We start from the raw sequence: 56,547 nt of genomic DNA, 5'->3' as shown, positions 1-56,547 counted from the left end.
GTCGCGCGGGCCGGGGCCGCGCGGCTCGCCATCCAGATCGCGGGCGCGCACCGCCTCCAGCGCGGCCTGGCATTCCACCACCTCCCAGCGGTTCGCCGGCACCAGCAGCGCCTTGGAAGGCGCGTTGTAGCGGTGGTTCGCCCGCCCGATGCGCTGCACCAGCCGCTTCACATTGCGCGGCGCGCCGACCTGGATCACCAGATCCACATCGCCCCAGTCGATGCCCAGATCCAGCGTGCCGGTGCAGACCACCGCGCGCAGCTGACCCGCCACCATCGCCGCCTCCACCCGCGCCCGCGCCTCGCGCGAGAGACTGCCGTGATGGATGGCGATCGGCAGATTGTCGGTATTGGCCAGCCACAGATGATGGAAAAAGATCTCTGCCTGCGCCCTTGTATTGTGAAAGATCAGCGTGGTGCGATGGCGCCGCACCTGATCGAGGATCGCCGGGATCGCATGCCGCCCACCCCCGCCGGCCCAGGGCGGCGGGGCGCCGGTATCCAGCATGGTGATATCGGGCTCTGGCCCCGGATCGGCGAGCAGCACCTCTGCCCCGCCCCCCAGAAACCGCGCCAGCGCGGCGGGGTCTTCCACTGTCGCCGAAAGCCCCACCCGCCGCAGCCCCGGCGCCAGCACCTGCAACCGTGCGAGGCCCAGCATCAACTGATCGCCGCGCTTGCTTTCGGCAAGGGCATGGATTTCATCCACCACCACCCGCCGCAACCCGGCAAAGACCCGGGCCGCGTCTTCGTGGCTCAAGAGCAGCGCCAGGCTTTCGGGTGTCGTCAGCAGGATATGCGGCGGATCGGCGCGCTGGCGCCGGCGTTGCGTCTGGCTGGTATCGCCGCTGCGATCCTCGATGCGGATCGGCAGGCCCGCCCCCTCCACCGGGCGGCGCAGGTTACGGCGGATATCGGCGGCCAGCGCCTTCAACGGCGAGATATAGAGCGTATGAAGCCCCGGTCGCGGATCCGCGGCGATCTCGGCCAAGGAGGGCAGAAACCCCGCCAGCGTCTTGCCGCCGCCGGTGGGCGCGATCAACAACGTCGATGCCGCCTCTGCCCGGGCCAGCATCGCCTGCTGATGCGGGTGCAACTGCCAACCTTGCGCGGCAAACCAGTCGGAAAGGGCGGGGGGCAAGGCGGTCATGGCGCCAAGATAGGCTTTTGCCGAACGGTGACCAGAGCCTGCCTCTTGCTCCTTGGCAAAATACTCCGGGGTCCGGGGCAGCGCCCCGGTCCGCCCTGACCGTTGCGCGCGGCGGGCGGGCGGGGGGGGGGGGCCCCCCCCCCCCCCCCCCCCTCCGCCCTGACCGTTGCGCGCGGCGGGCGGGCGCCGGGGGCCACCCCCCGGACCCCCGGAGTATTTCGGCAAGAAGCAAGGCAGAAGGCTTGCGCCCAAGGCAGCGGCGGCCTAGGGATCGGGGATGAAGATCCTGTTTCTGGGCGATGTGATGGGGCGCGCAGGGCGTGCCGCCATCGTGGAGCGGCTTCCCGGTCTGCGGACCGAATGGGGCCTCGATTTCGTGGTGGTCAATGGCGAGAACGCCTCGTCGGGGGCGGGGCTGACGGCCGATCATGCCAAGGCGCTGCTGGCGGCGGGGGCGGATTGCCTGACGCTGGGCGATCATGCCTTTGACCAGAAGGACATGCTGCCCTTCATCGAGCAGGAAAACCGCATCCTGCGGCCCCTGAACTTTGCCAGACTGGCGCCGGGCAAGGGCGCGCGGGTGTTTTCCGACACGCGCGGGCGCAAGGTGCTGGTGGCGCAGGTGCTGGGGCAGGTCTTCATGAAGCGGCCCTTTGACGATCCGTTTTCGGCCATCGACGCCGTGCTGAAGACGCAGACGCTGGGCGGGGCGGTGCAGGCCGCGGTGATCGACATCCATTGCGAGGCCACGTCGGAGAAGATGGCCATGGGCCATTGGTGCGACGGCCGGGCCAGTCTGGTCGTCGGCACCCATACCCATGTGCCCACCGGCGACGCCCAGATCCTGCGCGGCGGCACCGCCTATCTGAGCGATGCCGGCATGTGCGGCGATTATGACAGCGTGATCGGCATGGAAAAGCTGGAGCCGATGCGCCGTTTCGTCACCGGCATGCCGAAGGAGCGTTTCACCCCTGCCAATGGCCCGGCCACCCTGTCAGGCGTCTATGTGGAGACCGATGACCGCACCGGCCTTGCCAGCCGGGTGCGCATGATCCGTATCGGCGGGCGGCTGGAGGAGGCGCGTCCCTGATCCGCCGTCTTTTGCGGCATGATCGTCCGGCGCAGCCGCTGGACAGGGACTTTCTTCCCTTTCTGCGGCCCGGAACGGGGCTGCGGCAACGAATCCTTTGCCAGACGGGAAATTATTATCTACTCATTCGGTCGAGTTTGATCGGGAGGCGACATGCTCGGATTGGAACTGGCGCAGGAAACCCAGGCCTATGTGTCGCTGGCGATCCTGTTTGGCATGTTTGTGCTGTTCGTGCGCGAAACCTTCCCGGTGGAGGTGACCGCGATGATCGGCGCGGCGGCGATGATCCTGGTCGGCATCCTGCCTGAAAAGGAGGCGCTGAAGGTTCTGTCGAACAATGCCCCCTGGACCATCGCGCTGATGTTCATGGTGATGGGCGGTCTGGTGCGCACCGGCGCGGTGGAGCTGATGATCAACGCGGCCGAGGCCCATGTCGGCAACCGGCCCAAGACCACGATTGCGGTGCTGTTCCTGTTCGTGGGCCTTGCCTCGGCAGTGATGAACAACACGCCTCTGGTGGCGGTGATGATCCCGGTCGTGATGCAGATGGCCAACAAGCTGGGCGTCGCGCCGTCGAAAATGCTGATCCCGCTCAGCCATATGACCGTCATGGGGGGGATGATCTCGCTGATCGGCACCTCGACCAACCTGCTGGTCGATGGCGTGGTGCATGGCGCGGGCCTGCCGCATTTCGGCCTGTTCGAGATCGCCCCGATGGGCTTGGCGGTGCTGCTCGTGGGCGGGGCCTATCAGGCGCTGTTCGCCAACCGCCTGCTGCCTGAGCGGCAGTCCATGGCCTCGCTGCTGGGCGACCGCAAGCGGATGAAGTATTTCACCGAGGTCGCGATCCCCGAGGATTCGGTGCTGGTCGGCACCCCGGTTCTGGAGGTGCAGCAGTTCAAGCGCGCCGGCGTGCGGGTGGTGGACGTGCTGCGCGGCGATCTGTCCTTGCGGCGCGACCTTCAGGCGGTGGTGCTGGAGGCGGGCGACCGTGTGGTCTTGCGCACCGAGATGTCGGAACTGCTGGACATGCAGAACCGCACCGACATGCGCATCGTGGACAAGCTTTCATCGGTGCAGACAGAGACGGTAGAGGTGCTGATCACCCCCGGTTGCCACATGATCGGGCGCAGCCTGGGCGAGATGCGGCTGCGCCGGCGCTATGGGGTCTATGTGCTGGCCGCGCATCGCAAGAGCCAGAATATCGGCCGGCAACTGGACGAGCTGGTGGTGCAGGTGGGCGATACGCTGCTGCTGGAAGGCGCGTCCGAGGATATCCGCCGTCTGGCCGATGACATGGACATGGTCGATGTGTCCAAGCCCAAGCAGCGCGCCTATCGTCGGGGCAAGGCGCCGATCGCCATCGGCGCGCTGGCGGCGGTGGTGGTCCTTTCGGCGTTTGAGGTCGCGCCGATCTATACGCTGGGCTTCTTTGCCGTCGGCCTGATCCTGATCACCCGTTGCATCGACAGCGACGAGGCGTTCAGCTTTGTGGACGGGCGGCTGCTGGCGATGATCTTTTCGATGATCGCGGTCGGGCAGGGGCTGGAACAATCCGGCGCGGTGACGCTGATCGTGGAGGCGGTGGAGCCTCTGATGACCGACCTGCCGCCCTTTGCCATGATCATGGTGGTGTATCTGCTGGGCATGGTGCTGACCGAATTCCTGTCGAACAACGCGGTCGCGGTGTTGTATACGCCGATTGCCATCAGCCTGGCGCAGCAACTGGGCGTGGACCCGCGCCCCTTTGCGGTGGCGGTGATGTTCTCGGCCACGCTCGCCTTCGCGACGCCGGTCGGATATCAGACCAACATGATGGTTTACGGCCCCGGCGGCTACAAGTTCACCGATTTCACCCGGCTGGGCCTGCCGCTGAACATCCTGCTCTGGCTGCTCTGTTCGGCGCTGATTCCGCTGATCTGGCCGCTTTACCCCTGACCGGGCAAGGGGGGCAGGGGTTGCCCGCGCCCCCTTGGCTGGTGTAGAGGACGCCATCACCGTATCAGGGACCGGAGTCTGGGGTCATGGCAGGCCATTCGAAATGGGCGAACATTCAGCATCGCAAGGGCAAGCAGGACAAGCTGCGCTCCAAGATGTTCTCGAAGCTGGCGAAGGAAATCACCGTCGCCGCCAAGATGGGCGACCCTGATCCTGACAAGAACCCGCGCCTGCGTCTGGCGGTAAAGGCCGCCAAGGCCGTGTCGATGCCCAAGGACGTGATCGAACGCGCGATCAAGAAATCCATCGGCGGCGATGCCGAAAGCTATACCGAAATCCGCTACGAAGGTTATGGCGTCGGCGGTATCGCGGTGATCGTCGAGGCGATGACCGACAACCTGAACCGCACCGCCTCGAATGTGCGCAGCTATTTCACCAAATGCGGCGGCAATCTGGGGCAGACCGGTTCGGTCGCGCACAGCTTTGACCGCGTGGGCGAGATTTCCTATCCGATCTCGGCCGGCGATGCCGATACGGTGATGATGGCCGCCCTTGAGGCCGGCGCCGACGATGTGGAAACCGATGAGGACGGCCACTGGATCTATTGCCAGGTCGAAGACCTGTCCGAGGTTTCCGATGCGCTGGAAAAGGCGCTTGGGGAATCGACCGAGTCGAAGCTGATCTGGAAGCCGCAATCGCGCACCGAGGTCGATCTGGACACGGCGCAAAAGCTGATGCGGCTGATCGACATGCTGGAAGAGGATGACGACGTGCAGACCGTCACCCATAATTTCGACGTGCCCGAAGACGTGGCCGCCCAGCTCTGATACCCGAAAGGCCCCCCGCGCGGGGGCCTTTGCATTCTAGCGCCGGCGCCGCTTGTTGCCGCCGCGCTGGCCCGCGCGCCCGGCGGTGGAGCGGCCCGAGGATTTCACCGCCTCCTCCACCGCGTCCTCGATCACCGATTGCCGCGCCAGCGGGTCGTCGGAAACCGCCAGTTCCACCGCCTCCAGCCGCTTCACCTCGTCGCGCAGGCGGGCGGCCTCCTCGAATTCCAGGTTTTCGGCGGCCTTGCGCATCTGCGCGCGCAGCGCATCCAGATGGGCGGCCAGGTTCTGCCCGACCATCGGTTTGTCCACCTTGGTCGTGATGCGTGCCTGATCGGTATCGCCCTGCCAGAGGCCGGCCAGCACATCCTCCACGTTCTTCTTCACCGTTTGCGGCGTGATGCCATGCGCCTCGTTATAGGCCATCTGCTTTTCGCGGCGGCGGTTGGTTTCGGCCAAGGCGCGTTCCATGCTGCCGGTGATGCGGTCGGCATACATGATCACGCGGCCTTCGGCATTGCGCGCGGCCCGCCCGATGGTCTGGATGAGCGAGGTTTCCGACCGCAGGAACCCTTCCTTGTCCGCGTCCAGAATAGCGACCAGCCCGCATTCCGGGATATCCAGCCCCTCGCGCAAGAGGTTGATCCCCACCAGCACGTCAAAGGCCCCCAGCCGCAAATCCCGCAGGATTTCAATGCGTTCGATCGTGTCGATGTCGCTGTGCATATAGCGGATGCGGATACCCTGTTCGTGGAAATATTCGGTCAAGTCTTCGGCCATCCGCTTGGTCAGCGTGGTGACCAGCACGCGCAAGCCTTGCGCCGCCACCTTGCGGATCTCGTCCAGCAGGTCATCGACCTGCATCTCCACCGGGCGGATTTCGACCACCGGGTCCAGCAGGCCGGTGGGGCGGATCACCTGTTCGGCAAAGACGCCGCCGGCCTGCTCCATCTCCCATGCCGCCGGGGTGGCGCTGACAAAGATCGACTGCGGGCGCATCGCGTCCCATTCCTCGAACTTCAGCGGGCGGTTGTCCATGCAGGAGGGCAGGCGGAAGCCGTGTTCCGCTAGCGTGAACTTGCGCCGATAGTCGCCGCGATACATGCCGCCGATCTGCGGCACCGAAACATGGGATTCATCCGCGAAAACAATGGCATTGTCGGGGATGAATTCAAACAGCGTCGGCGGCGGCTCGCCCGGGGCGCGGCCGGTCAGGTAACGCGAATAGTTTTCGATCCCGTTGCAGACGCCCGTCGCCTCCAGCATTTCCAGATCGAAATTGCAGCGCTGTTCCAGCCGCTGCGCCTCCAGCAGCTTGCCCTCGGCCTGCAACTGTTCCAGTCGCTGCCGCAGCTCCAGCTTGATGCCCTTGATCGCCTGCTGCATCGTCGGGCGCGGCGTCACATAATGGCTGTTCGCATAGATGCGGATCTGCTTGAACACATCGGTCTTCGCCCCGGTCAGCGGATCGAATTCGACGATGCTTTCCAGTTCCGGCCCAAAGAACGAAAACCGCCAGGCGCGATCCTCAAGGTGGGCGGGCCAGACCTCAAGGCTGTCGCCGCGCACCCGGAAGCTGCCGCGCGCAAAGGCCGCGTCATTGCGCCGGTATTGCTGCGCCACCAGTTCGCCGATCACCTGCCGCTGTTCATACATCTGCCCCACGATCAGATCCTGCGTCATCGCCGAATAGGTTTCGACCGAGCCGATGCCGTAGATGCAGCTGACCGAGGCCACGATGATCACATCGTCGCGTTCCAGCAATGCCCGGGTGGCCGAGTGGCGCATCCGGTCGATCTGTTCGTTGATCTGGCTTTCCTTTTCGATATAGGTGTCCGACCGCGGCACATAGGCTTCGGGTTGGTAGTAATCGTAATAGCTTACGAAATACTCAACGGCGTTATCCGGGAAGAAGCCCTTGAATTCGCCGTAAAGCTGCGCCGCCAGCGTCTTGTTGGGCGCGAGGATGATCGCAGGGCGCTGCGTCTCCTCGATGATCTTGGCCATGGTAAAGGTCTTGCCGGTGCCGGTGGCGCCCAGCAGCACCTGATCGTGTTCGCCGGCCTGCACGCCGGCGGTCAGTTCCGCGATGGCGGTCGGCTGGTCGCCCGCCGGCTGAAAGGGCGATTGCATGACAAAGCGCCGACCGCCTTCCAGCTTGGGGCGGGTCAGCACGTCGGGGCGGGGGGCGGGGGCGTTGGTATTGTTGTGGGGCATGACGACTCGCGGGGCTTGGCCCCACAGGATGATCCGTTTTTGTTCCTGTTCAAGGGCGGAAATCGGGGCGGATTCAGGTTTTCGCAACCTTTCTTGCCGCAAGGTAAAGGAGAACGATTCAATTTTTCAGATTAGTCATGTAAATTGTGCATCTTTTAGTTGCATTTCATCTGGACCACACGCAAGATGAAGGGGCAAGCAACGCACTGTCGGCTGGCCCGCCACACCCACCCCACACTCCCAGGCCGGCCGACAGGACTTGCAAGAAAAAGGCCGGGGCAAAGCCCGGCCTTTTCGCATTCTGCCCTGTTGGCACGGTCAGCCCTGCAAGGTCCGCACGCCGTAGCCTTCGCTGCGGGCCTGCATCGCGGCGACGGCGGCGATGGCGGCGGCGGCGGTGGTGAAGTAGGGGATCTTGTCCATCAGCGCCACGCGCCGGATATCGCGGCTGTCGGCGATGGCCTGGGTGCCCTCGGTCGTGTTCATCACCAGCGCGATCTCGTTGTTCTTCAGCGCATCGACGATGTTCGGGCGCCCCTCATAGACCTTGGCGACCGGTGCGGCCTCGATGCTCTGCGCCTTGAGCCAGATCTGCGTGCCGCGCGTGGCGACGATCTGGAAGCCCAGCCCCACCAGACCACGCGCCGCAGCGGCCATGGCCTCGGTCTTGTCGGCATCCTTGATCGACACGAAGACCCGGCCGCTTTCCGGCAGCAGCGTGCCCGCGCCCATCTGCGCCTTGAGGAAGGCCAGCGCGAAGGTGCGATCCCAGCCCATCACCTCGCCGGTGGAGCGCATCTCCGGCCCCAGCAGCGGATCGACGCCGGGGAAGCGGGCAAAGGGCAGCACGGCCTCCTTGACGCTGAACCAGGGCGTGATCGGGTTGGCCAGCGTATTGGCATCGGCCAGCGGCAGCACCGTGTCGGGGCCGACCCCCGCCGCATAGGGCGCGCGTTCGGGGAAGTTCGCCAGCTTTTCGCCCGCCATCAACCGCGCGGCGATCGAGGCGATGGCGCTGTCGGTCGCCTTGGCGACGAAAGGTACGGTGCGGCTGGCGCGGGGGTTCACCTCCAGCACATAGATCACACCGTCCTTGACCGCGAATTGCACGTTCATCAGGCCCACGACATGCAGCGCGCGCGCCATCAGCACGGTCTGGCGCTTCAGTTCCTCGACCGTTTCGGGGCTGAGCGAATGCGGCGGCAGGCAGCAGGCGCTGTCGCCCGAATGGACGCCGGCCTCTTCGATATGTTCCATGATGCCGGCGACATGCACCGCCTCGCCGTCGCAGAGCGCGTCCACATCGACCTCGATCGCGCCCGACAGATAGCTGTCCAGCAGCACCGGGTTGTCGCCCGAGACCTGCACGGCGGTGGCGATATAGCGTTCAAGCTGGTCGTCCGACCGCACGATCTCCATCGCGCGGCCGCCCAGCACGAAGGACGGGCGGATGACCAGCGGATAGCCCACCTGCGCGGCCACGGCAAAGGCCTCGTCGCGCGACCGGGCGGTGCCGTTGACAGGCTGTTTCAGCCCCAGTTCATGCAGCAGTTTCTGGAACCGCTCACGGTCTTCGGCCAGGTCGATCGCATCGGGCGTGGTGCCGAGGATCGGGATGCCTTCCTCATGCAGCGCATTGGCAAGCTTCAGCGGCGTCTGGCCGCCGAACTGCACGATCACGCCATGCAGGGTGCCGTTTTCCTGCTCCACCCGCAAGATTTCCAGCACATGTTCCAGGGTCAGCGGTTCGAAATACAGCCGGTCCGAGGTGTCGTAATCGGTCGAGACGGTTTCCGGGTTGCAGTTGACCATGATGGTTTCATAGCCCTGCGCCGTCAGCGCGAAACAGGCATGGCAGCAGCAGTAATCGAATTCGATCCCTTGCCCGATCCGGTTCGGGCCACCGCCCAGGATGACGACCTTTTTCGCGTTGGAGGGTCGGCTTTCGCATTCCACATCCCCCATCGCGGGGGCCTCGTAGGTGGAATACATGTAGGGCGTCTGCGCCTCGAATTCGGCGGCGCAGGTGTCGATGCGCTTGAACACCGCCTTGACGCCCAGATTGCGGCGGGCGCGACGGACCTGCGCCTCGTCCCGGCCGGTCAGCCGAGCCAGGCGGGCATCGGTAAAGCCCAGCATCTTGACCGCGCGCAGCCCTTCCTCGGTGACGGGCAGCCCGTCGCGGCGCAGCACCGCCTCGGCCTCGATGATCTCGCGGATACGGGCAAGGAACCAGGGGTCAAAGCTGGTCGCCTGCTGGATCTCGTCATTCGACAGCCCCTCGCGCATGGCTTGCGCGATCACGCGCAGCCGGTCGGGGGTCTGCTGGCCGAGCGCCTTGAAAATGGCGGCCTTGTCGGGCGCGCCGGGCACCGCGATTTCGTCAAAGCCGCTGAGGCCGGTTTCCAGGCTGGCCAGCGCCTTTTGCAGCGATTCATGGATGGTGCGGCCGATCGCCATCACCTCGCCCACCGATTTCATCGCGGTGGTCAGGTGCGGTTCCGACCCCGGGAATTTTTCAAAAGCGAACCGCGGGATTTTGGTGACCACATAATCAATAGAGGGTTCAAAGCTGGCCGGTGTCACTTTCGTGATATCGTTGTCCAGTTCGTCCAGCGTGTAGCCGACGGCCAGTTTCGCCGCAATCTTGGCAATGGGAAAGCCCGTGGCCTTGGACGCCAGCGCCGAGGACCGCGACACGCGCGGGTTCATCTCGATCACCACCATGCGGCCATCGGCCGGGTTGATCGCCCATTGCACGTTGGACCCGCCGGTCTCCACCCCGATCTCGCGCAGCACGGCGATGGAGCCGTTGCGCATGATCTGGTATTCCTTGTCGGTCAGCGTCAGCGCCGGGGCCACGGTGATGGAATCGCCGGTATGCACGCCCATCGGGTCGATATTCTCGATGGAGCAGACGATGATCGCGTTATCCTTGCGGTCGCGCACCACCTCCATCTCGTATTCTTTCCAGCCCAGCAGCGATTCATCGACCAGAACCTGCGCGACCGGGCTGGCCTCCAGCCCCGATTTCACGATGGCTTCGTAATCGTCGCGGTTATAGGCCACGCCGCCGCCGGTGCCGCCCAGGGTAAAGGCCGGGCGGATGATGGCCGGAAGGCCCACATATTCCAGCTGCTTCATCGCCTCGGCCACGCCCGAGGCAATGTCATACTTGCCGTTCACCTTGGGTGCCGCGACGATGGTCGCCTTGGGGTTTTCCAGCCCCAGCCGGTCCATCGCCTCGCGGAACAGCTTGCGATCTTCTGCCATTTCGATGGCCTGGCGATTGGCGCCGATCAGCTTGACGTTGAACTTTTCCAACACGCCCATGTCATCAAGCGCCAGCGTGGTGTTCAGCCCGGTCTGCCCGCCCATGGTGGGCAGGATCGCGTCGGGGCGTTCCTTCTCGATGATCTTGGCGACGACCTCGGGGGTGATCGGCTCGATATAGGTCGCATCGGCCAGCCCCGGATCGGTCATGATCGTCGCGGGGTTGGAGTTGACGAGGATGACCCGGTATCCTTCTTCGCGCAGGGCCTTGCAGGCCTGGGCGCCGGAATAGTCGAATTCGCAGGCCTGCCCGATGACGATGGGCCCGGCACCGATGATCATGATCGACGAGATATCGGTTCTTTTCGGCATGGAGGCCCCCGTATGTGTTCCGCGTGTGCGCGCCGCTGCCCCCGGAAGGGGAGCAAGGAAGGATTCTGGGCGAAGCGCAAATTGTCGGGGGTTATAGTCACGCCGGGCCGGGGCGCAAGGGCTTATCGCCGCACGGGCGTTCTGGCCGCGCGGGCAGGCGGCGCCGGGGGGCTGCGAAGGGTCGCGCGCGGGCTGGTCCGGGCGGGCCGGGGCTGCTAAGCCTCGGTCAAAGGAGAAGCCCGACGTGATCCTTCTGGAACATGGCCCCGAGGGCCGGCCCGCGATGTTCGACGCTCCGCGCGATCTGGTCGTGGCCTGGCAGCCCGATGAGGTCGCGCCCGCGCTGGCGCGGCTGGATGCGGCGCGCGCGTCGGGGCTTTGGGTCGCGGGCTATCTGTCCTATGAGGCGGGCTATGCGCTGGAGCCGCGGCTCGCCCCGCTCATGCCGCAGGATCGGGCGCATCCGCTGCTGGCCTTTGGCCTTTACGAGGGGCCGGGGGCGGCCGTCACCCCGACGGGCGACGCGCATCTGTCGCCGTTGCGTCCGCTGGTCAGCCGCGACGCATATGGCGCGGCCTTTGACAAGGTCGCCGCCTATATCCGCGCCGGGGATTGCTATCAGATCAACCTGACCTTCCCGATGGAGGCCGATCTGAACGGCGATCCGCGCGAACTTTATGCCGCGCTCAGGTCGCGGCAGGCCGTGGGCTTTGGCGCGCTGGTCGATCTGGGCGTGGGGCCGGCGATCGTGTCGCGCTCGCCCGAGCTGTTCTTTTCGGTCACCGCCGGCGGGCGTATCGAAAGCCGCCCGATGAAGGGCACCGCGCCGCGCAGCCCCGACCCCGAGGAAGACGCCGCCCTGGCCGAAGACCTGTGGCGCAGCGAAAAGGGCAGGGCCGAAAACCTGATGATCGTGGATCTCTTGCGCAACGACATCTCGCGCCTGGCGCGGGTCGGGTCGGTCAAGGTGCCCGAACTTTTCGCGGTCGAAGCCTTCGCCACCGTCCACCAGATGTCGTCGCGCGTGGTGGGGCAATTGCTGGAACCGCCCGCCATGGCGCGGCTGATGCCCGCGCTCTTTCCCTGCGGGTCCATCACCGGGGCGCCCAAGATCCGCGCGATGGAAATCATCCGCGAGGTCGAGCCGCATGCCCGCGGCGTCTATTGCGGGGCGATCGGCTGGATGGCCCCCGATGGCGCGGCCACCTTTAACGTGGCGATCCGCACGCTGTCGGTCTTTGGGCAACGGGTGGTGCTGAATGTGGGGGGTGGGGTGGTCTTCGATTCCACCGCGCAGGGGGAATGGGACGAGGCGCATTGGAAGGCCCGCTATGCGGCGGTGCTGAGCCGATGACCGGTCCCGTGACCCTGATCGAGACGATGCTCTGGGATGGCGCCGCCTATCCGCGCCTGGCCCTGCATCTTGCGCGGCTGACGGCTTCCGCCAGGGCTTTCGGGTTGACCTGTGATCCGGCGGCGATCCGGGCGGTGCTGCCCGCGCCCGACGGTGCCGCCCGGGTGCGGCTGACGCTGGATGCCGACGGGCCGCAGGTCACCCTAGGGCCGCTGCCGCCGGCGGCCGCGCACTGGCGCGTTGCGCTGGCCGAGGCACGGCTTGACAGCGCCGACCCCTGGCTGCGCCACAAGACAACCCGGCGCAAGCTTTATGACGAGACGCGCGCCACGCTGCCCGCCGGCATTGACGAGGCGATCTTTCTCAATGAACGCGGCGAGGTCTGCGAGGGCACGATCACCAACCTGTTCTTTGATCGGGGGCAGGGGATGCGCACGCCGCCGCTGACCTCCGGGCTGCTGCCCGGCGTGCTGCGCGCCGAACTGGCCTGCCCCGAGGAGCTGCTGTCCGCCGCCGACCTGCCCCATGTCAGGCTCTGGCTCGGCAATGCCCTGCGCGGGCTGATCCCCGCGGTCTGGTTGGGGTGAGCCAAAATCTTCGACGAAGATTTTGATCCGATCCTTCGACGAAGGATCGGTCCGGCCATGGCCGGCCGGGCTTGACTTGGCCGCCGCCCCGGTGTGTATCGGCACGTCAGATGAAAGCCTCGGAAAAGGGGAGCGTGATGCACGCCTATCGTAGCCATACTTGTGCGCAACTCAACAAGGATCATGTCGGCCAGAATGTCCGGCTGGCCGGATGGGTGCATCGGGTGCGCGATCATGGTGGCGTGCTGTTCATCGACCTGCGCGACCATTACGGCGTGACGCAGGTGCTGGCCGACAGCGACAGCCCGGCCTTCGCGGAGATCGAAAAGCTGCGCGCCGAATGGGTGATCTCGCTCGATGGCGTGGTCAAGGCGCGCGACGCCAGCCTCGTGAACCCGAAACTCGCCACCGGCGAGATCGAGGTCTATGTGAAATCCGTCCGCGTGCTGGGCGCGGTGGAGGGTGACCTGCCGCTGCCGGTGTTCGGGGAAACCGACTACCCCGAGGAAACCCGCCTCACCTACCGCTTCCTCGACCTGCGCCGCGAAAAGCTGCATGGCAACATGATGCTGCGCTCGAACGTGGTGCGCTCGATCCGCAACCGGATGTGGGATCAGGGCTTCAACGAGTTTCAGACGCCGATCATCACCGCCTCCAGCCCCGAGGGCGCGCGCGACTTCCTCGTGCCGTCGCGGCTGCATCCGGGCAAGTTCTACGCCCTGCCGCAGGCGCCGCAGCAGTTCAAGCAGTTGATCATGGTGGCCGGTTTCGACCGCTACTTCCAGATCGCGCCCTGCTTCCGCGACGAAGACCCGCGCGCCGACCGCAGCCCGACCGACTTCTATCAGCTTGATATCGAAATGTCTTTCGTCGAGCAGGAAGACATTTTCGCCGCCGTGCAGCCGGTCATTCAGGGCCTGTTCGAGGAGTTCCGCCCCGATCGCAAGGTGCCGGCCGACTGGCCGCGCATCGCCTATCGCGACAGCATGTTGTGGTATGGCAGCGACAAGCCCGACCTGCGCAACCCGATCAAGATGCAGGTGGTTTCCGACCATTTCAAAGGCTCTGGCTTTGCGGTTTTCGCCAAGCTGCTGGAGAATGAGGGCACCGAGATCCGCGCGATTCCGGCCCCCACCGGCGGCAGCCGCAAGTTCTGCGACCGGATGAATGCCTATGCCCAGAAAGAGGGCCTGCCGGGGATGGGCTATATCTTCTGGCGCGACGGTGAGAATGGCGCGATGGAGGCCGCCGGCCCCTTGGCGAAAAATATCGGGCCGGAGCGGACCGAGGCCATCCGTCAGCAACTGGGGCTCGGCCTCGGCGATGCGGCGTTCTTCCTTGGCGGCAAGCCCGAACAGTTCGAGGGTTTCGCCGGCCGTGCCCGCAACGAGATCGGGCGCGAGCTGAACCTTGCCGAAACCGATACCTTCCGTTTCGCCTGGATCGTCGATTTCCCGATGTATGAGAAAACCGACGACGGCAAGATCGACTTCAGCCACAACCCCTTCTCCATGCCGCAAGGCGGGATGGAGGCGCTGAATGGCGATCCGCTGACGGTGCATGCCTATCAATACGACCTGGCCTGCAACGGCTATGAGCTGATCTCGGGCGGTATCCGCAATCACAAGCCGGAAATCATGTATCGCGCCTTTGAACTGGCCGGCTACCCGAATTCCGAGGTGGACAAGCGCTTTGGCGGCATGGTCAAGGCGTTCAAATATGGCGCCCCGCCCCACGGCGGTTGTGCCATGGGGATCGACCGCGCGGTGATGCTGCTGGCCGATGAGATGAACATCCGCGAGGTCATCATGTTCCCGATGAACCAGCGGGCCGAGGATCTGCTGATGAACGCGCCCTCGGAGCCCACCAACGAACAACTGCGCGAGCTGCGCCTGCGCGTGGTGCCCAAGGACGCCTGACCGTCCGACCGCGCCGCGACCAAGGCCCGCTCCGCCCGACGGCAGAGCGGGCTTTTTCTTTGAGGATCAACAGGATGTCACAAGAAATCTATGCGGCCTCGGTGCCGGTCCTGGATCACTATCTGGCACGGCTGGCCGGGATGGTCGATCGCACGGCAGGGCGCGAGCAGATGCTGGCGGCGCGGCTGGTGCCCGATATGTTCAGCGCGGCGCAGCAGGTGGCGACGGCGGCGGGTTTTGCCCTGCGCATCGCCTGCCCGCTGGCCGGGCGCGCGGTGCCACCCGCGCAGGATCACGGACTGGACCGGATCGGCCTTGGTCGCCGCATCGTGGACGCGCGGCAGGGGCTGGCGGCGCTGCGCCCCGAAGATTTCGCCGGCGCGGCTGAGCGCCGCATCCGCCACCGCGCGGGCTTTGCCGAACTGGATCAGACGGGCGCCGAATTCCTGCACCTGTTCGGGATGCCGAACTTCCTGTTCCATGTCAGCATGGCCTTTGCCGTATTGCGCCAGCAGGGGCTGGAGATCGGCAAGGCCGATTTCGACGGGCTGCACGATTACCCGCATGGCTTCCGGTTCTAGGTGACGGAAATCCGCCGGTCACGCGCGAGGGGGGCTTTCGCTCGCGCGGGGGGCGCCTATGTTGAGGGCGTCAGCTGTCGCCGGAACGTGCCATTGCCATGATCGACCCCGCCGAGATCGCCGCCTTTCGCTTTGGCACCGGCCTGCCGCTGGGGCAGGGGGCGCCGCGCAACCCGCGCGCCATGCTGGCCCTGCTGGCCGGGCTGGATGCCGGGTTGGCGCTCTGGCCCGCGCCACCGCCGCAAGAGGTGCTGGACCTGCATGCCCGCTGCGCCGCCGGGCGCCGCTTAGCCCGGGGCACGCCGCCCCGATCGGCGGAACGCAAGGCGTTCGTCCTGCTGGTGAAAGAGGTTCTCGCCCAGCAGACCCTGTTCCTGAAGCTGCAAATCGCCCGCGCCATCGACAGCCCGGACGGGTTTCGCGAAAGGCTGGTGCGGTTCTGGGGCGACCATTTCACCACGCTCGCCAGGCTGCGCGACCATCGCGGCCTGACCGCCAGCCGCTTTGACCACGCGATCCGCCCGCATGTCGGGGGCCGCTTCATCGACCTGTTGCAGGCGGCGGAGCTGCACCCCTCGATGCTGCTCGCGCTGGATCAGATGGCCTCGGTCGGGCCGAATTCCCGCATCGGGCAGCGCAAGGGATTGGGGCTGAACGAAAACCTCGCGCGCGAGATGATGGAGCTGCATACGCTGGGCGTCGGCACCGGCTATAGTCAGGATGACGTGCGCCAACTCGCTGAATTGCTGACCGGCCTGGGCGTGCGCGAGGGCGAGGGGCTGGCCTTCACCCCGGGCCGGGTGGAACCGGGCGCCGAGATCGTGCTGGGTCAGAGCTATGCCGGCGAGGGTCTGGCGCCGATCCTTCAGGTGATGGCCGATCTGGCCCGCCGCCCCGAAACCGCCCGGCATCTGGCGCGCAAGCTGGCGGTGCATTTCCTGTCCGACACGCCCGATGAAGGGTTGGTGGACCGGATGGCCACAGCCTATCTTGATGCCGATACCGCGATGCGCCCCATGCTGCGCGTCCTGCTGACAGACCCGTCCGCACTGCGCCCGCCGCTGCGCAAGGCGCGGCAACCTTTTGATTTTCTTGTCGCCTCGCTGCGTGCGCTTGGCGTCACCGGGGCCGAGGTGATGGCGCTTGGCCCCAAGCCGTTTCGCCGGATGATCCGCGAACCGCTGGCGGTGATGGGGCAGGATTGGGACGCGCCGCGCGGTCCCGATGGCTGGCCCGAAAACGCCGAAAGCTGGATCACGCCGCAGGGCCTTGCGGCGCGGATCGGCTGGGCAATGGATGTGCCGGGGCGGCTGCGGCGCGAAACCGGCCTGCCGCCGGCAGAACAGGTGCTGGCGCAGGGCCTCGGCACGCTGACCGCGACGCAGGGCGGCGACGGGCTGCCGCTGCCCGCCCTGATCCGGCGCGCCGAAACCCCGCGCGAGGCGGTCGGCATCGTGCTGGCCTCGCCCGTCTTCAATCGCAGATAGGGGGCATCATGGCCGATCTGACCCGAAGGCTGTTTCTCCGGGGCGCCGCTGCGGGCGTGCTGGGCTGTTCCGCCGCGGCGCATCCCTGGCTGACGACGGTGACGCTGGCGCAGGGGGCGCCGGGCTTTGGCGATCACCGGCTGGTCGTGGTGATCCTGCGTGGCGCGATGGACGGGATGGACGCGCTGCGCCCGGTGGGCGACCCGCTTTTTGCGGCGCTGCGCCCCAATCTGGCGCAATCGGGCGGGCCGGGCCTGCCGCTGGACGGGTTCTTTGAGCTGCATCCGCGTCTGGCGGGCCTCGCGCCCCTGTGGACGGCGGAGGAACTGGCCTTCGTGCATGCCACCTCGACTCCTTATCGCAACAAGCGCAGCCATTTCGACGGGCAGGACATTCTGGAGGCCGGGACCGGCCTTGACGTGCCGCAGACCGAGGTGCGCGACGGCTGGCTGAACCGCATGTTGCAGGTGGTGCCGGGGATGCAGGCCGAAACCGCCTATGCCATCGGGCGCGAGGCGCTGCCGCTGCTGGCCGGCGGCGCGCCGGTGCGCAGCTGGGTGCCGGAACAGCGCCTCGCGCTCAGCCCGCAGGCGCGGCTTTTGCTGGAACAGGTCTATCACGACGATGACCTGTTCCGCGAAGCGGCGACCGAGGCGATGGATCTGGCCGACGAGATGCAGATGGAGGATCTGGCCAAGGCGCTGATGCAGGCCGAGGAAACCGATATGGCCGCGCCCGTGACGGGCATGATGACCGCGCCCGCGCCGGGCCGTCGCCTGGCCGATCTGGATCGGCTGGCCGGTTTCGCGGCCGACCGGCTGCGCGGCGAAAGCCGGATCGCGGCCTTTTCCATCTCGGGCTGGGATACGCATCGCAAACAGGCGGCCGCGCTGGCGCCGAGCCTGTCGGGGCTCGAACATCTCTTGCTGAAGCTGCGCGCCGATCTGGGCACGGTCTGGGATCGGACGGCGGTGCTGTGCATGACCGAATTCGGCCGCACCGCCGCCGAGAACGGCTCGCAGGGCACCGATCACGGCACTGGCGGCGCCATGGTGATGGCGGGCGGCGCCCTGCGCGGCGGGCGGGTGCTGGGCAACTGGCCGGGGCTGGAGGAGGCGGCGCTGTTCGACCGGCGCGACCTGATGCCCACCTCGGATGTGCGGGCCTGGGCGGCCTGGGTGATGCGAGCCATGTTCGGGCTGGATCGCGCGGTGCTGGAAAGCGCGGTCTTTCCCGGCTTGCAGATGGGGGATGATCCGCGGCTTCTGCGCTAGATATTGCGCTTTGTTTCCCGCCTGATAACCTGCCCGGCAAGGGTTTCGGTGGGGGGCAGGGTGAACAGGATCGGGCCGCGCGTGAACGGGTTTGTGGTGCCGCCGCATCCGGCGGGCATCGCGCTGGAGGGCCGCTGGGCGCGGCTGGAACCGCTGGAGGCCGAGGCCCATGCCGGCGATCTGTATCGCGCCTTTTCCAGCGACGATTCGCTGTGGGATTATCTGGGCTATGGCCCCTTTCCCGGCGCGGCGGCCTATCATCGCTGGGTCAAGGATCACGAGGCGCGGCTGGATCCGGTGTTCTTTGCGATCCGCGATCTGGAAACCGGGCATGCCTGTGGCGTGGCCTCGTTCCTGCGCATCGACGCGGCGCAGGGCGTGATCGAGGTGGGCCATATCTGCCTCGCGCCGGAACTGCAAAAGACCCGGGCCGCGACCGAGGCGATGTATCTGATGATGCAATGGGCCTTTGCGGCGGGCTATCGGCGCTATGAATGGAAGTGCAACGCGCTGAACCAGCCATCGCGCCGGGCGGCGCGGCGGCTGGGCTTTGCCTATGAGGGCACCTTCCGTCAGCACATGATCGTCAAGGGCCATAACCGCGATACCGCGTGGTTTTCGGTGATCGACAGCGAATGGCCGGGCCTGGACGAGGCATTTCGCGCCTGGTTGGCGCCCGCGAATTTCAGCGATGGCGCGCGGCAGCGCGAAAGCCTGTCGGATCTGACGGGCCTGGCGCGCGGCGCCGATGACCCGACATTGGCGAGGGGGTGATGATGAAGACGAGCATGTTGACCCTGGCGCTGCTCTGCGGCGCGGCCCCCGCCCTGGCGCAGGGCGACGCGGTGATGACGCAGCACTATCGCTGTGATCGCGGCGCGCAGGTCGAGGCGACTTATGTCAATATCGGCGGGCGCAGCCTGGCGGTTCTGGGGTTCGAGGGGCGGCAGCTTGCCCTTGAAATCGCGCGCAGCGCCTCGGGCGCGCGCTATGCCAGCCTTGACCCCGCCCAGCCCTTTGTCTGGTGGACAAAGGGCGATGCGGCGATGCTGCTTTATGGCGCAGGCGATGCAGAGGCTACGATCTATGCCGATTGCGCGGCGGCGGGCTGACCCGTCTCGGGCGGCGGCGGGGCGATCAGATCACCCAGCGGCACCGCGAGCCGATCGGCCAGAATGCGGCGCAGCGCCTCTTGCCCGGTCACCCCGCTCAGCCGTGCGGCATGGGCGATGCGCGCCATTTCCCCATCCTGCGACATGCGCGCGACGCCTTCGACAAAGCCGGCGATGAAGGTGGTGCGCCGGTCGTCGCGGGCGCAGGACAGCAAGGCGGCGGCATGCAGCAGATCGTCATGCAGCGCCAGCGGATCGGGACGCGCGGGTGCCCCATCCTCGGCCGGCAGAGGCAGGGGCAGCGCGGTGCTGCCGGTTACAGCCAGCAGGATCTGGCGTTGAAACGCCGCCAGCGGGCCGATGGGTTTGGCCAGAAAGGCCGTCGCGCCGCTGGCGAGTGCCGCCTGCGCCAGATCGGGGTCGCCCGACATGGCCAGAACGGCGGGCCGGTCGCGCCGGGCGGCCAGATCGCGGATCAACAGCGTGCCATCGCCATCGGGCAGTCCGATATCGACCAGAACCGCATCGGGGCGGTAGCAGCGCAGATGCGAGCGCGCTACCTCCAGCGATTCGGCGCGCCGCAGCCGCGCGCCGGAGCGTTGGCACATCAGGCGCAGCATGTCGGAGGCGCTGCGGCTATCTTCCACCGCAAGGAGGGTCATGCCCTGCAAGGGGGCGCCCTGACTGTCAGAGGCGGGGGCTTGCGGCAGGTGGAGCGGGCTGTCGGGGCCGGGCATCGGAACCTCCTGTTCGGGCTGCTGTCCCCAGCCAAGCACAAAGCCCCTAACGAATGGTAAAGCCCGGCCAACACCGCTTGCGCCGCCCCCGCCCGCACCGCATAAGCGACAGGCGCGCCGGGCCATGGCCCGTCCGGCGGCGCGGATGATCCCGATTGGCAAAGAGGAGAGCAGGATGATCGGACGGTTGAACCATGTCGCCATCGCGGTGCCCGATCTGGAGGCGGCGTCGGCGCAGTATCGTGACACGCTCGGCGCTACCGTGCGCGCGCCGCAGGATGAACCGGATCACGGGGTGACGGTCGTCTTCATCGAACTGCCGAATACCAAGATCGAACTGCTTTATCCGCTGGGCGAAAATTCCCCCATCGCGGGCTTTCTGGAAAAGAACCCGGCCGGCGGCATCCATCACATCTGCTATGAGGTCGAGGATATCCTGGCCGCGCGGGACCGGCTGAAGGCCGCGGGCGCGCGGGTGCTGGGCTCGGGCGAGCCGAAGATCGGCGCGCATGGCAAGCCGGTGCTGTTCCTGCACCCCAAGGATTTCAACGGCTGTCTTGTCGAACTGGAACAGGTCTGACCCATGTCCATCACCGCCGCGCTGATCGTCTTTGCCGTGACCTGGTTCATGGTGTTCTTCATGGTCCTGCCCATCCGTTTCGTCAGCCAGGACGAGGCGGGCGAGGTGGTGCCGGGTACGCCGAAATCGGCCCCGGCCAGCGGCGGCGTGAAGAAGAAGGCGCTGATCACGACGGCGGTGACGGTCGTGGTCTGGGCGGGGCTGGTCTGGTTCATCACCAGCGGCATCGTCACGGTGCGCGATCTGGATTTCCGCGGCACGCTGGGTCCGGCTGGCCAGGGCGAATGACACCTGCGGCAGCGACCGTCCCGGCCCTCGGGGGCATCGAGCCCCCGCGTGCCGGCTGCGCCTGACGGCTCAGCGCGCCGGAGCCCCGGCGGCGTTCAGCCGGTGGAACAGATGGGTGAAGGTGGCAACGCCCAGCACCGGGATCAGCAGGTTCACCAGCGGCACCGAAAGCGGCGCCGCCATCAGCGTGCCGGCCAGCCAGATCTGGCCGGCATGGCGCGCGCGCAGCGCCTTGGCCCCTTCGCGCCCAAGGCGGCGCATCGCGACCAGCGTGAAATATTCGCGCCCCAGCAGAAACCCGTTCACCGCCCAGAACACCACCGGAATGAACGGCCCGGCAAAGGCGTAGAGCAGCAGCGCCAGCGCATTGGCCATCACCAGCAGCCCAAAGAAATTCAGCGCGTCGATCAGGCTGTCGGACAGGCGCAAAGGCGTGACGGCGGGCAGGGCGGGGTAATGCAGATCCTCGACCGCATCCACCACATCCTCCAGGAACAGGCCGGAAAACAGCGCCGCCACCGGGATCATCAGAAAGATCGACAAGCCGATCATCAGAAAGAACGACCCGACGGAGAGCAGCGTATCGAGCCCGCCCACCGGGCCGATGCCGGGAATTTCGACCGTGGCGGGGGCCAGCCATTCGATCAGCCCCAGCATCCCGGCATAGACCCCGACCAGCAGCGCCAGCGACAGCGCGAGGCCAAGCCCCACCACGCGCAGGAAACGCGGGTCGCCCAGCTGACCCAGGGCGCGGGAAAAATCGGTGAAGATCATGTGCCTACTCCGTCATCCACCGGGTCAGCGCGGCGGGGTCGGGGCGCGGCCGGTCGGGCACGGGTGCTGCGGGCGCGGTCCCGATATGGACGATGCCCGCCACGCTTTCCTGCGGCGCGAGGCCAAAGGCCGGCTCGGCAAAACCGCGGTCATGGCTGACCCAGCCGGTCAGCCAGCAGGCGCCCCAGCCCGCCGCCAGCGCGGCATTCACGAGGCTGAGGCAGACGCAGGCCGCCGAGGCGGTCTGTTCGCTGAGCGGCACCTTGGGGTGATCCTTGGGCGAGGCGATGACCACCACCGCGAGATGCCCCTGATCGAACTGCCCGCGCCCCTTGGCGATCTTTTCCGCGTCGCCGCCCAGTTCGGTCGCGCGGGCCTCTGCCAGATCGGCAAGCCGGGCCAGCGCGCCGCCAGTCACCACCAGCAGACGCCAGGGCTCGATCTTGCCATGGTCCGGCACGCGCAGCGCGGCAGACAGGAGCGGCTGCAACTGATCGGCGGTCGGCACGGGCAGGGTCAGCACCTTGGCGGGAACAGAGCGGCGCCGTTGCAGAAAGTCGAGCGCGGCGGGATTGGGGTCGGGCATGTCAGGTTCCTGTAGATTTGCCGCCAAGATAGGCGTGCGCTTCGGCGGGGGGAAGCCACCGGGCCGAAAAAGCCATGGGGCGGGGCTTTTCGCCTGGGCGCTAAGCCGCTATCACTCTGCCCGAGATTTCCGCCCCCGGTTTCCGACAGAGAGTGACCCGAATGCCCCCGATCGCACGCCGCAGCCTGATCCTGGCCATGCTGGGCCTTGGCCTGACCGCCTGCGGCAGCCGCCGCCGCGCCGCCCCCGAGGCCCCCGCCATGCAGGGCGGCCCGGATGAGGTGAACCGGCTGATCCGGCATTATGCGCGTGAATATGACGTGCCGGAATCGCTGGTGCATCGGGTGGTGAAACGTGAGAGCAACTATAACCCGGCCGCGCGCAACGGGCCCTATTTCGGGCTGATGCAGATCCTGCCGCAGACTGCGCGCACCATGGGCCATCGTGGCGCGCCGGCGGAACTGCTGGATGCCGAGACCAACCTGAAATACGGGGTCAAGTATCTGCGGGGTGCCTGGCTGGTGGCGCGCGGCAATCAGGATCGCGCGGTCGGCTGGTATTCGCGCGGCTATTACTATGAGGCCAAGCGCATGGGCCTGCTGGAAAAGACCGGCCTGCGGGGCTGAGCGCGTGGCGCGCCCCTCCGGACCCGATCTGCGGGCGCTGGCGGTGCCGGGCGCCGAATTTGCCCTGCGCGTCACCCCGCGTGCCAGCCGCAACGCGCTGAGCGAACAGGATGGCCAGTTGCGGGCGCAGGTGACGGCGGTGCCCGAGGATGGCCGCGCCAATCGCGCCGTGCAGGAATTGCTGGCCGAGGCCCTGGGCGTGGCCAAGGGGCGGCTCACGCTTTTGCGCGGCGCGACGGCGCGGGACAAGCTGTTTCGGCTGGATTGAGCGCCTTGCCGCCGCGCGGGTGATTACTGGCGCTTGTATCTGCGGCGCGGGCGGCTAGAATATGGCGTCTCCCGCCGGGCAAGCCCCGGGCCTGGGTCTTCCGAACCGGAGTGAAGCATGTCCTGGACCGACGAGCGCGTCGAGACGCTCAAGAAAATGTGGGCTGAAGGCCAGAGCGCCAGCCAGATCGCCAAGGAACTGGGCGGGGTGACGCGCAATGCCGTCATCGGCAAGGTGCATCGTCTGGGCCTGTCGAACCGCGTCGGCGGCCCCGGCGGCAAGGAGGAGGACGAAGCCGTGGCCGAGGCCCCGGTGGCGCCCAAGCCCGAGCCCGCCGCCAAGCCCGAACCCGTGGCCGCGCAGCCCGCGCCGCGCCCGGCCGAGCCGCGCCCCGCGCCGGAACGCCCGGCTGCCCCCGCCGCCGCCCCTGCGGCGACCGGCAATAACGTGACGCCGATTCCGCTGCGCAAGCCCATCGTGCCGGCGGGGCAACCGCTGCCGCCGCAGCCCTCGATCAACGAGATCAGCCCCGAGACGCTCGCCTCGGCGCGTGAGGTGGAAAAACGCTCGCGCCGGCTGACGTTGATGGAACTGACCGAGCGCACCTGCAAATGGCCGGTGGGCGACCCCGCGACCGAGGATTTCTGGTTCTGTGGCCTGCCCTCGCAACCGGGCAAACCCTATTGCGAGGCCCATGTCGGCGTGGCCTTCCAGCCGATGAGCGCGCGCCGCGACCGCCGGCGCTGAACCGCCGCGCAGGCACTTTGTGTTGACCCGGCCCGCCGCAGCCCGGCGGGCCTCTGCGTTCAGAAAGACCCCGCATGTCCGCCCCCCAGACCGCCCCGACCGAAACCGACGATGCCGCGCGGCTGGCCGAAATCGCCGCCGCGCAGCCGCCCTTTGCCCGGCTGATGGGCCTGCGCGTGCTGCGCGCGACGCGCGACGGGGTGGAGGCGGAACTGCCGGTGACCGAGGCGCTGACCAACCGCAACGGTCAATTGCACGGTGGCGCGGTCATGGCGCTGGCCGATAACATGGGCGGCACGGCGACCTTTCTGAACCTGCGCCCCGGCGAGGGCACGGTGACGGTCGAAAGCAAGACCAACTTCTTTCGTCCGCTGAACCCCGGCGAGATCGCCCGCGCTGTGACCGAACCCCTGCATCGCGGCCGCAAGACCCAGGTCTGGCAGACCCGTATCCTGCGCCCCGATGGCAAGCTGGCCGCGCTGGTGACGCAGACCCAGATGGTGCTGGCCCCGGACACCGAATAATTTGATCAAATCTTGCACCGCCCGACCCGGCCTGCTATCCCAGCGGGGATGCCAGGAACGGGGGACGTGATGCAGATTGACCGGATCGACGCCGCGGATATTCCGGCGGCCTGTGACCTGATCGCGGCGCTGTTGCGCGAACTGGGTGGCGAAGACGGCCCGACCGGGGCGGATCTGCTGCCGCTTGCCACCCGGCTGATCGACCGACCGAACGGAAATCCGACTGTGACCGGATTTCTGGCCCGCGACGAAGGCGCGCCTGTCGGCGTGCTGATGCTGAACGCCTGCGCCGCTGTCTATGCGGGCGGCGCCTTTGGCGAGATCACCGAACTCTACGTCTGCCCCGAGCGCCGCTCGCAAGGGGTGGCCCGGCAGTTGCTGAAGGCCGCGCGGCAAGAGGCCACCCGGCGCGGCTGGACCCGGCTGGAGGTTGGCGCCCCCACCCAGCCCGACTGGGCGCGGACGCTGGCCTTTTACCGGCGTGAGGGGTTTTCCGAGACCGGGCCGCGGCTGCGCTGGCGCGTCTGATCGGGCAGGCGCAGCCGGAAGGCGGCGCCGGTCCAGCCCGGGGGCGGCTCGGTCAGCGTGATGTCGCCGCCATGTGCGCGCAAGAGCGCCGCGACGATGGCGAGGCCCATGCCGGTGCCGCCGCTTTCGCGCCGCGTGGTGAAGAACGGCTCGAACACATGCGGGCGGTTGCCTTCGGAAATGCCGGGCCCGTCATCGGCCACGATCAGCGCTGCACCCCGCGCGGTCGCCCGCGCCTCCAGCCGCAGCCGCCGGGCGCCTTGCGCCGCCGCATTGCCCAGCAGGTGATCGAGGCAGGGCGCAAGGCCGCTTTCCGCCAGCGTGAGCAGCGGGTCGTCGCCCTGAACCTCCAGCCGCAATTCGGTGTGACGCGCGGCCAGCCCGGGCAGCAGCGCCGAAAGGCGGCAGGCGCCGTGATGGCCAGGCTCGCGCGCGGCGGCCATGGCGCGCAGGCTGGCCAGCTGCGCCTGCATCTGCCGCGCCGCCGACCCGATCTGCGCCACCAGCGCACGATCCTCGGCGCCCAGATCGGCGTCCTCCAGCAATTCGCTGGCGGCGAGAAGCGCGGTGACGGGGGTCTTCAGCTCATGCGTGACATGATCGGTAAAGGCGCGGATCGTCGCCTCGCGGTTCTGCAAGGTCTGGGCCATGTCCAGCACCGACTGGCCCATGGCGCGCAATTCGCGCGTGCCGTAATGCGCGGGGGGCGGCGGATTGCCGCTGCGCCGCGTCTCGGCGGCAAAGGCGGCCAGCGCCTGAACCGGGCGCAAAAGCAGCCGCACCAGCAGCCACAACAGGCCCAGCGTCAGCACCCCGATCAGCCCGGCCAGCAGCGCCGCGCCGTTGCGAAAGCCGATCTCCGGCCCCAGATAGCGCAGCGCGATCAACCCCGCGAGCGACAGCGCCAGCGTGCCGCCAAGCGCGCCGCCCAGCACGAACCACAGGGGCGGGCGCCAGTGCCGCCTCATGCCGTGCCCATGCCCAGACCCACGCCATGCAGGCTGCGGATCGCCTCGGGCGCGCCGGCCTCGGCCAGTTTGCGGCGCAGGTTGCGCAGGTGGCTGTCCAGCGTGCGGTCGGAAACCGGGCTGCCGGCGCCCCAGATCGCATCGGTCAGGGCCGGGCGGGGGAACACCCGTTCGGGCGCGCGCATCAGCGTGGCGAGGATCGCCATCTCGGTCGCGGTCAGATCGACGGGCGCGCCCTGCACAAGGCAGGCATGGCGCCCCCGGTCCAGCGTGATCGCACCATGGCAGAGCGGTCGGTCGGCACCGGCGGCACCAGTGCTGCGCTTGAGAATGGCGCGAATCCGCGCGACCAGTTCGCGGGGCGAAAACGGCTTGGTGACGTAATCGTCGGCCCCCAGTTCCAGGCCCAGAATGCGGTCGATCTCGTCATCGCGGGCGGTCAGGAACAGGATCGGCAGGTCGGATTTCTGGCGCAGCCGGCGGCAGACCTCCAGCCCGTCCATCTCGGGCAGGCCGATATCCAGCACCACCAGATCGGGCGCCTCGCGCGCGGCATGGGTCAGCGCGGCCTGGCCATCGGCGGCGGTGATCGTGGTGAAGCCCGCGCGATGCAGGGCGATCGTAACCACCTCGCGCAGGCGCGGATCGTCATCGACCACGAGGATTTTCATCGGCCCATCCCATGTAACCCGGTGCTACCCCGATGTAGCGGGAGACACGCCAGCCGCGAAACCCCCATTCGCGCCAATCGGCGATCTGCGGCCCTTCGGTCACGCAAAGCCGCCCGAGCGGTGCGCGGGCCATTTCGGCGGCGGCCATCGGGCCAAGGCCGCAGGTATATTCCAGATCGACCATGCTGCGCGACAGGTTGACCCGTGCCACCACCGCCGCGAAATTCACAAAGCAGCAGGCGTAAAGCGTGGTCAGCCCCAGCCCTGTGCAGCGCATCAGCAGCCAGCGGTTCGACCGTCCGCGCCAGATTTGCCAGAAGGTCAGCCCGAGGCCCAGGGCCACCAGCCCCATCCAGATCGCCGCATAGGCCCGCAGATAGGTCAGGCCATACAGCGCGACATAGTGATCCAGCCGCAACAGCGCCGACAGGGTCAGCGCGATGTTCTGGCCCAGCCACAGCGCCATCAGCGGACGCAGGAAGCGCTGTTCGGCCAGAAAGGGCCGCGCCGCCAGCGCAAAAGCCCCCGCCAGCAATGCGGTCGCCAAAAGCGGATAGGCGCCGCGATGCGCATATTCCGCCGCCGACATGCCCGGCGGCAGCGCGGCCCCGCCCCAGAGGTAAACCGCATCCAGCCCGGTTTGCAGCAGCAGCGCCGCATTGAACAGGATCAGCGCGCGGCGCACGGCCTCGGCGGTAAAGCCGGTGCCGCGCAGGCGGGGCAGGGCCGGCAGTGCCCGCGGCGGCGCGGGCAACAGCAGCGGCCAGACCACCAGTGCCAGCCCGGCCCAGAACATCACGCGCCGCAGCAGCGCGCCCAGATCGACATCGGGCAGGCGCAGCGCATTCAGCCAGCCCGACAGGATCGGGTTCGCCTCGGACAAGAGCGCGATCAGGATCAGCGTTCCGCCCAGTGGCAAGGCCCATCCCCGCCACAGCGCGGCGGGGCGCGGCCATCCGCGCCGCAGGCCGCGCTGACGTATCCCGGCCATCAGCGCGCGTGGCCCGGCCAGTGGCAGGTGCCGCAACAGGCCCAGAACCCCGGCGGCCAGATCGCTCGGGCGCCGCGCCCAGACGATCGCCACCAGCAGCCCGGCCAGCAGGAACAGCACCGCCAGCGGCTGCGCATGGTCGATCACCGGCAGCGCCGCGACCGCCAGCAGCAGCGCCGGCCGCCGCCATTCTGCCCCGCGCGGCGCCACGGTCAGCGTCACCGCGAACACCGCCGCCGCATAAAGCACCAGCGACAGGCCGGGGCGCTGGCCATAGAACAGCGCATCGCCCAGCACGATCAGCACCAGCAGGCCGACAACCCGGCCCGGTCCGCGCCGGGGCAGATCGGGCGCGGGCGTTGCGGTGCCGGGGGGCGGGCTGTCCAGCCACCAGGCATCGCGGGCCAGGCAGGCGGGCAGGACGGGGGGCGGGATCATGCGGGGCAAGGCGGGCTCCTGTCATCAGAACGGTTGCCCCGGTCTGACCCATGCCTTGCGCAACCGCCCCGCATGGCCCGTGCAGAAAGCGTGCAGATGTGAAAACGCCCGCCGCCTCACGGGGGAGGGGCGGGCGTTTCGGGCCTTGGTGCCGGCTCAGCGCATCGGCGAGCGATAGGTCATGCGCCGCACCGACCCGGTCTTGGACCGCATCAGCAGCGTTTCGGTCGTCACCCAGCCGGGCTCCCGCTTGATCCCCGCCAGTAGCGAGCCATTGGTCACCCCGGTCGCGGCAAAGATCACGTCGCCGCGCACCAGATCGTCGCGGGTATAGACGCGGTCGAAATTGGTGATGCCGGCCTTGCGGGCGCGGGCGCGTTCGTCATCGTTGCGAAACAGCAGCTTGCCGAAGAACTGCCCGCCCATGCATTTCAGCGCGGCGGCGGCCAGCACCCCCTCGGGTGCCCCACCCGAACCCATATACATGTCGATCCCCGTCACCTCGGGCTCGGCGCAATGCATCACGCCTGCCACATCGCCATCGGTGATCAGCCGGATCGACGCCCCGGTAGAGCGCAGCTCCTGGATCAGATCCTCATGGCGCGGGCGTTCCAGCACGCAGACGGTGATGTTCTCGGTCGAAACCCCCTTGGCGGCGGCCAGGGCCGAAACGCGCTCGGACGGGGTCATGGTCATGGTGACGGTGCCGGGCTTGTAGCCCGGGCCGATGGCCAGCTTTTCCATATAGACATCGGGGGCGTGCAGCAGCGTGCCGCGCGGCGCCATGGCGATCACGGTCAGCGCGTTCGGCATGTCCTTGGCGGTCAGCGTCGTGCCCTCCAGCGGGTCGAGCGCGATATCCACCGCGGGGCCATTGCCGGTGCCCACTTCCTCGCCGATGAAAAGCATCGGGGCCTCGTCGCGCTCGCCCTCGCCGATCACCACCACGCCGGCGATGTCGAGCAGGTTGAGCTGGTCGCGCATCGCGTTGACGGCGGCCTGATCGGCGGCCTTTTCATCGCCGCGCCCGATCAGCGAGGCAGAGGCAAGCGCCGCCGCCTCGGACACCCGGGCAAGGCCCAGCGAAAGCAGACGGTCCTGGAATTGTGCGGCATCGGCCATGGTAATCCCCGTTGGATGATGTTTGCCCTGTCCTAGCGGCGGGCGACCACGCCTGCAACACTGCTTTCGCTAACGGAATGGCTCAGGGGGCGGACCTGGCCACAAGATCGCCGAAACAGGCGTCGATTGCGGTGGCGGCGCTGCGGCGGTCGGCCCAACCGGGGGAGGAGGCCAGCGTTGACAGCCAGACCCGCAGCCCGCGCGGGGTGGCCAGAAAATCCTGCGCGCGGATGACGGCGACCGGCGGCACGGAGGCTTCGGTGACACGGGCCAGTGGCCCAAGCGCCGCGACATGCGCCCGCGCGCAGGCCGCCGCGCTGTCGGGGCAGTGCAGGGCACAGAGGTTTTCGACCGGGGCGAAATCCGGCTGGCCGGTGAGCCAGAGCCGCAGCGCCTCGGCCTGTTCGGGCGACAGGGGCAGGGCGCCCGGGCGCTGCGTCAGGCGGACCAGATGCGCTGCCTTCAGCCTTGCGGCGGCGTGGTCGGGGGCAAGGCCCGCGCGCTGCACCCAAAGGCCGGCTTGGGTCGGGTCGGGCAGGGCGGTGCCGCCCGGCGGCGTGGTCAGACCGGCCAACGCGAGCCAGGCCCCGGGCCGGTCCTCCCGCAAGAGCGCGATCAGCCGGGCCTCGTCTTCCGGGGTCGGCGCGAATTCCAATCGCCCTCGCAGTGCCAGCCCCAGGAAAAGCGCGGGCAGCGGCGCCCGCTCCAGCCCCGCGGGCCAATCCCCCAGCCCGCCGGATTGATTGAGCCATTGCCCGATCAACGTATCGGCCTTGCCGCGCTCATCCGCCGCATAAAGCCGCAGCGCACGGGCGGGCAGGTCGGCGGGCATATCGACCAGACCGCCCTGCCAATCGGCCATCACGGCCGAGGCGGCGGCCACGGCATCGTCCAGCCGCGCGTCGCCGATCTTGCGAAAGCGGTTGCGCACCGGCAGCGGACCTTCGGGCGGCAGCCAGAGCAGCACCGCCGGCAGGGCCAACAGGGCCGCCTGATTGCCGGCGGTGGCGGCGGCGTGCAATTCGGTCAGGGCGGTCGGGTCATCGCCGGCCAGCGCCCGCGCAAAGGGCCGGGCAAAGGAGGGATCGTCTGCCCCCGGCAGGGGTTGCGCGGCCAGCGGAGCGGCCAGCACGCAAAAGGCAAACGCAAGGCGCAGGAACATGGCAAACCTCCCGGGCGGACGGGGCGATGATCCGCCCCGCCCGGCCGGCGGTCAAGCCTGCCTCACAGTTCCTCGATACGGATCGCGACCGGGGTGCCGACCAGAACGCCGGTCTGCTGGAACCGGGTCAGCGCATGGGCGATGTCGCCCGGCGCCGCCTTGTGGGTGACGAAGATCACGATGGCGTCGTCATCCTCCTCGCCCGGCTGGTTGATCTGGCGCATCTGGTCGATCGACACGCCGGCATCGCCCAGACAGGTGGCGATCTTGGCCAGCGCCCCGGGTTTGTCGAGCAGCGTCATCCGCAGGTAATAGGGCGCGGGCGTCGCCGATTTCGCGGGCACGGCGGGTTTCAACGCGGCGGCGGGCTGGCCGAAGGTCGGCAGTCGCAGGCCGCGCGCGATGTCAAGCACATCCGACATCACCGCGCTGGCGGTCGGGCCTTCGCCCGCGCCGGGGCCGCGCAGCACGATCTGGCCCACGCTGTCGCCCTCCAGCATCACCATGTTGGTGCCGCCCTGCAATTGGCCAAACGGGCTGTCGGCGGGGACGAGGCAGGGGGTCATGCGCTGTTCCAGCCCGCGCCCCGACATCTGCGCCACGCCCAGCAGCTTGATGTGATAGCCCATGTCATCGGCGAGGTTGATATCCTCGATCGAGACATTGCCGATGCCCTCCAGCTCCACATGATCGAAGGCGACCTGGGTGCCAAAGGCGATGGAGGCCAGCAGCGACAGCTTGTGCCCGGCGTCGATCCCCCCGACATCCAGGTTCGGATCGGCCTCCAGATAGCCCAGTTGCCGGGCTTCCTCGAACACCACTTCGTAGGGCAGGCCGGCATTGGCCATGCGGGTAAGGATATAGTTGCAGGTGCCGTTCATCACGCCCATGACGCGGGTGATGGCATTCCCGGACAACCCCTCGGTCAGCGCCTTGATCACCGGGATGCCGCCGGCCACCGCGGCCTCGAACCGGATCACACGGCCCGCGGCCTCGGCCGCAAGGGCAAGCGCCTGGCCGTGATGGGCGAGCAGCGCCTTGTTCGCGGTCACGACATCCTTGCCGGCGGCAATGGCGGCCTCGGTCGCGGCGCGGGCCGCGCCTTCATGGCCGCCCATCACCTCGACGAACACATCCACATCCGGACGGCGGGCCAGCGCGACGGGGTCGCTTTCCCAGGCATAGGCCGACAGATCGGCGTCACGGTTCTTTTTCGGGTCGCGCGCGGATACGGCAGTGATGACCACCGGGCGCCCGGTGCGCGCCTCGATCAGCGCGGCATGGCGCTGCACGATCTTGACCACACCGATGCCGACAGTCCCGAGACCGGCAAGCCCGAGGCGCAGGGGCTGAACCATGATATGCTCCGATATTGACTCCAGCCGACTGTTAGCCGGTTCGGCGCGGCGGCGCAACGCGGAGCCGTGCGGTTCAGGGCGTGCCGGGGGCGGGCGTGGTTTCCAGCGGGCCACGCAACGCATCGGCGCGGGCACGCAGGGCGGCTGCGCGGGCGGCAAGCCCGGTCGGATCGGCCGTGACCACGCTGCCCGGCGGTGGCATCTGCGCCAGAACCGCATCCAGCGGCGCGATCTGCGGCGCGGGGCCGGGCGCCACCGGCGGCGCGGCGATCTCGGGCATTTCGGTGCAGGCGGCGCAAAGCAGACCGGCCAGCAGAAACAACCCGATTTTCTGGCAAGGCGGCGCGATCAACATGCTGGCCCATGACTGTGGCATTCGGGCGCCGACCTTATCGAAGCGCCGCTGCGGGGGCAAGCGGGCGCGGGCGGGCCGGTTCGGCCTTGAATTGAACCGGCGTTCAGTTAACTTGGCCGCATGGCACGCAAGACCGGATCCCATTCGGAAATCACCGGGCCGCGCATCCGCGCGGTGGCCGAGCGGCTGTTCGCCCGGCACGGCTATGCCGCCGTCTCCATGCGGCAGATCGCGGCCGAAGTGGGGGTGCAGGCCGGCGCGCTCTATCTCTATACCGCCGACAAGCAAAGCCTGCTGGCCGACATGATGCGCGACCATCTGGAGGGCTTGCTGACCGCGCTGGCCGCGCTGCCGCCGCCCGGCGATCCGCGCGCGCGGCTGGAACAGTTCGCGCGCTTTCACGTCGGTTATCACATCGCGCGTCCCGATGCGGTGTTCATCGCCTATATGGAACTGCGCAATCTGGAACCCGCGCAATTCGAGGCGATCGAGGCGCTGCGCCGCCGCTATGAGGATGCGCTGGAAACCATCCTGCGCGACGGGCGCGCGGCGGGGGTCTTTGCCATTCCCGATACCAAGCTGGCGACGCTGGCGTTGATTGCCATGCTGACCGGGGTGACCAACTGGTATCGCGAAGGCGGACGTCTGGGCCGGGCCGAGGTCGAGGCGATCTATGCCGACATGGCGTTGAAGGCCGTGGGCGCGGCGGGGTGACGCCGCCGCGCCCGGCAGTCAATGAGCGGCAGTCAATGCGCGGGCCTGATGAAGGTGCCGTTGCGCAGATCGGCCATGGCCTGCCGGATCTCGGCCTGGGTGTTCATCACGATGGGGCCGTGCCAGGCCACCGGCTCCTGGATCGGGGCGCCGGAGATCAGCAGGAAGCGCACGCCCTCGGGCCCGGCCTGCACCGTCACCTCGTCACCACTGCCAAAGCGCACCAGCGTCCGGTTGCCTGACAGATCGCGGATGTTCACCTCCTGGCCCTGCACCTCTTTTTCGACCAGCACGCCTTGCGGGCGGCTTGCATCGCGAAAGGTGCCGGCGCCGGCAAAGATATAGGCAAAGGCCCGGCGATAGGTATCGACGCGGAAGCTGCGCCGGACATTCGGCGGCACCGAGATATCGAGGTATTGCGGATCGGCGGCGATGCCATCGACCGGGCCGCGCTGGCCCCAGAACGCCCCGGTGATGACCTTGACGCGGGTGCCGTCATCATCGGTCACAACCGGAATATCGGCCGATTTGACATCCTGATAGCGCGGCGCGGTCATCTTGAGGCTGGAGGGCAGGTTGGCCCAGAGCTGAAACCCGTGCATCTGCCCGCGCGCATCGCCGCGCGGCATTTCCTGATGCAGGATGCCCGACCCTGCGGTCATCCATTGCACATCGCCCCCGCTCAGCGCACCGCGATTGCCCAGACTGTCGCCATGTTCGACGCTGCCGGCCAGAACATAAGTGATCGTCTCGATCCCGCGATGCGGATGCCAGGGAAAGCCGGCGCGGTAATCGCGCGGGTCATCGTTGCGGAAATCGTCGAACATCAGAAAGGGGTCAAAGGCCTCGGGCTCGGAAAAGCCGAAGGCGCGGTGCAGATGCACGCCCGCGCCCTCGATGGCCGGGCGGGCGAGCGTTTCGGAAAGGACGGGGCGGGATGCAGTGATCGACATGAAAGCGCCTCCTGTTCGGGTGGGTCTGGCGCAAAGGTAAGGCGCGCATCGCCCTGCGGCAATGCGCGCCCATGCAGACCCGATGTGCGCAAGATCAGTTGCAGGCGCCCGGGTTGGAAAAGGTCACGGCGGCAAAGCGCGGGCGGATGATGCTCGACATCTCGAAGGTGACGGGGATCACCTCGCCGCGATTGAACAGCGCATAGTCGATCTCGCCCTCGACGATCAGCTCGGTGTCGCCATCGGCGGCGGCGGGCAGGTTGTCCTTCACCAGTTGCAGCGTCGTCGTCGTATAGGCCGGCAGCGCACCGGGATCGAGCGAACATGACCACTGCACCTCGAACCTGTTGCGGCTGGCGACCCAGATGATGCTGGACAGCCGCAGGCGCGGCACCTGATCGTTTTCGTTGATCAGGTAGCGCATCATGTCTTGCAGACCGGCGGCATCATTCGCCGTCAAGGCCCGGCCCTGCCAGCGCGACAGCACGTCGCCGGTGGTATAGACCGCCTTTTGCAGCTTGTTCTTGGTCATGTAGCCGTCCCAGAAGACGACCATGGAAAACGCCGCCCAGATCAGCAGGGGCAACATGAAGACGGACTCGATGACCGCATTGCCGGATTCATCGCGGCAGAACTGCCGCAGGCGGTCTCCGATCCGGGTCAGAACTGGCACTTGCATGACCGGACCTCAGGGTTCGTTCAGAAAGGCGGTCATGGCGTTCATGTAGTAGCCGCCCTGGCCGTCCTTCTGGAGAGAGGCACCAAAGCCGGTGCCGGGAAACATCGCATCCGCCGTCAGGCAGACCCGCATGATCATCAGAACCTGCGGCGCCTGCGGATCGGGATCCACCTGACCCACCGGGTTCAGCGGCTCTGACCGGTTGGTGCATTGCAGCTGCGTGGCCGGCATGGCCCAGGTCGTCGTCGAGACCCGCTCCAGGCTGATCTTCAGCGTGTCGTTGCAGGTCGAAAGCGACGGCGCGTTGTCGCAGATCATCGCCTTGATCGTGTCATGATCCGGGTTCGGCATCTGCCCCAGCCGGATCGCGCGGACGGCCACATCGACCGCGCGTTCCAGAATGGTTTGCCGCACCGTGAACAGCCCGATCTCGAAAGCCGAGACGAACAGGACGAAGAACAGCGGGAAGATCAGCGCGAAGGCAACCGCCGCATGCCCGTCTTCCTCGCGCGCCCAGTTCGCCAGGCCGGCGCGCAGCCTGGACCGAACGGGTGTCATTGCGTCAGCCTCAGATAGCTGATCTGGCTGGCGATCGACTGGAACACGGTCGCGATTTCCAGGCCCTGTGCGTCGAAGTAATGCGCGTCAGAGGTAGCACAGGCGCGGATCTGGTTCTGGCCGTTGGTCGGGGCCTCGAAGGCGATGCCGTAGACCACGATCCCCGCCGATTTCGCCGCGTTGCACACCTGTTGCAGACGGGTATTCTTGGTAGAGGACACCGCTTCGACCATCTCGTAATACTTCGTGCCGTAGCTCACGCCGGTCGGACGCTGATAGAACTGGTAGGCGACATACTTGGCCGAGTATTTCTCGAACACCTGCGGCCAGGTCTGCTGGACCGACCCCGTGGGCGGCGCCGAGCTCCAGCTGCCGGTCGAGGGCCAGTAGTAATCCTTGTTCGTGCTGGAGCGATCGAAATAGGCGGCCGTGGTGCCCGAGCTGTTGCGCCAGACATGCGACAGGCCGGTGCGATAGGGTTCCTTCAGCTTGTATTCGGTCGTATTCTCGCCGTCGGTCATCACCACCAGGATCTTCAGCGTGTCACTGGCGTTGAAATCCGCCGGGCGGTTGGAGAACTGGCCGTTGACAACCCCGCGCGCAATCAGCCCCGTGGTGACCGGGCGCGCATTGGGATCAAGCAGCAGCGAGCCCCATTTCACCCCGAGGTCGATCGAGGTGTTGCCGCCCACCCTCAGCGCGTCGATCTTGGCCTTCAGCGCGGTGCGGTCGCCGCTGATCGGCAGCACATAGTTGGAGGTCTTGGCCGTCGCGTTGCTGTCCCAGGCGCTGTAATAGGAACAGTTCGTCTCGGTCGTCATGGCGTCGGTGCCATAGAACGGGTCGAAATGGCCGTTATGTGCAAAGCTCTGGCTGCGCGACAGCGAGATGGAGTTGAACACGCTGTCCGGCAGTTCCACGCAAGAGGTCTTGTCCTGGATGCGCGTCACGTTGAATTGCGCCATCAGATCCGGGCCCAGGTTCACCTGCGCCGAATAGGGCACGACCGACATCGAGACGCGGCCCGGTTCGGAATTGTTCAGGATCGTGTCCACAAAGCTCTTGGCGGCCGGGCGCAGGTTGTTGATCCGCGATCCGTTCATCGAGCCGGAGATATCGAGCACGAGCGAGATCTCCACGTTGGAGATGCTTTCCTCGGCGCCGCTGTTGGCGATCACGTTGAATTCGTTGACCCCGAGCATGCGCATGAAGAAGGGCTGCGTATCCGCCGCCGCTTCGGCCAGCACGGTGCGCGCGTTCAGGGCGTTGCTCACATTCACCCCGGTCAGGTATTCCGACATGCCGACCTTGTCGAAATAATCCTCGACCACGAATTGCGGGTCGAGTTCCTGCTTGAGGGCGGCCGCGGCCAGCACGCTGTTATCCAGCGTCTGCTGGATCGCCACGCGTTTTTCCTCGTGTCGCATCACGTCGATCGCCAGACCGCCGATGAGGATCATCAGAAAGAGAACCATCATCGAGAATGGCAGGATCGAACCGTCCTCGTTCCGGGCAAAACCGGAGAGGCGGCGCCGCATCCCATTCCGTGCGGGAGACACATTCCAAACTGTCATCTTCATCTTTCAGCCCTTTCCCGGACCAGACCACTCGTATTCTGTCGCGCTACCCGGAGCCGGACCGGGCAGACAAATATCCGTTGTCCATATGCCTTTGGACTTCGGGCAGAAATGTGGCGGATATAGGAGGGTTCGAGGGAAAATCCGACCACCCTTGCAACAGTCGCCATGCCCTCGCCGCATTGTTCCCCGGGGCGCGACAGAGGCGTTTACCGAAGATTAGGAACCTCTCTGGCGGCGCGGGGCCGCGAATCGGGGGCGGTCACTTTCTCGCGCCCCGCGCGCGGCCACGTTGACAAGCGGGATCGCGCGCCCCTATCTGCCGGCAAGCAACATCCGGTGACCCCATGATCGCTTTCCTCGCCCGCCTGTTCCGCGCGCTGTTCCCGGCGCTGTTCGCCGCGCAGGCGATGGCCGTCCTGCTGGCGGCAGGGCTGTTCTACTGGCAGTCGGGCAATGGCGCGTTGGCGCTGGTGCTGGGGGTGGCGGGGCTGGTGCTGACGGTCGCGGTCTTCGGGGCGCTGGCGGTGCTGGCCGAAACCAACCAGCGGGCCGAGGCGCTGCTGGCCGGGCGCCCGGCGCCCGCCCGCCACGACATCCCCGAAGAACCGGTGGCGCCGCGCACCCGCGGCACCGGGCGGGTGGAGCCGGTCGTATCGCTGCGGCGCATGGCCGGGACGCAATCGGCGGGCATCGGCGCATGACGGCGGCTCCGACCGATCTGGTCGCGCTGCGGCAGCGTCTGCACCGACAGCCGGAAATCTCGGGGCAAGAGGCGGCGACGGCGGCGCTGATCGCCGGGGTTCTGACCGGGGCCGGCGTGCCGCAGGTGCTGACCGGGCTGGGCGGCCATGGCGTTGCCGGCATCGTCACTGGCGCCGCGCCGGGGCCCACTGTGATGATCCGGGCCGAACTGGACGCGCTGCCGATCGCGGAAACCGGGCAGATGCCCTGGCGGTCAGAGGTGGCGGGCAAGGGTCATCTTTGCGGCCATGACGGGCACATGACCATCGTTGCGGGCCTTGCGGCGCGGCTGATGCGCCAGCCGCCGGCGCGCGGCCGGGTCGTGCTGCTGTTCCAGCCCGCCGAGGAAGACGGGTCGGGCGCGGCGGCGGTGATGGCCGATCCGCGTTTTGCCGCGATCAGCCCCGATCACGCCTTTTCGCTGCACAATCTGCCGGGCCTGCCACTGGGCGTGGCGGTGCTGGAGGAGGGGGCGGCGAATTGCGCCTCGGTCGGGATGCGGATGCGCTTTCTGGGGCGCACCTCGCATGCGGCCGAGCCGGACAAGGCGCTCAGCCCGGCGCGCGCGCTGGCCGCGCTGATCCCCGCGCTGGAGGCGCTTGGCCCGGGCGGGGCGCTGGACGCGGATTTCCGGCTGGTGACGCTGACCCATATGCGGATGGGGGTGCCGGCCTTTGGCATCACCCCGGGCGAAGGCGAATTGTGGGCGACGCTGCGCTGCCTGACCGATGATCGCATGGCCGCGCTGAAACAGGCGGCGGTCACCACCGCCCGCACTGCCGCCGAAGCCGCGGGGCTGGGGCTGGAGATCACCTGGCACGACGATTTCGCCGCCAGCCGCAACGACCCCGAGGCGACGGCGCATCTGCGCGCGGCGCTGGCGGCCGAGGGCATTGCCCGCATCCCGGGCGAGCCCATGCGCGCCTCGGAGGATTTCGGGCGTTTCGGCGCGGTGGCGCGGTCGGCGATGTTCTGGTTCGGCGCGGGCGAGGATCACCCGCCGCTGCACGCCCCCGATTACGATTTTCCCGATGCGCTGATCGAACCCGGCATCCGCGCCTTTGCGCGCGTTATCCACGATCTGTTGGGCTGATCGCGCTCAGGCCATCTGAGCGCGCCAGAGCTTCCACCATTTGACCCAGAGCGCGGCCATTTCGTCCGGGTCGCCCGCGAACAGCCGTGCGCCCAGCGGAAAGGCCGCGGCCTCGATCCCGGTCTGGGCCTCGGCGATGCGGGGCAGCAGGGCGTCGCGGGCCTCGGGGCGCAGGATGTCTTCAGGCAGGGCCTCCAGATGCAGGGTCAGCACATGCAGGTCATGATGCAGGCCCAGGCTTTCGGCCAGGCGGTCGCTCTCAGTCACGATGGATTTCATCATCTCGGGCCAGACCGGCGAGAGGAGCCGCGCCTGATACCAGTGATCCTTCACCCGCTTGCGCCAGGCATGCAGGCTTTCGGCGCTGTGCCGGTCACGGGCGAGCCGCATCGCCGCGCGGGCGCGTTCGCGGGTCTGGGCCAGCCCCTCGGTCAGCACGCGCCGGTCGGCGCCATGCAGCGACCAGCCCTCGGCGCGCAGGGCGAGGCTGTCGATCGCGGCGCGCAACGTCTCCAGATCGGGCGGGGCGGCGGGGTTGTCCGCACCGGGCAGGGCCGCATGGGCCTCGGCTTCGAGATGGGCGCGCAATGCCCGCAGCGCCGGGCCGTCATCGGCGGTCAGCAGCCGGTCCAGCGTCGCCACCCGCACCGCCGCATCGCGCTGCGGCGCCAGCAGGCGCGCGGCGTCGCGCAGCACCACGGTTTCGGCCGGCTGCACCTTGCGCAGCCCCCCGCGCAACAGCCGCAGCAGCGCGCGCAGCTTCTTGATGCGCTTGCGGATGCCATGCACCGCGGCATCGTCGGGCGCCCCGTCCAGCAGGGTGCGGATGGCGGCGATCTCGGCACCGGCGATGCGGCGCAGGGCCTGGGTCAGGGTCGGATCGCGCAGGTCGAAACGGTAGGGCATGGGGGCCTCGCTCTGGTTGCGAGCGGCTTAGCACGCTTCGTGTAACGCCGGGGTGAAGGTTTTGTGACGAAAAGGTGACGCCCGATGTTGCGCCGCACAGCCCCCCTGCGCGCGCTGCGGCGGCAGGCGCTTAACCCCGGCTTGCTAAGCCTGACCCCGCATGCGGGTGGGCCTGTCCCCCTGCGCAGTTTTGGCAGACGTGGCGAGAGGGCTTGCAAGATGAACAAGGCGATTACCGATGGTCTGGTGCTGATGCCGCCGCCGTTTGCGGCCGGGCTGGGGCAATGGTCGCGCGAGGATGGCACGCCGGGATCGGCGACCTATGCGGGGGCCGCGAATGCGGCGCTGGTGCCGTCGGACCAGGATTTCGGCGGCTGCCTGGAGCTTCAGAAGACCGAAACCACGCAGCGCCTGCGCTATATGGGCCAGACCCCGATCGAGCCGGGGCTTTACCTGCGCGTCACAGCGCGGGTGAAGGTGGTGGCGGGCAACATGCCCTCGGTGCGCATCGCGGCCTATGCGGCGCGGTCCAATGGCACGCAGGTGTCGGTGCCCTCGGCCGCCACGACGGTTGCGCTGACCTCTTACGGTGCGGTGGTCACGGTGCAGGCGATCATCGGGTCGGGCAACCGGCAGGGGGTGGATCTGGTCTGGGGCACCGAGCCGGTCTATGGCCATTTCGGGCTGGATCTGACCGGCGCCAATGGCGGCGTGGTACGGATCGACGATCTGGTCATCGAGGATGTGACCGATGTTTTCCAGCGCAAGATGATCGACGCGGTGGATGTGCGCGATTACGGCGCCATCGGCAATGGCACGACCAACGATTACGCGGCCTTTGTCGCCGCCGATGCGGCGGCCAATGGCAAGACGGTGCTGGTTTCTGCCGGCACCTACCGGATCAATTCCAACTTTACCTTCAACAACGCCGTCCGGTTCGAAGGCACCTTGTCGATGCCGTCGAATGTCCGGCTGACCTGCACGCGCAACTATGACCTGAACACCTACGCCGCCGCCTTTGGCAACGAGCTGGAGGGCTTCAAGCGCGGCCTTCAGACGCTGTTCTATTTCACCGACCATGTGGTTTTCGACATGTCGGGCCGCAAGGTTGACCTGACCGAGCCGCTGGATGTGGCGGCGCTGGCCGGGCTGACCTCGCTCACCAGCCGGCGGGTGCTGACCAATGGCCAGATCGGCGCGGCCAGTGCGACGGCGTGGAATACGGTGGGCGTGACCTCGGTCGCGACCTATAACGCCAATCAGCCGACGACGCTGACCAATGTGGCCAATGTCGCCAATATCCCGCTGGGCGCGCGGGTGGCGGGCACCGGGGTCGGGCGCGAGGTCTATGTTAAGGCCAAGAACGTGGGGGCGGGGACGGTCACGCTCAACCTGCCGCTCTGGGGCGGGTCGGGGACGCGGACCTACAGTTTCTACCGTTATCAGTATCTGCTGGATTTCTCGGGCTTCGACAATCTGGCGCGGTTCGAGATCACCGATATTGATTTCAACTGCGCCGGACGCGCCAGCGGCATCATGCTGCCGGCCAACGGGCTGACATTCCGCATTGCGGATTGCGTCTTTACCGGGCCGAAGGATCGCGGCATCACCTCCACCGGCACGGGCTGCGCCGGCATGATCGTGGATCAGTGCCAGTTCCTGTCGAACGAACAGCCCGTGGCGGCGCAGAACCGCACGACCATCGCGCTGAATGCCAATGCCAATGACCTGAAGCTGCGCGACAACCGGGTGGTGCGCTTTGCCCATTTCGCGGTGCTGGCGGGCGGCGGCAATATGGTGATCGGCAACCACTTCTTTCAGGGCGATGACGAATCCGACGGGCTGCGCCAGGCGGGGATCGTGTTCACCAACACCAATGCGCGGTCGATCGTGTCGGACAATTACGTCGATAACTGCTGGATCGAGCTGTCGAACGAACATGAACCCGAGCCGGGCTTTACCACCGGCTATTCCTTTGGCGGGCTGTCCATCACCTCCAATCACTTCATGTGCACGAATGTCGCGCCGTCATTCCGCTGGCTGGTGATGCGGCCGCGCGGGCCGGGGCATTTCCTGAACGGGCTGTCGGTCACCGGAAATGTGTTCCGCGCCGTGGCCGGGGCGGTGGACCGGGTGGAGAAGGTCGATACGACCCAGGCCGGGCTGGATCATGACCGCGCGCGCAATGTGGTCTTTGACAGCAACATCTTCCACGGCGTCGCAACGATCTGCCAGAGCCCGCTGACCGTCACCCATACCCAGAACACCGAGGCGGCGACCTGGACGGTGGATGCCGCCGACAACCTGCCCTTCGGGGCCAAGCCGCTGACGGTGGTGTCGGTCCTGCCCAAGGGGGCCTTGCGCAACAGCGCCAATGTGGTGACCCATGCCGCGCCCTATGCGGTGCCCGCCACCGGCAGCGGCGACAAGATGGCCGAATTGCGCTGGCCCTCGGCGCTGCGGGGGGCGGCGCTGGTGACCCTGCGCTGCGACACGCCGCAATGACGCGAAAGGCGCCCTTCGGGGCGCCTTTTCCATGTCAGGGCGCCAGATCGGCCGGTGTCAGCCGAAAGGCCCGGGCAAAGCCGCCATTGAGCAGCGCCGATTGCATCTCCAGCCGGACAAAGGCGAAATCGGTGAAATCGACATAGAGCCTGGCCTTCGGATGGCTTTCCAGCCACAGCGCCCGAAGTGCCGCGTGATCGGCGCTGTCGCGCGCGACGGGCGCGGCCCGCACCCGCAGCATCAGCCGCGGATGGGTCAGCGGATCGCCCTTGTCACCCGGCTCGCCCAGCATCAGCGCGGCATGGGGCTGCGCCGCCAGGGCCGCGCGATGCGGCGCCAGCGATGACACCAGCGTCAGTGGCCCGCCGGCATCGTCCAGGCCAAAGGCGATGCGGCTGATCCCCGGTGTGCCGGTCTCGGGGTCGGTCCAGGCCAGCGCGGCATGGCGCGCGCCCTGCATCAGCGCGCGGGCCAGCGCGCGCGCCTCGGCATCGGCGGGCTGGACGGGGTCGGGTCGGGCGGCGGGTTGCGGGTCGGACATCGGGAAGGCCCCTTGACAGATGGGGGTGCGCAGGCGTTTCCTTGCGAAAACAATCGCTACAGGCGCAGGATGTCCGGCACAAGTCGTTCCGTTGTCACGGGGCCCGACGCGGCGGTCCCCAGCCCGTTTCTGCCCAAGCTCGTCACCGTCCTGCGCGAGGGCTACAGCCCCGCCGACCTGCGGGCCGATGCCATTGCCGGGCTGACCGTCGCCATCGTGGCGCTGCCGCTTTCCATGGCGATCGCCATCGCCAGCGGCGTGGGGCCAGAGCGCGGGCTCTATACCGCCATCGTGGGCGGGTTCCTCGTTTCGACCTTTGGCGGGTCGCGCTATCAGATCGGCGGGCCGGCGGGGGCCTTCATCGTGCTGGTCGCTGCCTGTGTGACCCAGATCGGCTTGCCGGGGCTGCTTTTGGCGACATTGCTGTCGGGCGCCATGCTGCTCGCGCTCGGGATGGCGCGGCTGGGCACCTATATCCGCTTCATCCCCTATCCGGTCACGCTGGGCTTTACCGCCGGTATCGCGGTCATCATCTTTGCCAGCCAGCTGCGCGACCTGTTCGGGTTGCACCTGCCGGGGGCCGAACCGTCAGAATTGCTGCACAAGCTGTCAGCGCTATGGGCCGCGCGCGAGACGGTTTCCGGCCCGGCCCTGCTGGTCAGCCTGGTCACTGTCGCGCTGATCCTGGGGCTGCGCCGCCTGGCGCCGCGCTGGCCCGCCATGCTGATCGCTGTGGCCGCCATGAGCGTGCTGGCCGCGCTTGGCCTGCCGGTCGAAACCGTCGGGTCGCGCTTTGGCGCCCTGCCGCGCCTGCTGCCGGCGCCCGCCCTGCCGCCGATGGGGGCCGAGGCCGTGCTGGCGGCGCTGCCCTGGGCGGTCAGCTTTACCCTGCTGGGCGCGATTGAATCGCTTCTTTCCGCCGTGGTCGCCGACGGGATGAGCGGGCGCCAGCACCGCCCCAATGCCGAACTGATCGCGCAGGGCATCGCCAATATCGGCTCGGGCCTGTTTGGCGGCTTTTGCGTCACCGGCACCATCGCGCGCACCGCGACCAATGTGCGGTCCGGCTCGCGCGGTCCGGTCTCGGGGATGCTGCATGCGGTGTTCCTGGCGCTGGCCCTGCTGGTGGCCGCGCCGCTTGCGGCCTATATCCCGCTTGCCGCGCTGGCGGGGGTGCTGGCCACCGTCGCCTGGAACATGATCGAACGGCACGAGATCGCGGGCATGATCCGCGCCAGCCGGGTGGATGCGGCGGTGATGGTGGTGACCTTCCTGCTGGTGATCTTCCGCGACCTGAGCGCGGGGATCGTCGTCGGTTTCGCCCTGTCGGGACTGGTCTTCGTCAAGCGCATGTCCGACGCGGCCGAGGTCGCGCCCCATGCCGATGCCGTCGCCGATCCGGGGCGCGAGGATCGGGTGATCTATCGTCTGTCCGGCCCGTTCTTCTTTGGCGCCGCCGCGCAGCTGGGCGCGGTGCTGGACCGCATCGCCGATCACCCGCGCGTGGTGATCGTCGATTTCTCGGCGGTGCCGCTGATCGACACCTCGGGCGCCCGCAGCCTCGAACTGCTGGCTACCAAGCTGCGCAAGCGGGGGGGCGCGCTGTGGTTCGTGGGCATGCGGCCGCGCGTGGCGGTCGAATTGCGCCGCGCGGGCCTGGCCGAGCCGCATATCCCGCATTTCCCCGATCTTGCCGCGGCCGAGGCCGCGCTGCCCGATTGATTCGTCCGCCACCCTTCTGTGCGATACCGAGTAGCCCTTGCATAAACCGGCCCGGCACCCCGCCGGGCGGCCCCCGGGCCATCACCCGGCAACAGCCCCCGCGGGCGGCCTTTGGCAAGAAACCGCTAGGGCTTTGAAATATCACGCCAAGTTGAAGGCGAAATTTTCTGTCTTTACAGATTTCCAGATATTTCAGTCAATGAATTTACAGAAAAAATCAATCAATAAAAAGGGTTACGCCATTTGGCGAAAATAGTTTACAGTATGCGCAGGGATGGATGCCTGGCCGCGATTTCGGGGCGGGCTTTCGGTTTACGACGAGGGGGGAGAGCCTGATGACCCAGCAGCCCGCAGCCGCGCCGACCGTGCGCGACGTGCCCACCGGTTTCGACAAGGCCCATGCCGATACCGCGAAATACCGTGCGATGTATAACGAGTCGATCGACGACCCCGATACCTTCTGGGGCCGCGAGGGCCAGCGGCTTGACTGGATCAAGCCCTATACCAAGGTGAAGAATACCGACTTCACCTTTGGCAAGGTCAGCATCAAGTGGTTCGAGGATGGCGTGCTGAATGCCAGCGTGAACTGCATCGACCGCCACCTGAAGGATCGCGCGCTGCAAACCGCGATCATCTGGGAACCCGATGATCCCAAGACCCCGGCCCTGCACATCACCTACAAGGAACTGTCCGAAAAGGTGAACCGCATGGCCAACGTCCTGCTGTCGCAGGGCGTGATGCGGGGCGACCGCGTGGTGATCTATCTGCCGATGATCCCCGAGGCCGCCTATGCGATGCTGGCCTGCGCCCGGATCGGTGCCATCCATTCCATCGTCTTTGCCGGCTTTTCGCCCGATGCGCTGGCCAACCGGATCAACGATTCCGGCGCCAAGATCGTCATCACCGCCGACAGCGCCCCGCGCGGTGGCCGGCGCACGCCGCTCAAGGCCAATACCGACGCGGCGCTGCTGCATTGCTCCGACAAGGTGCGCTGCCTCGTGGTCAAGCATACCGGCGACCAGACGAGCTGGATCCAGGGCCGCGACGTGGACGTCAAGCTGATGATGGACATGGTCAGCCCGGAATGCCCGCCGCGCCCGATGGGCGCCGAAGATCCGCTGTTCATCCTCTATACCTCGGGTTCGACCGGCAAGCCGAAGGGCGTGGTGCATACCACCGGCGGTTATCTGGTCTATGCCGCGATGACCCACCAATACACCTTCGACTATCAGGAAGGGGACGTGTTCTGGTGCACCGCCGATGTGGGTTGGGTCACGGGCCACAGCTATATCGTCTACGGTCCGCTGGCCAATGGCGCCACCACGATCATGTTCGAGGGCGTGCCGACCTTCCCCGATGCCGGCCGGTTCTGGGAGGTCTGCGAAAAGCACGCCGTGACCCAGTTCTACACCGCGCCGACCGCCATCCGCTCGCTGATGGGCCAGGGCCCGGAATGGGTGGAGAAATACGACCTGTCCAAACTGCGCGTGCTGGGTTCGGTGGGCGAGCCGATCAACCCCGAGGCCTGGACCTGGTATGACACCCATGTCGGCAAGGGCAAATGCCCGATCGTCGATACCTTCTGGCAGACCGAGACCGGCGGCCACATGATCACGCCGCTGCCCTATGCCACGCCGACCAAGCCCGGCTCGGCCACGCTGCCCTTCTTTGGCGTCAAGCCCGTCGTGCTGGATGCCAGCACCGCCAAGCGCCAGGACGAGGTGGAGGCCGAGGGCGTGCTGTGCATCTCGGACAGCTGGCCGGGGCAGATGCGCACGCTCTGGGGCGATCACGACCGCTTCCAGGAGGCGTATTTCGCCCAGTATCGCGGCTATTACTTCACCGGCGACGGCTGCCGCCGCGACAAGGATGGGTATATCTGGATCACCGGCCGGGTGGATGACGTGATCAACGTCTCCGGTCACCGGATGGGCACCGCCGAGGTGGAAAGCGCGCTGGTCGCCCATGCCGCCGTGGCCGAGGCCGCCGTGGTCGGCTATCCGCATGACATCAAGGGGCAGGGCATCTACGCCTATGTCACCCTGATGAACGGCATCGAACCCACCGAGGATCTGCGCAAGGATCTGGTGAAATGGGTCCGCACCGAGATCGGCCCGATCGCCTCGCCCGACATCATCCAGTGGTCGCCGGGCCTGCCCAAGACCCGCTCGGGCAAGATCATGCGCCGCATCCTGCGCAAGATCGCCGAAAACGACTTCGGTTCGCTGGGCGATACCTCGACCCTGGCCGATCCGTCGGTGGTCGATGACCTGATCGCCAATCGCGGCAACAAGGGCTGATGCGCATGACCGATGCGGCAACCATGACCACGCCCGCCGTCCTGATCCTTCTCGGCCCTCCGGGCGCCGGGAAGGGCACGCAGGCGCGGATGCTGGAGGAAGATTTCGGTCTGGTCCAGCTTTCGACCGGCGACCTGCTGCGCGCGGCCGTGGCCGAGGGCACCGAGGCCGGCCGGCAGGCCAAGGCGGTGATGGAGGCGGGGCAGCTCGTCTCCGACGACATCGTTCTGGCGATCCTGCGCGACCGCATGGCGGCGCCCGATGTGGCGCGCGGCGTCATTCTGGACGGCTTTCCCCGCACCGCGGGGCAGGCGGCAGCGCTGGACGGGCTGCTGGCGCAGGCCGGCCAGAAGGTGACCGCGGCCATCAGCCTGGAGGTCGATGACGAGGCCATGGTGGGCCGCGTCTCGGGCCGCTACACCTGCGCCGGCTGCGGCGAAGGCTATCACGACGAATTCAAGCAGCCCGCCACGGCGGGCACTTGCGACAAATGCGGCGGCACGGCGTTCAAGCGCCGCGCCGACGACAACGCCGAGACTGTGCGTGAAAGGCTGGTGGCCTATCACGCCCAGACGGCGCCGCTGATCGCCTATTACGATGGCAAGGGCGTGCTGGAACGGATCGACGCGATGGGTGCCATCGCCGATATCCGCGCCGGCCTGTCAGCCATCGTGACGCGCGTTTCAGCCTAAAGGGGAGGGCCCGCATCCCTTGGGGAAGGGGGTGCGGGACAGCAAGAAACCACTCAGGGAGTAGCACTCATGGCGGACAAGACATCGTCGAACGCCTATTGGGCCGCGAATATCCGGGTCATCACCATCTCGCTGGTGATCTGGTTCGTGTGTTCCTTCGGGCTCGGCATCATTCTGCGGCCGGCACTCAAAGGCATCATGGTCGGCGGCGCCGATCTCGGGTTCTGGATGGCCCAGAACGGGTCGATCTACGTGTTCCTCGTGCTGATCTTTGCCTACGCGGCCAAGATGAACAAGCTCGACAAAGAACACGGCGTGGACGAATAAGGGAGCAGGGGACAGATGGATCAGTTTACCCTCAACCTGATTGTGGTGGGCCTCACCTTTGCCCTCTACATCGGGATCGCGGTCTGGGCCCGTGCCGGCTCCACCGCGGAATTCTATGCCGCCGGTCAGGGTGTTCACCCGATCATGAACGGCATGGCCACCGGCGCTGACTGGATGTCGGCCGCCTCCTTCATCTCGATGGCCGGCATCATCGCCTTTGGCGGCTATGAAACCTCGGCCTACCTGATGGGCTGGACCGGCGGCTATGTGCTGCTGGCGCTGCTGCTTGCCCCCTATCTGCGCAAGTTCGGCAAGTTCACCGTGCCGGAATTCATCGGCGACCGCTTCTATTCCGGCGGCGCGCGTCTGCTGGCCGTGATCTGCCTGATCGTCATCTCGGTGACCTATGTGATCGGCCAGATGCGCGGCGTGGGCGTGACCTTCTCGCGCTTCCTGGAGGTTTCGACCGATACCGGCCTCTATATTGGCGCGGCGATCGTGTTCGCCTATGCGGTTCTGGGCGGCATGAAGGGCATCACCTATACCCAGGTGGCGCAATATGTCGTGCTGATCATCGCCTATACCATCCCGGCGCTGTTCATCTCGCTGCAACTGACCGGCAGCTTCCTGCCGCAGCTCGGCCTGATCGGCTCTTACGCGCCGTCGGGTGGCGACATGACCTTCCTGGCCAAGCTTGACTCGGTCGTGACCGAACTGGGCTTCAAGGCCTATACCGGCGACAGCGCCAACTACTTCAACATGTTCCTGTTCACCATGTCGCTGATGATCGGCACCGCGGGTCTGCCGCACGTCATCATCCGCTTCTTCACCGTGCCGAAAGTGGCGGATGCCCGTTCCTCGGCCGGCTGGTCGCTGGTGTTCATCGCGCTGCTTTACACCGTGGCTCCGGCCGTGGGGTCGATGGCGCGCCTGAACCTTTCGACGACGATGTGGCCCGCCGCGGTGACCGGCAGCGCCTTCTCGGGCCCGGCGATCAGCCGCGCCGATATCGAGAGCAAGCCTGAACTGTCCTGGATCCGCACCTGGGAAAAAACCGGCCTGCTGGCCATGTCCGACCTGAACGGCGACGGCATGATCCAGTATGTCAACGAACCCGCCGACCTGGCCGCCAATACCAAGGCCATGGGCGAGGCCAAGGCCGCGCTGGCCAAGGCTGCCGAGGCCGACAAGGCCGGCATCGAGGCCAAGATCGCCGAACTGACCACCGCCCGCGAAGGCCTGCTGGCCGCCGCGCAAGTGGGCACCTCGGGCAAGACCTTTGCCGAAATGGGCCTGACCGGCAACGAAGTCACCAAGGTTGACAACGACATCATGGTGCTGGCCAACCCCGAAATCGCGGCCCTTCCGGGCTGGGTGGTCGCCATCGTGGCCGCCGGCGCCCTGGCTGCCGCGCTTTCGACCGCTGCGGGCCTGCTGCTCGCCATTTCCTCGGCGATCTCGCATGACCTGATCAAGGGGTCGATCAACCCCAATATCAGTGAAAAAGGCGAACTGCTGGCGGCGCGCGTCTCGATGGGCGGTGCCATCGTGGTGGCGACCTATCTGGGTCTGAACCCGCCCGGCTTTGCCGCGCAGGTGGTGGCCCTGGCCTTCGGTCTGGCCGCCGCGACGATCTTCCCGGTTCTGATGATGGGCATCTTCTCCAAGCGCATCAACAAGGAAGGCGCGATCGCCGGCATGCTGGTGGGTCTGATCTTCACCTCGGTCTACATCTTCATCTACAAGGGCTGGTTCTTCATCCCGGGCACCAACAACCTGCCGGATACCGCCGCGAACTACTTCTTCGGTATTTCGCCGCTGTCCATCGGCACCATTGGCGCCGTGATGAACTTCCTGACCGCCTTCGTGGTGTCGGGTGCGACCAAGGCCCCGCCGCAGCATGTGGTGGAGCTGGTGGAATCGATCCGCGTGCCGAAAGGCGCCGGTTCGGCCCAGGCGCATTGATGGTTTCGGGCCGGGTTTGATCTGGCGCATGGCGCGCCACGGAAAATCCGGCTCCGATCCCTGCCAGAAACCCGGCGCGCCCCCCAAGGGGGGCGTGTCCGCCCCAAAGGATGACGGTGATGCCCCATACCCCCGATCCTGCCGTTCTGGCCTTTCTGGAAAGCGTGCATCCCTATGACAGCCTGCCGCAGGACGAGATGGCGCGTGTCGCCCTTTCCTTCAGCCGCAGGGATTTCACCTCCGGCGAAGAGGTCTATCACGCGGGCGAGCCGCTGAAGGGCCTTTACCTGATCAAGCGCGGCTCGGTCGAGGTGCTGGAGCCTTCGGGCGGCCTCGTCTCGCTGCTCGGGCCGCGCAACAGCTTTGGCGAACGCGGGCTGATGCGCGATGGCCAGGCCGTGACCACGGCGCGCGTGACCGAGGACGCCACGCTGCTGCTGCTGCCCACCGACATCTTCCGCCGGCTGATCGCCGATTTCCCGGCCTTTGAGCGGTTCTTCAATCGCGGGCGCAACAGCGCCGAGGGGCGGCGCAACGATCTGACGGTGCAGAAGGTGGGCGATCTGATGGCGCGCCGCCCGATCACCGTCGCTCCGTCCGAGACGATCCGCGCCGCCGCGCAGAAGATGCGCGATGCGCATGTCTCCTCGCTGGGCGTGGTGGAGGAGGGGCGCTTTCTGGGCATCGTCACCACCCGCGACATGACGAACAAGGTGCTGGCCGGCGGGATGGACCCGGCCGGGCCGGTGGCGCAGGTGATGACCGCCGATCCGGTCAGCCTGACGCCCGACAGTCTGGGGTCGGACATCCTGCATGTCATGCTGGAACGCCGCATCGGTCATCTGCCGGTGGTCGAGGATGGCCGGCTGGTCGGCATGGTGACGCAGACCGACATCACCCGGTTCCAGGCCGTCAGTTCGGCGCAACTGGTGCGCGACGCGGCCATTGCCGACACGGTGGAGGACATGGCCGCCGTCACCGCCCGCATTCCCCGACTGCTGGTGCAATTGGTGGGCGGCAACAACGCGCATGAGGTGGTGACGCGGCTGATCACCGACATTGCCGATACCGTGACCCGCCGCCTGATCGCGCTGGCCGAGGCCGAGCTTGGCCCCGCGCCGGTGCCCTATGTCTGGGCCGCCTGCGGCAGTCAGGGCCGGCAGGAACAGACCGGCGTGTCGGATCAGGACAATTGCCTGATCATCGACGATGCCGCGACCGAGGCCGACATGGCCTGGTTCGAGCGTCTGGCGACCTTTGTCTGTGACGGGCTGAACGCCTGCGGCTATGTCTATTGCCCGGGCGACATGATGGCGACCAACCCGCGCTGGCGCGCGCGCCAATCCACCTGGCGCAGCTATTTCGAGGGCTGGATCGCAAAGCCCGACCCGATGGCGCAGATGCTGGCCAGCGTGATGTTCGACCTGCGCCCGATCGGCGGCCAGGCCTCGCTGTTCCGCGACTTGCAGGGCGAAACACTGGAAAAGGCCGCGCAGAATTCGATCTTTGTCGCCCATATGATCCAGAACAGCCTCAAGCACACCCCGCCGCTGGGCCTGCTGCGCGGCTTTGCCACCATCCGCTCGGGCGAGCACAAGAACCATATCGACATGAAGCATAATGGCGTGGTGCCGGTGACCGATCTGGGCCGGGTCTATGCGCTGATCGGGCAACTGGATGCCGCCAATACCCGCGCCCGGCTGGAGGGCGCGGAACAGGCCGGCGTCATATCGACCTCGGGCGCGCGCGACCTGATCGAGGCCTATGACCTGATCGCCCAGACCCGGCTGGAAAATCAGGCGCGGCTGATCCGGTCGGGCCGTGCCCCCGATAATTTCCTTGCGCCCTACGATCTTTCCGATTTTGAACGCAGCCACCTGCGCGACGCCTTTGTCGTGGTGCGCACCATGCAATCCGCCATCGGCTCGGCCCGTGGCGCCCGCTCCTGAGGGATGTGAATGATCTACGAATTCCTTGCCGCCATCATCGCCGCCATCGGCTGTGCCGGGCTTGTGCTGCTGGCGCGCAAGCTGGTGCCGGGCTTGCCGAAATGGGCGATGCCCTTCGGGGCGGCGGTCGGGCTGATCGGCACGACGGTCTGGCTGGAATATGACTGGTTCGACCGCGTCTCGGCCGAACTGCCCGAGGGGATCGAGGTGGTATGGCGCGACGAGACCCCGCAGGGCCTGCGCCCCTGGAGCTTTGTCGCGCCGCTGACCACGCGGTTCCTCGCGCTGGATACCCGCAAGGTGACGCCGCATCCGGCCCAGCCGGATCTGCGTCTGGCGCATGTCTACAATTTTGCCCGCTGGCGGCCCGTGGAGGACGGGTTTCTGGCGGTGGATTGCGCCGGTCAGCGGCGCGTAGCGATCGTGGAGGGGGTGGAGATCACCCCCGAGGGTGTGTTGCAGGGCGCCGAATGGCAAGCCGCGGCCGCTGACGATCCGGTCATGAAGGCAGCCTGCCGGGAGGGATGAATGGCCGAAGGGGGGAGGCAACACCGCATTCTTGTGGTGGAGGACGAGGACAATATCGCGCTCGCGCTCAATTACCTGATGATGCGCGAGGGCTATCAGCATGACCGCGTTGCCAATGGCGCCGAGGCCCTGCCGCGCATCCGCGAGACGCATCCCGATCTGGTGCTGCTCGATGTGATGCTGCCCGAAGTCTCGGGCTACGAGATCTGCCAGTCGGTCCGGCTGGACCCGGCGCTGGCAGATGTGAAGATCCTGATGATGACCGCGCGCGGATCCACGATCGAGCGGCAGAAGGGGCTGGCGCTTGGCGCCGATGGTTTCATCTCGAAACCGTTTGAATTGAAGGAATTGCGCACCGAGGTCCGGCGCCTGCTGACCGGCGAGGGCTGAGCCATGTTGCACAAGCTGAGCCTGCGGCTGCGCATCTTCCTGATCTTTGCGGGGCTGGCGCTTGGTGCGCTGGCCGGGCTGGCGGGGGGGCTGGTCTTCGGCTACCGCCAGCTGGGCACGCCCGAGACGCTGAACGCCTTTGTGCAGGTCGGCATGCTGGCCGGGCTGGTGGTGCTGGGGCTGGTCACCTGGGTCTGGTATCTGTTCGACCTGAATGTCGCGAAGCCCATCGACATCCTGTCGGGCGCCTTGCGGGCGCGGGCGCATTCCGATGTCTCGGGCGAGATGGACGCGGCGCTGGCGCGTTATCTGGGCGATCTGGCCCCTGCGGCGACCGCCGCCGCCGCCAGCCTGTCGGAAACCCGCAATGCCCTGGCCGAGGCGGTCGCGCGCGAGACCACCCGCCTGTCAGCCGAAAAGGCGCGGCTGGAGGCGCTTCTGTCCGACGTGCCGGTGGGGGTGCTGCTGTGCAGCGCCGATCACCAGCTGGCCTTTTATAACGGCACCGCGGCCGACATGCTGGGCGGTGCCGGTGCGCCGGGGCTGGACCGGCGGCTGTTCGACTATCTGCATGACGGCCCGCTGCGCCACGCCCATCAGCGCCTGCAAGAGGCGGGCGACCCCGATGCCGCATCAGACATTCTTTGCACCACGCGGTCGGGGGCGCGGGTGCTGGCGGGGCGCATGCGGTTGCTGGAGGCGGGCGGCTATGTGCTGACCCTGCGCGACGTGACCGCCGATCTGGCGCAACTGTCGCGCCGCGAGGCGCTGCTGGCCGAGACCTTTGACCGCATCCGCCGCCCGGCGGCCAATCTGGGCACGCTGTTCGCCGTGCTGCCCGAGGGCGAGGCGCTGCCGCCGCAAATGGAGCGCGCCCTGCGCGACGAGGTGGAGCGGCTGGGCGCCGCAGTGACCGAACTGACCCGCCGCCATGACGAGGGCCGGGCCGAGGCGGTGCCGCTGGCGCCGATCCGGGCCTCGGACCTTGTCGATGGCATCGCGGCGCGGATGGAGGCACAGGGCCTGTCAGTGCATGTGGGCGAGGTCGCGCCGCTGCTGCTGCGCTGCAACGGGTTTGAAATCGTCGGCCTGGCGGGCCGTCTGGGCGCCGCACTGGCCGAGGCGCGGGGGCTGCGGGCCTTCACGCTGGACCTGACCGAACGCGGCGCCGATGCCCGCATCACGCTGGGCTGGCAAGGCGAGGCGCTGCCCGTGGGTCAGTTGGAACATTGGCTGGATCAGCCGCTGGAGGATGGCCTGCCCGATACGACTGGACGGTCGGTGCTGGCGGCGCACGCCACCGAGATCTGGCCCGAGGGGCGGCCCGGTCAACAGGCCGTGGTGCTGCCGCTGCGCGCCGCGCGGCGCGCGGGCCCGCGCCCGGCCCCTGTGGCGCGGGCGGTGGTCTATGACTTCGATCTTCTGTCCAAGGCCCGCAACGCCGCCGTGTCGGATACAAGGCTGGAAGATCTGACCTATGTCGTCTTCGACACCGAAACCACCGGCCTTTTGCCCGCGCAGGGCGACGAGATCGTGCAGATCGCCGCCGTGCGCATCGTGAACGGCAAGCGCGTCGCGGCCGAGGTGTTTGACACGCTGGTCAATCCGGGCCGGCCGATCCCGCCCGCCTCGACCACGGTGCATGGGATCACCGATGCCATGGTCGCCGGCGCCCCCGGCATCGCCGAGGTGGGCCGCGCCTTTCATGCCTTTGCCGATGGTGCGGTGCTGGTCGCGCATAACGCGCCCTTCGATCTGGACTTCCTGCGCCGGAAAGAGGGCGTGACCGGCGTGCGTTTTGACAATCCGGTGCTGGATACGGTGCTGCTGTCGGCGGTGATCTTCGGCCAGCACGAGGTGCATAGCCTGGATGCGCTGACCCACCGGCTTGACATCACCATCCCCGAAGAGGCGCGCCATACCGCCATCGGCGACACCGTCGCCACGGCGGATGCCTTTCTCAAGCTGATGCCGATGCTGCGCGGGCGCGGGCTGACCAGCTTTGGCGAGGTGGTGGCCGAGGTGCGCCGCCATGGCCGGCTGCTGCGGGACATGAACTGATCCCGCCGGGGCTGGACCCCGCCCCCCGCTTGCGCTAACGCGAGGGGGCAGACCAACAGACGATTTCGGGGGAGAGAACCCATGTCCGGCCACGGCGCAGCGCAACCGATGACCGCCCGCAAATCCGGCCCGCTTTCGGGCACGGCGGCGGTGCCGGGGGACAAGTCGATCAGCCACCGTGCGCTGATCTTCGGGGCGATGGCTGTGGGCGAAACCCGGATCACCGGCCTGCTGGAAGGGCAGGACGTGCTGGATACCGCCAAGGCGATGCGCGCCTTCGGGGCCGAGGTCACGCAGCACGGGCCGGGCGCCTGGTCGGTGCAGGGCGTGGGCGTCGGTGGCTTTCGCGAACCGGCGGATGTGATTGATTGCGGCAATTCCGGCACCGGCGTGCGGCTGATCATGGGCTGCATGGCGACGACCGACATGACCGCGACCTTCACCGGCGATGCGTCCTTGCGCAAGCGCCCGATGGGGCGGGTGACCGACCCGCTGGCGCTGTTTGGCGCGCGGGCCTATGGCCGGCAGGGCGGGCGGCTGCCGATGACCATCGTGGGCGCGGCGAACCCGGTGCCGGTGCGCTATGCCCTGCCGGTGGCCAGCGCGCAGGTCAAATCGGCGGTGTTGCTGGCCGGGCTGAACGCGCCCGGCGAAACAGTGGTGATCGAGCGGGAGCCGACGCGCGACCATTCCGAACGCATGCTGCTGGGCTTTGGTGCCGAACTGCATGTGGAAAAGGGCGCCGAGGGGCATGTCATCACGCTGCGCGGCCAGCCGGAGCTGCGCCCGCAGACCGTGGCGGTGCCGCGCGATCCGTCCTCGGCGGCCTTTCCGGTCTGCGCCGCGCTGATCGTCGAAGGGTCTGACATCCTCGTGCCCGGGGTCAGCCAGAACCTGACGCGCAACGGGCTGTATCTGACCCTGGTCGAGATGGGGGCGGAGATCGAGTTCCAGAACCCGCGCGAGGAGGGCGGCGAGCCGGTGGCCGATCTGCGGGTGCGGTTTTCGGGCAATATGAAGGGCATTGAGGTGCCCCCCGAACGCGCGCCCAGCATGATCGACGAATATCCGATCCTGTCGGTGGTCGCGGCCTTTGCCACGGGCAAGACCGTGATGCGCGGGGTCAAGGAATTGCGGGTGAAGGAAAGCGACCGCATCGACGCCATGGCGCGCGGGCTTGAGGCCTGCGGCGTGACCATCGAGGAAGATGAGGATACGCTGATCGTGCAGGGCATGGGGCCGGGCGGGGTGCCGGGGGGCGCCACGGCGGCGACCCATCTGGATCACCGCATCGCGATGAGCTTTCTTGTCTGCGGGATGGCCGCGCAAAAGCCGGTCTCGGTGGATGACGCCTCGCCTATCGTGACCTCGTTCCCGATCTTTGAAGGGCTGATGACCGGCCTTGGCGCGGTGCTGGAACAGGGCGCTGTCTGAACCGCCCGGGGGCTGTCTGCCCCCGGACCCCCGAGAGTATTTGGACAAAGAGCAAGAGCATGATCTTTACCGTGGCCATTGACGGTCCCGCCGCGGCGGGCAAGGGCACGATCAGCCGCGCGGTGGCGGCGGAGTTCGGCTTTGCCCATCTGGATACCGGCGCGCTGTATCGGGCGGTCGGGGTCAAGGGCGGCGATCCGGTGACGGCGGCGCGCGGGCTGGAGCCGACGGATCTGGCGCGTGACGATCTGCGCACGCTGGAGGCGGGGCAGGCGGCAAGCCGGGTGGCGGCGATCCCCGAGGTGCGGGCGGCGCTGCTGGAATTTCAGAAGCGCTTTGCCCGGCGCGAGGGCGGCGCGGTGCTGGACGGTCGCGATATCGGCACGGTGATCTGCCCTGAGGCCGAGGTGAAGCTGTTTGTGACGGCCAGTGCCGCGGTGCGCGCGCGCCGGCGCTGGCTGGAACTGGGTGGCGAGGCGGCGGCGCAGCCCTATGCGGCGGTGCTGGCCGAGGTGGAGGAGCGCGACGCCCGCGACCGCAACCGCGCCGATGCGCCGCTGCGCCCTGCCGAGGACGCGGTGGTGCTGGATACCTCGGATCTGGACAGCGCGGCGGCGGTGGCGCAGGCGGTGGCATTGGTGGCGGCAGCACTGGCGGCGCGCGGCTGACCGGCGCTGCGCGCAGGGCTTGCGCCGGGCCGGGCCTGCGCGCAGACTGAACGCCAGGGAGGGCACGCCATGAGCCACGGAAAAGAGCCGGCGATCAATGTGCTGGGCGCGGCGTTGGAGCCCTGTTCGATGCAGCCCCTGACCGGGTTCTGGCGCGATGGCTGTTGCAATACCGGGCCCGAAGATGCCGGGCGGCATACGGTCTGCGTGATCCTGACCGACGAATTTCTGGCCATGTCGAAATATCTGGGCAATGACCTGTCCACGCCGCGACCGGAATACGGGTTTCCGGGGTTGAAGGCGGGGCAGAGCTGGTGTCTGTGCGCCGCGCGGTTTCT

Annotated in this window: 53 protein-coding genes (2 of these 53 cut by a window edge); 34 read left to right on the top strand and 19 right to left on the bottom strand. The window is 67.4% G+C overall.

Going from position 1 to position 56,547, the window contains the following annotated elements:
- Window positions 1–1,149 carry the beginning of a ligase-associated DNA damage response DEXH box helicase gene (locus FOA17_RS08565; RefSeq protein WP_149141052.1) on the bottom strand. The gene continues 1,245 nt to the left of window position 1, outside the view, so the window shows 1,149 of its 2,394 coding nt (coding positions 1–1,149); the start codon lies at window positions 1,147–1,149; its stop codon lies off the left edge, out of view.
- A gap of 277 nt (window positions 1,150–1,426) precedes the next feature.
- Here FOA17_RS08565 and FOA17_RS08560 point away from each other — a divergent pair, with 277 nt between their 5' ends.
- The 3 genes from FOA17_RS08560 to FOA17_RS08550 all read left to right on the top strand — a co-directional run bounded on the left by FOA17_RS08560 (window position 1,427) and on the right by FOA17_RS08550 (window position 5,004).
- Window positions 1,427–2,239 carry a TIGR00282 family metallophosphoesterase gene (locus FOA17_RS08560; RefSeq protein WP_149141051.1) on the top strand — a complete coding sequence of 271 codons (813 nt, stop codon included), beginning with the start codon at window positions 1,427–1,429 and terminating at the stop codon, window positions 2,237–2,239.
- A 153-nt stretch (window positions 2,240–2,392) separates the two neighbouring features.
- Window positions 2,393–4,177, top strand: a complete 1,785-nt coding sequence (locus FOA17_RS08555) for an SLC13 family permease (protein WP_149141050.1) — start codon at window positions 2,393–2,395, stop codon at window positions 4,175–4,177.
- Between the two features lie 86 nt (window positions 4,178–4,263).
- On the top strand, window positions 4,264–5,004 hold the full coding sequence (locus FOA17_RS08550) for a YebC/PmpR family DNA-binding transcriptional regulator (RefSeq protein WP_149141049.1): 741 nt from the start codon (window positions 4,264–4,266) through the stop codon (window positions 5,002–5,004).
- 36 nt (window positions 5,005–5,040) lie between these two features.
- Here FOA17_RS08550 and uvrB read toward each other — a convergent pair whose 3' ends face one another.
- On the bottom strand, window positions 5,041–7,221 hold the full coding sequence (gene uvrB / locus FOA17_RS08545) for an excinuclease ABC subunit UvrB (protein WP_149141048.1): 2,181 nt from the start codon (window positions 7,219–7,221) through the stop codon (window positions 5,041–5,043).
- Between the two features lie 318 nt (window positions 7,222–7,539).
- Complete coding sequence (gene carB / locus FOA17_RS08540; RefSeq protein WP_149141047.1) at window positions 7,540–10,866, bottom strand: carbamoyl-phosphate synthase large subunit; 3,327 nt, start codon at window positions 10,864–10,866, stop codon at window positions 7,540–7,542.
- Window positions 10,867–11,110: 244 nt separating this feature from the next.
- On the opposite strand from carB, the gene FOA17_RS08535 reads away from it, so the two are divergent.
- The 8 genes from FOA17_RS08535 to FOA17_RS08500 all read left to right on the top strand — a co-directional run bounded on the left by FOA17_RS08535 (window position 11,111) and on the right by FOA17_RS08500 (window position 19,180).
- Entirely contained in the window at window positions 11,111–12,220 is a 1,110-nt protein-coding gene (locus tag FOA17_RS08535) for an aminodeoxychorismate synthase component I (protein WP_149141046.1), read from the top strand.
- Window positions 12,217–12,807 (top strand): aminotransferase class IV family protein, encoded by a 591-nt coding sequence (locus FOA17_RS08530; RefSeq protein WP_238991768.1) that lies wholly within the window; start codon window positions 12,217–12,219, stop codon window positions 12,805–12,807. The genes FOA17_RS08535 and FOA17_RS08530 overlap by 4 nt, the downstream gene beginning before the upstream one ends.
- A gap of 137 nt (window positions 12,808–12,944) precedes the next feature.
- A complete protein-coding gene (gene aspS / locus FOA17_RS08525; RefSeq protein WP_149141045.1) occupies window positions 12,945–14,726 on the top strand; it encodes an aspartate--tRNA ligase in 1,782 nt (593 codons plus the stop codon).
- A gap of 74 nt (window positions 14,727–14,800) precedes the next feature.
- On the top strand, window positions 14,801–15,307 hold the full coding sequence (locus FOA17_RS08520; protein WP_149141044.1) for a DUF1993 family protein: 507 nt from the start codon (window positions 14,801–14,803) through the stop codon (window positions 15,305–15,307).
- Between the two features lie 98 nt (window positions 15,308–15,405).
- The gene (locus FOA17_RS08515) at window positions 15,406–16,794 is read left to right on the top strand and encodes a DUF1800 domain-containing protein (protein WP_149141043.1); all 1,389 of its coding nucleotides are present in this window, start codon (window positions 15,406–15,408) and stop codon (window positions 16,792–16,794) included.
- Between the two features lie 8 nt (window positions 16,795–16,802).
- Entirely contained in the window at window positions 16,803–18,068 is a 1,266-nt protein-coding gene (locus FOA17_RS08510; RefSeq protein ID WP_149141042.1) for a DUF1501 domain-containing protein, read from the top strand.
- Window positions 18,069–18,128: 60 nt separating this feature from the next.
- Window positions 18,129–18,842, top strand: coding sequence for a GNAT family N-acetyltransferase (locus tag FOA17_RS08505; protein ID WP_162528206.1), 714 nt, complete (start codon window positions 18,129–18,131; stop codon window positions 18,840–18,842).
- A 2-nt stretch (window positions 18,843–18,844) separates the two neighbouring features.
- Complete coding sequence (locus FOA17_RS08500) at window positions 18,845–19,180, top strand: MliC family protein (RefSeq protein WP_162528205.1); 336 nt, start codon at window positions 18,845–18,847, stop codon at window positions 19,178–19,180.
- Here FOA17_RS08500 and FOA17_RS08495 read toward each other — a convergent pair.
- A complete protein-coding gene (locus tag FOA17_RS08495) occupies window positions 19,153–19,917 on the bottom strand; it encodes a response regulator (RefSeq protein WP_162528204.1) in 765 nt (254 codons plus the stop codon). The two genes, FOA17_RS08500 and FOA17_RS08495, sit on opposite strands and share 28 nt — an antisense overlap.
- A gap of 175 nt (window positions 19,918–20,092) precedes the next feature.
- On the opposite strand from FOA17_RS08495, the gene mce reads away from it, so the two are divergent.
- Window positions 20,093–20,497: a methylmalonyl-CoA epimerase gene (mce, locus tag FOA17_RS08490; RefSeq protein WP_149141038.1), complete on the top strand. Its 405-nt coding sequence runs from the start codon at window positions 20,093–20,095 to the stop codon at window positions 20,495–20,497.
- 3 nt (window positions 20,498–20,500) lie between these two features.
- Entirely contained in the window at window positions 20,501–20,785 is a 285-nt protein-coding gene (locus tag FOA17_RS08485) for a DUF1467 family protein (RefSeq protein WP_149141037.1), read from the top strand.
- 69 nt (window positions 20,786–20,854) lie between these two features.
- Here FOA17_RS08485 and FOA17_RS08480 read toward each other — a convergent pair whose 3' ends face one another.
- Complete coding sequence (locus FOA17_RS08480) at window positions 20,855–21,556, bottom strand: EI24 domain-containing protein (protein ID WP_149141434.1); 702 nt, start codon at window positions 21,554–21,556, stop codon at window positions 20,855–20,857.
- A 7-nt stretch (window positions 21,557–21,563) separates the two neighbouring features.
- Window positions 21,564–22,145 carry a nitroreductase family protein gene (locus FOA17_RS08475; RefSeq protein ID WP_149141036.1) on the bottom strand — a complete coding sequence of 194 codons (582 nt, stop codon included), beginning with the start codon at window positions 22,143–22,145 and terminating at the stop codon, window positions 21,564–21,566.
- 161 nt (window positions 22,146–22,306) lie between these two features.
- Here FOA17_RS08475 and FOA17_RS08470 point away from each other — a divergent pair, with 161 nt between their 5' ends.
- From FOA17_RS08470 to FOA17_RS08450, 5 genes are all read left to right on the top strand, one after another.
- Window positions 22,307–22,771, top strand: a complete 465-nt coding sequence (locus FOA17_RS08470; protein WP_149141035.1) for a transglycosylase SLT domain-containing protein — start codon at window positions 22,307–22,309, stop codon at window positions 22,769–22,771.
- Window positions 22,772–22,775: 4 nt separating this feature from the next.
- Window positions 22,776–23,039, top strand: coding sequence for a DUF167 domain-containing protein (locus FOA17_RS08465; protein ID WP_238991767.1), 264 nt, complete (start codon window positions 22,776–22,778; stop codon window positions 23,037–23,039).
- A gap of 117 nt (window positions 23,040–23,156) precedes the next feature.
- On the top strand, window positions 23,157–23,786 hold the full coding sequence (locus FOA17_RS08460) for a GcrA family cell cycle regulator (RefSeq protein ID WP_149141033.1): 630 nt from the start codon (window positions 23,157–23,159) through the stop codon (window positions 23,784–23,786).
- Window positions 23,787–23,860: 74 nt separating this feature from the next.
- On the top strand, window positions 23,861–24,310 hold the full coding sequence (locus FOA17_RS08455; RefSeq protein ID WP_149141032.1) for a PaaI family thioesterase: 450 nt from the start codon (window positions 23,861–23,863) through the stop codon (window positions 24,308–24,310).
- A 69-nt stretch (window positions 24,311–24,379) separates the two neighbouring features.
- The gene (locus FOA17_RS08450) at window positions 24,380–24,838 is read left to right on the top strand and encodes a GNAT family N-acetyltransferase (RefSeq protein ID WP_149141433.1); all 459 of its coding nucleotides are present in this window, start codon (window positions 24,380–24,382) and stop codon (window positions 24,836–24,838) included.
- Here FOA17_RS08450 and FOA17_RS08445 read toward each other — a convergent pair.
- From FOA17_RS08445 to FOA17_RS08415, 7 genes are all read right to left on the bottom strand, one after another.
- Complete coding sequence (locus tag FOA17_RS08445) at window positions 24,784–25,806, bottom strand: sensor histidine kinase (RefSeq protein WP_149141031.1); 1,023 nt, start codon at window positions 25,804–25,806, stop codon at window positions 24,784–24,786. The genes FOA17_RS08450 and FOA17_RS08445 overlap by 55 nt on opposite strands.
- Window positions 25,803–26,477, bottom strand: a complete 675-nt coding sequence (locus tag FOA17_RS08440) for a response regulator transcription factor (RefSeq protein ID WP_149141030.1) — start codon at window positions 26,475–26,477, stop codon at window positions 25,803–25,805. The genes FOA17_RS08445 and FOA17_RS08440 overlap by 4 nt, the downstream gene beginning before the upstream one ends.
- Window positions 26,455–27,906: a DUF4153 domain-containing protein gene (locus tag FOA17_RS08435; RefSeq protein ID WP_149141029.1), complete on the bottom strand. Its 1,452-nt coding sequence runs from the start codon at window positions 27,904–27,906 to the stop codon at window positions 26,455–26,457. Before FOA17_RS08435 ends, FOA17_RS08440 begins: the two co-directional genes overlap by 23 nt.
- Window positions 27,907–28,062: 156 nt before the next feature.
- Window positions 28,063–29,028: a class II fructose-bisphosphatase gene (gene glpX / locus FOA17_RS08430; RefSeq protein ID WP_149141028.1), complete on the bottom strand. Its 966-nt coding sequence runs from the start codon at window positions 29,026–29,028 to the stop codon at window positions 28,063–28,065.
- Window positions 29,029–29,110: 82 nt separating this feature from the next.
- Complete coding sequence (locus FOA17_RS08425) at window positions 29,111–30,190, bottom strand: hypothetical protein (protein ID WP_149141027.1); 1,080 nt, start codon at window positions 30,188–30,190, stop codon at window positions 29,111–29,113.
- 62 nt (window positions 30,191–30,252) lie between these two features.
- Window positions 30,253–31,548: a homoserine dehydrogenase gene (locus FOA17_RS08420; protein WP_149141026.1), complete on the bottom strand. Its 1,296-nt coding sequence runs from the start codon at window positions 31,546–31,548 to the stop codon at window positions 30,253–30,255.
- A gap of 73 nt (window positions 31,549–31,621) precedes the next feature.
- Window positions 31,622–31,870 (bottom strand): hypothetical protein, encoded by a 249-nt coding sequence (locus tag FOA17_RS08415; RefSeq protein WP_162528202.1) that lies wholly within the window; start codon window positions 31,868–31,870, stop codon window positions 31,622–31,624.
- Window positions 31,871–32,023: 153 nt separating this feature from the next.
- Between FOA17_RS08415 and FOA17_RS08410 the strand changes: the two genes are divergently transcribed.
- Window positions 32,024–32,617: a TetR/AcrR family transcriptional regulator gene (locus FOA17_RS08410; protein ID WP_149141024.1), complete on the top strand. Its 594-nt coding sequence runs from the start codon at window positions 32,024–32,026 to the stop codon at window positions 32,615–32,617.
- Between the two features lie 32 nt (window positions 32,618–32,649).
- On the opposite strand, the gene FOA17_RS08405 is transcribed toward FOA17_RS08410, so the two are convergent.
- The 4 genes from FOA17_RS08405 to FOA17_RS08390 all read right to left on the bottom strand — a co-directional run bounded on the left by FOA17_RS08405 (window position 32,650) and on the right by FOA17_RS08390 (window position 36,345).
- The gene (locus FOA17_RS08405) at window positions 32,650–33,570 is read right to left on the bottom strand and encodes a pirin family protein (RefSeq protein WP_149141023.1); all 921 of its coding nucleotides are present in this window, start codon (window positions 33,568–33,570) and stop codon (window positions 32,650–32,652) included.
- A gap of 94 nt (window positions 33,571–33,664) precedes the next feature.
- Entirely contained in the window at window positions 33,665–34,249 is a 585-nt protein-coding gene (locus FOA17_RS08400) for a TadE/TadG family type IV pilus assembly protein (RefSeq protein WP_149141022.1), read from the bottom strand.
- Window positions 34,250–34,258: 9 nt separating this feature from the next.
- Window positions 34,259–34,807: a TadE/TadG family type IV pilus assembly protein gene (locus FOA17_RS08395; protein ID WP_149141021.1), complete on the bottom strand. Its 549-nt coding sequence runs from the start codon at window positions 34,805–34,807 to the stop codon at window positions 34,259–34,261.
- Window positions 34,804–36,345, bottom strand: a complete 1,542-nt coding sequence (locus FOA17_RS08390; protein WP_162528201.1) for a VWA domain-containing protein — start codon at window positions 36,343–36,345, stop codon at window positions 34,804–34,806. The genes FOA17_RS08395 and FOA17_RS08390 overlap by 4 nt, the downstream gene beginning before the upstream one ends.
- 386 nt (window positions 36,346–36,731) lie before the next feature.
- Here FOA17_RS08390 and FOA17_RS08385 point away from each other — a divergent pair, with 386 nt between their 5' ends.
- Window positions 36,732–37,088, top strand: coding sequence for a hypothetical protein (locus FOA17_RS08385; RefSeq protein WP_149141019.1), 357 nt, complete (start codon window positions 36,732–36,734; stop codon window positions 37,086–37,088).
- Window positions 37,085–38,221, top strand: a complete 1,137-nt coding sequence (locus FOA17_RS08380; RefSeq protein WP_149141018.1) for an amidohydrolase — start codon at window positions 37,085–37,087, stop codon at window positions 38,219–38,221. Before FOA17_RS08385 ends, FOA17_RS08380 begins: the two co-directional genes overlap by 4 nt.
- Before the next feature lie 6 nt (window positions 38,222–38,227).
- On the opposite strand, the gene FOA17_RS08375 is transcribed toward FOA17_RS08380, so the two are convergent.
- The gene (locus FOA17_RS08375; RefSeq protein WP_149141017.1) at window positions 38,228–39,127 is read right to left on the bottom strand and encodes a CHAD domain-containing protein; all 900 of its coding nucleotides are present in this window, start codon (window positions 39,125–39,127) and stop codon (window positions 38,228–38,230) included.
- 219 nt (window positions 39,128–39,346) lie between these two features.
- On the opposite strand from FOA17_RS08375, the gene FOA17_RS08370 reads away from it, so the two are divergent.
- Entirely contained in the window at window positions 39,347–41,632 is a 2,286-nt protein-coding gene (locus FOA17_RS08370) for a glycosyl hydrolase family 28-related protein (protein WP_149141016.1), read from the top strand.
- Between the two features lie 34 nt (window positions 41,633–41,666).
- Here FOA17_RS08370 and FOA17_RS08365 read toward each other — a convergent pair whose 3' ends face one another.
- On the bottom strand, window positions 41,667–42,173 hold the full coding sequence (locus tag FOA17_RS08365; RefSeq protein WP_149141015.1) for a pyridoxamine 5-phosphate oxidase: 507 nt from the start codon (window positions 42,171–42,173) through the stop codon (window positions 41,667–41,669).
- 69 nt (window positions 42,174–42,242) lie between these two features.
- Between FOA17_RS08365 and FOA17_RS08360 the strand changes: the two genes are divergently transcribed.
- The 12 genes from FOA17_RS08360 to FOA17_RS08305 all read left to right on the top strand — a co-directional run.
- Complete coding sequence (locus FOA17_RS08360; RefSeq protein WP_149141014.1) at window positions 42,243–43,895, top strand: SulP family inorganic anion transporter; 1,653 nt, start codon at window positions 42,243–42,245, stop codon at window positions 43,893–43,895.
- 335 nt (window positions 43,896–44,230) lie between these two features.
- Window positions 44,231–46,195: an acetate--CoA ligase gene (acs, locus tag FOA17_RS08355; RefSeq protein ID WP_149141013.1), complete on the top strand. Its 1,965-nt coding sequence runs from the start codon at window positions 44,231–44,233 to the stop codon at window positions 46,193–46,195.
- Complete coding sequence (locus FOA17_RS08350; RefSeq protein WP_420841696.1) at window positions 46,195–46,887, top strand: adenylate kinase; 693 nt, start codon at window positions 46,195–46,197, stop codon at window positions 46,885–46,887. The genes acs and FOA17_RS08350 overlap by 1 nt, the downstream gene beginning before the upstream one ends.
- Window positions 46,888–46,956: 69 nt before the next feature.
- Window positions 46,957–47,214 (top strand): DUF4212 domain-containing protein, encoded by a 258-nt coding sequence (locus tag FOA17_RS08345; protein WP_149141011.1) that lies wholly within the window; start codon window positions 46,957–46,959, stop codon window positions 47,212–47,214.
- 15 nt (window positions 47,215–47,229) lie between these two features.
- Window positions 47,230–49,179: a sodium:solute symporter family protein gene (locus FOA17_RS08340; protein ID WP_149141010.1), complete on the top strand. Its 1,950-nt coding sequence runs from the start codon at window positions 47,230–47,232 to the stop codon at window positions 49,177–49,179.
- Window positions 49,180–49,298: 119 nt separating this feature from the next.
- Window positions 49,299–51,128 (top strand): DUF294 nucleotidyltransferase-like domain-containing protein, encoded by a 1,830-nt coding sequence (locus tag FOA17_RS08335; protein WP_149141009.1) that lies wholly within the window; start codon window positions 49,299–49,301, stop codon window positions 51,126–51,128.
- 9 nt (window positions 51,129–51,137) lie between these two features.
- A complete protein-coding gene (locus FOA17_RS08330; protein WP_149141008.1) occupies window positions 51,138–51,656 on the top strand; it encodes a hypothetical protein in 519 nt (172 codons plus the stop codon).
- Window positions 51,657–52,046, top strand: coding sequence for a response regulator transcription factor (locus FOA17_RS08325; protein ID WP_149141007.1), 390 nt, complete (start codon window positions 51,657–51,659; stop codon window positions 52,044–52,046). It begins immediately after the preceding gene.
- A gap of 3 nt (window positions 52,047–52,049) precedes the next feature.
- Window positions 52,050–54,107 carry an exonuclease domain-containing protein gene (locus FOA17_RS08320; RefSeq protein WP_149141006.1) on the top strand — a complete coding sequence of 686 codons (2,058 nt, stop codon included), beginning with the start codon at window positions 52,050–52,052 and terminating at the stop codon, window positions 54,105–54,107.
- Window positions 54,108–54,188: 81 nt separating this feature from the next.
- Window positions 54,189–55,541 (top strand): 3-phosphoshikimate 1-carboxyvinyltransferase, encoded by a 1,353-nt coding sequence (aroA, locus tag FOA17_RS08315; RefSeq protein ID WP_149141005.1) that lies wholly within the window; start codon window positions 54,189–54,191, stop codon window positions 55,539–55,541.
- A 59-nt stretch (window positions 55,542–55,600) separates the two neighbouring features.
- Complete coding sequence (locus FOA17_RS08310; protein WP_149141004.1) at window positions 55,601–56,209, top strand: (d)CMP kinase; 609 nt, start codon at window positions 55,601–55,603, stop codon at window positions 56,207–56,209.
- A 69-nt stretch (window positions 56,210–56,278) separates the two neighbouring features.
- A protein-coding gene (locus FOA17_RS08305; protein ID WP_149141003.1) for a DUF2237 family protein crosses the window boundary here: on the top strand, window positions 56,279–56,547 show its 5' portion. It continues 118 nt past the right edge of the window; only the first 269 of its 387 coding nucleotides appear in the window; its start codon is at window positions 56,279–56,281; its stop codon lies beyond the right edge, outside the window.

The sequence above is a fragment of the Gemmobacter caeruleus genome, assembly GCF_008271655.1.
In the GTDB taxonomy this organism is placed as follows: domain Bacteria; phylum Pseudomonadota; class Alphaproteobacteria; order Rhodobacterales; family Rhodobacteraceae; genus Gemmobacter; species Gemmobacter caeruleus.
Note: the sequence above shows the minus strand (reverse complement) of the source record. Positions and strands in the feature narration are given on the sequence as shown.

Bases quoted from the DNA above. Each gene is read 5' to 3' on its own strand.
- FOA17_RS08560 (WP_149141051.1), top strand. From the start codon at position 1,427: ATGAAGATCCTGTTTCTGGGCGATGTGATGGGGCGCGCAGGGCGTGCC.
- FOA17_RS08555 (WP_149141050.1), top strand. From the start codon at position 2,393: ATGCTCGGATTGGAACTGGCGCAGGAAACCCAGGCCTATGTGTCGCTG.
- FOA17_RS08550 (WP_149141049.1), top strand. From the start codon at position 4,264: ATGGCAGGCCATTCGAAATGGGCGAACATTCAGCATCGCAAGGGCAAG.
- uvrB (WP_149141048.1), bottom strand. From the start codon at position 7,221: ATGCCCCACAACAATACCAACGCCCCCGCCCCCCGCCCCGACGTGCTG.
- carB (WP_149141047.1), bottom strand. From the start codon at position 10,866: ATGCCGAAAAGAACCGATATCTCGTCGATCATGATCATCGGTGCCGGG.
- FOA17_RS08530 (WP_238991768.1), top strand. From the start codon at position 12,217: ATGACCGGTCCCGTGACCCTGATCGAGACGATGCTCTGGGATGGCGCC.
- aspS (WP_149141045.1), top strand. From the start codon at position 12,945: ATGCACGCCTATCGTAGCCATACTTGTGCGCAACTCAACAAGGATCAT.
- FOA17_RS08520 (WP_149141044.1), top strand. From the start codon at position 14,801: ATGTCACAAGAAATCTATGCGGCCTCGGTGCCGGTCCTGGATCACTAT.
- FOA17_RS08515 (WP_149141043.1), top strand. From the start codon at position 15,406: ATGATCGACCCCGCCGAGATCGCCGCCTTTCGCTTTGGCACCGGCCTG.
- FOA17_RS08510 (WP_149141042.1), top strand. From the start codon at position 16,803: ATGGCCGATCTGACCCGAAGGCTGTTTCTCCGGGGCGCCGCTGCGGGC.
- FOA17_RS08500 (WP_162528205.1), top strand. From the start codon at position 18,845: ATGAAGACGAGCATGTTGACCCTGGCGCTGCTCTGCGGCGCGGCCCCC.
- FOA17_RS08495 (WP_162528204.1), bottom strand. From the start codon at position 19,917: ATGCCCGGCCCCGACAGCCCGCTCCACCTGCCGCAAGCCCCCGCCTCT.
- mce (WP_149141038.1), top strand. From the start codon at position 20,093: ATGATCGGACGGTTGAACCATGTCGCCATCGCGGTGCCCGATCTGGAG.
- FOA17_RS08485 (WP_149141037.1), top strand. From the start codon at position 20,501: ATGTCCATCACCGCCGCGCTGATCGTCTTTGCCGTGACCTGGTTCATG.
- FOA17_RS08475 (WP_149141036.1), bottom strand. From the start codon at position 22,145: ATGCCCGACCCCAATCCCGCCGCGCTCGACTTTCTGCAACGGCGCCGC.
- FOA17_RS08470 (WP_149141035.1), top strand. From the start codon at position 22,307: ATGCCCCCGATCGCACGCCGCAGCCTGATCCTGGCCATGCTGGGCCTT.
- FOA17_RS08460 (WP_149141033.1), top strand. From the start codon at position 23,157: ATGTCCTGGACCGACGAGCGCGTCGAGACGCTCAAGAAAATGTGGGCT.
- FOA17_RS08455 (WP_149141032.1), top strand. From the start codon at position 23,861: ATGTCCGCCCCCCAGACCGCCCCGACCGAAACCGACGATGCCGCGCGG.
- FOA17_RS08450 (WP_149141433.1), top strand. From the start codon at position 24,380: ATGCAGATTGACCGGATCGACGCCGCGGATATTCCGGCGGCCTGTGAC.
- FOA17_RS08445 (WP_149141031.1), bottom strand. From the start codon at position 25,806: ATGAGGCGGCACTGGCGCCCGCCCCTGTGGTTCGTGCTGGGCGGCGCG.
- FOA17_RS08440 (WP_149141030.1), bottom strand. From the start codon at position 26,477: ATGAAAATCCTCGTGGTCGATGACGATCCGCGCCTGCGCGAGGTGGTT.
- FOA17_RS08435 (WP_149141029.1), bottom strand. From the start codon at position 27,906: ATGATCCCGCCCCCCGTCCTGCCCGCCTGCCTGGCCCGCGATGCCTGG.
- glpX (WP_149141028.1), bottom strand. From the start codon at position 29,028: ATGGCCGATGCCGCACAATTCCAGGACCGTCTGCTTTCGCTGGGCCTT.
- FOA17_RS08425 (WP_149141027.1), bottom strand. From the start codon at position 30,190: ATGTTCCTGCGCCTTGCGTTTGCCTTTTGCGTGCTGGCCGCTCCGCTG.
- FOA17_RS08420 (WP_149141026.1), bottom strand. From the start codon at position 31,548: ATGGTTCAGCCCCTGCGCCTCGGGCTTGCCGGTCTCGGGACTGTCGGC.
- FOA17_RS08410 (WP_149141024.1), top strand. From the start codon at position 32,024: ATGGCACGCAAGACCGGATCCCATTCGGAAATCACCGGGCCGCGCATC.
- FOA17_RS08405 (WP_149141023.1), bottom strand. From the start codon at position 33,570: ATGTCGATCACTGCATCCCGCCCCGTCCTTTCCGAAACGCTCGCCCGC.
- FOA17_RS08400 (WP_149141022.1), bottom strand. From the start codon at position 34,249: ATGCAAGTGCCAGTTCTGACCCGGATCGGAGACCGCCTGCGGCAGTTC.
- FOA17_RS08395 (WP_149141021.1), bottom strand. From the start codon at position 34,807: ATGACACCCGTTCGGTCCAGGCTGCGCGCCGGCCTGGCGAACTGGGCG.
- FOA17_RS08390 (WP_162528201.1), bottom strand. From the start codon at position 36,345: ATGCGGCGCCGCCTCTCCGGTTTTGCCCGGAACGAGGACGGTTCGATC.
- FOA17_RS08385 (WP_149141019.1), top strand. From the start codon at position 36,732: ATGATCGCTTTCCTCGCCCGCCTGTTCCGCGCGCTGTTCCCGGCGCTG.
- FOA17_RS08380 (WP_149141018.1), top strand. From the start codon at position 37,085: ATGACGGCGGCTCCGACCGATCTGGTCGCGCTGCGGCAGCGTCTGCAC.
- FOA17_RS08375 (WP_149141017.1), bottom strand. From the start codon at position 39,127: ATGCCCTACCGTTTCGACCTGCGCGATCCGACCCTGACCCAGGCCCTG.
- FOA17_RS08370 (WP_149141016.1), top strand. From the start codon at position 39,347: ATGAACAAGGCGATTACCGATGGTCTGGTGCTGATGCCGCCGCCGTTT.
- FOA17_RS08365 (WP_149141015.1), bottom strand. From the start codon at position 42,173: ATGTCCGACCCGCAACCCGCCGCCCGACCCGACCCCGTCCAGCCCGCC.
- FOA17_RS08360 (WP_149141014.1), top strand. From the start codon at position 42,243: ATGTCCGGCACAAGTCGTTCCGTTGTCACGGGGCCCGACGCGGCGGTC.
- acs (WP_149141013.1), top strand. From the start codon at position 44,231: ATGACCCAGCAGCCCGCAGCCGCGCCGACCGTGCGCGACGTGCCCACC.
- FOA17_RS08350 (WP_420841696.1), top strand. From the start codon at position 46,195: ATGCGCATGACCGATGCGGCAACCATGACCACGCCCGCCGTCCTGATC.
- FOA17_RS08345 (WP_149141011.1), top strand. From the start codon at position 46,957: ATGGCGGACAAGACATCGTCGAACGCCTATTGGGCCGCGAATATCCGG.
- FOA17_RS08340 (WP_149141010.1), top strand. From the start codon at position 47,230: ATGGATCAGTTTACCCTCAACCTGATTGTGGTGGGCCTCACCTTTGCC.
- FOA17_RS08335 (WP_149141009.1), top strand. From the start codon at position 49,299: ATGCCCCATACCCCCGATCCTGCCGTTCTGGCCTTTCTGGAAAGCGTG.
- FOA17_RS08330 (WP_149141008.1), top strand. From the start codon at position 51,138: ATGATCTACGAATTCCTTGCCGCCATCATCGCCGCCATCGGCTGTGCC.
- FOA17_RS08325 (WP_149141007.1), top strand. From the start codon at position 51,657: ATGGCCGAAGGGGGGAGGCAACACCGCATTCTTGTGGTGGAGGACGAG.
- FOA17_RS08320 (WP_149141006.1), top strand. From the start codon at position 52,050: ATGTTGCACAAGCTGAGCCTGCGGCTGCGCATCTTCCTGATCTTTGCG.
- aroA (WP_149141005.1), top strand. From the start codon at position 54,189: ATGTCCGGCCACGGCGCAGCGCAACCGATGACCGCCCGCAAATCCGGC.
- FOA17_RS08310 (WP_149141004.1), top strand. From the start codon at position 55,601: ATGATCTTTACCGTGGCCATTGACGGTCCCGCCGCGGCGGGCAAGGGC.